Genomic DNA, 55973 nt, shown 5'->3' on the forward strand with positions numbered 1-55973 from the left:
TCCGGCCAGCCTGCCACCATCTTCACCAACCCCACGCAGGAGCGCACGCGCTCCTTTCTGCAGGCGGTGCTGACGCGCGCCTGAGGCTGGGTGTGCGTGATGGACGACAACGGTCAATAGCCTACAAGGAGACAGCTCGTATGCACCCGGTTTCACCTGCCAGTGACCTGAGCCAACAACAGCACTTTCAACAGCGCTTGCAGGAGCGCCTGACCGCCGGCGACATCGTGCGGTTTGACCGCGACGGCGCCATCTGCATCAAGCAGCTGCTCACGCCCGAAGAGGTAGCGCTGCTGAGCGACGGCATCGACGCCAACCTGGCCGCGCCCAGCCCGCGCGCCAAAGTGGCCAGCAGGCCGGATGACCCCGGCCGCTTCTTCGAGGACTTCTGCAACTGGCAGGACATTCCGCAGTTTGGCCGCTTTGTGCGCGACACGCCGCTGGCCCTGGCCGCGCAGCGCCTGATGCAGTCACGCACCGTGCGGCTGTACCACGACCATGTGCTGGTGAAGGAGCCTGGCACGCGCCAGAAGACGCCCTGGCACCAGGACCAGCCTTACTACAACATCGAAGGCAGGCAGAACGTGAGCATGTGGATACCGGTAGACCCGGTCTCGCGTGCGGCTACGCTGGAGTTTGTGGCGGGATCGCACCAGGGGCCCTGGCTCATGCCGCGCACCTTCATGGACAACCAGGCCAAGTGGTTCCCTGAAGGCAGCCTGCAGGACCTGCCCAACGTCGAGGCCGACCGCGACGCTTTTCCCATCGTGGGCTGGGAGATCGAGCCGGGCGACGTGGTGTGTTTTCACATGCTCACGCTGCATGCGTCCGGCGGGGTGGAGGGGCCCAACCGGCGCCGCGTGTTCTCGGTGCGGTTCTTGGGCGACGACACGCGCCACGCGCCAAGGCCGTGGAAGACCTCGCCCGAGTTCCCGGGGCTGGCGGACCAGCTGCCCGCTGGGGCCGCCATGGACCACCCGCTGTTCCCGCTGCTGGTGGACGGGAACGGTGTGCCGCAGGGTGAAGGCGCGTGAAGCAGTTTCTGGACTTGGCCTCCACGCCCCCCGTGCCGTGGAAGAACGGCGGCGGCAGCACACGCGAGCTGGCGTGCTGGCCGCCCGGCGCGGGCATGGACAGCTTTGCATGGCGCGTGAGCGTTGCCACCATTGCAAGCCCCGGGCCGTTCTCGGCCTTTGTGGGGGTGGATCGGCAAATCATGTTGCTGGATGGCGATGGCGTACATCTGCAAGGCGCAGAAGGACATTGGCAGCACGCGCTGACGCACCGCTGGGAGCCGTTTGCGTTCTCCGGCGAAGAGCTGGTGGACTGCCGCATGCCGGGCGGTGTTTCCACCGACTTCAACCTGATGCTGCGCCGGGGTGAGTGGACCGGGAACCTGAAGGTGCTGCGCGATGTGCCGCCGCCCGCTGAGGGGGCTGCAGCGGGTCTGTGCATGGTGCTGCAGGGCGCCTGGCGATGCGAGGACTGCGATACCCACCAAGTGCGGATGCTGGCAGTGGGGCAGGGTCTGTGGTGGGTGAACGAAGGGGGCGAAGCAGCGCCGTCGATCACCCCTGTGCGCCGCACCGAAAGCGGTGGGTCTGCCGACGATGCACCCGTGCTGGCCTGGGTGGCCTTGCGTAGGGGCTCTGCACCATAATTTGGGTCAAATGGGCTGCAAGCGCTAGTGGAATATTCTCCATTAGCTATATAAACAATAGCAAATCAATCCATGAACACAGCAGCAGGTAGCAACAAGCAGGGCGTTGTCCCGCCAGCATCTTCCGCACCCAGTGCCGATGGCGTGTGGACCAACCTGCGGCCCGTGGCCGCGTTGTGGGCGACGGATGTGCCGGTGCCTGAGGGCACGCTGGCGTGTGTGGTGGTGCAGGGCGGCGCCGTCCAGTGGGCGGGCCCGCAGGCCCAGGTGCCAGCAGCCTTTGCGGCCTTGCCTCGCATTGACGGCAGGGGCGCCGTCACCACCCCCGGCCTGGTCGATTGCCACACCCACCTGGTGTACGGTGGGCAGCGCGCCAACGAGTTCGCGATGCGGCTGGTGGGTGCGACGTATGAAGAGGTGGCCAGGGCGGGCGGGGGCATCGTGTCGTCGGTGCGCGCCACGCGCGAGGCCAGCGAAGACGAGCTCTTTGCCCTGGCCGCGCCGCGCCTGCAGGCGCTGCTGGATGAGGGCGTGTGTGCCATCGAGATCAAGTCCGGCTACGGTCTGGCGCTGGAGCACGAACGCAAGCAGCTGCGCGTGGCCCGCCGCCTGGGCGAGGCCTTTGGCGTCACGGTGTGCACCACCTTCCTCGGCGCGCATGCACTGCCGCCCGAATACGCTGGGCGCAGCCAAGACTACACCGACCTCGTCTGCAACGACATGCTGCCCGCACTGGCCGCCGAAGGCCTGGTGGATGCTGTGGATGTGTTCTGCGAACGCATCGCCTTCACGCTGGCCGAGACCGAGCAGGTCTTCCAGGCCGCGCGCAAGCTCGGCATCCCCGTCAAGCTGCATGCGGAGCAACTGTCAGACATGGGCGGCTCGGCACTCGCTGCGCGCTACGGTGCGCTGTCGTGTGACCACATCGAGCACCTGTCGGCCGACGGCATCGCTGCGATGAAAGCTGCAGGCACCGTGGCCGTGCTGCTGCCTGGCGCCTACTACACACTGCGCGACACGCACCTGCCGCCCATCGCGGCATTGCGCGCAGCGGGTGTGCCCATGGCCGTCTCCACCGACCACAACCCGGGTACCTCGCCCGCGCTGAGCCTGCTGCTGATGGCCAACATGGCCTGCACGCTGTTCCGTCTGACAGTGCCTGAGGCGCTGGCGGGCATCACCACCCACGCCGCACGCGCGCTCGGCCTGCAAGACACCCACGGCCTCATCGCATCCAGCAGGCCCGCTCACTTTGTGCTGTGGCCGGTGGGCGAGGCGACCGAACTGGCCTACTGGCTGGGCCAAAAGCCTGCCTGCACCATCGTGCGGCAAGGGCGCATTCACGGAGTCATGCCATGACGCAACAACTGTTCGCCGCCGATGCACTGCTGCCCACGGGCTGGGCGCGCAACGTGCTGATCAAATGGGATGGGGCAGGGCGCATCACTGCCGTCGCGCCCAACGCACAGCCAAATGGTGCCGCCATGGCCCCGGGCCCCGTGTTGCCCGGCATGCCCAACTTGCACTCGCACGCTTTCCAGCGCGCGTTTGCGGGCCTGACCGAGTACCGGGGGGAAAGCCAGGACAGCTTCTGGAGCTGGCGCAACCTGATGTACCGCTTTGCGGCACGCATTACCCCAGAGTCGCTGGAGGCCATTGCGACCTGGCTGTACGTGGAGATGCTGGAGGCGGGCTACACCAGCGTGTGCGAGTTCCACTACGTGCACCACGACCAGGACGGCACGCCCTATGCCGATGACGCCACGCTCTCGCTGGCCCTGCTGCGTGCGGCGCAGAATGCGGGCATCGGCATCACGCTGCTGCCGGTGCTGTACCAGACGAGTGGTTTTGGTGCCAAGCCACCGCGTGCGGACCAGGCCCGCTTCATTCGCAGCACGGACAACATGCTCTCATTGCTGGAGCGCCTTGCACCCGCTGCAAGAGCGCAAGCGGCCGTTTTGGGGCTGGCGCCGCACTCGCTGCGCGCGGTGCCGCCCGGCAGTCTGGAGGTTGCGGTGCAGGGCCTCACGGCGCTCAACGCGCAGGCGCCCATTCACATCCACATTGCCGAGCAGACGCAAGAGATTCAGGATTGTGTGGCCTGGAGCGGCCAGCGCCCGGTGCAGTGGCTGCTGGAGAACGCACCCGTGGACGAGCGCTGGTGCCTGGTGCACGCCACGCACATGACCCCGCAGGAGTACCAGGACGCAGCGCGCACGGGCGCCGTGGCAGGCATCTGCCCCACCACCGAGGCCAACCTGGGCGATGGCATCTTCGACATGCCGCTGTGGCTGCAGCACGGCGGGCGCTGGGGCGTGGGCTCGGACAGCCATGCCTGCGTGAATGCGGCCGAGGAATTGCTGATGCTCGAATACGGCCAGCGCCTGTCGCTGCGCCAGCGCAATGTGCTGGCCACCGCTGCGCAACCCGAGGTGGCCACGGCCATGACCTTGCAGGCAGTGCAGGGCGGGGCGCAGGCCGCGGGCCGCGCCATTGGTGGCCTCGCTGTGGGCCAGCAGGCCGACCTGGTGGCGCTGGATTCGCAGCACCTGGCGCTGCGCGATTTGCCTGCGCACAGCATGCTGTCGGCCCACGTGTTTGGCAGCCACCGCACCTCGGCCATCGACAGCGTGTGGGTGGCGGGGCAGCGGCGTATCGCCAGCGGCCGGCACACGCTGCATGACGCAGCGGCCCATGCGTTCGTGGCCGCGCGCTCGGCCACCATTGCACCCGATTGACGCGTCCGATTGAATTCATACCCCTGAGCTTGTGATGACAGATACCTCTCCACCTCCTTTTGTCCTTTACCCCGGCACCGCGCCGCTGTTGGTGTCGATGCCCCATGCGGGCACCTACGTGCCGCCAGCGCTGGCTGCGCGCTTCACCGATGAGGCCCGCCAGGTGCCCGACACCGACTGGCACATGGAGCGCCTCTATGCGTTCGCCAAGGACCTGGGCGCGTCCATCCTCGTGGCCACGCACTCGCGCTATGTGGTCGATCTGAACCGCCCGCCCGATGGGACCAGCCTCTACCCTGGCCAAAGCGTCACCGGCCTGTGCCCGGTCGATACGTTTGACGACACGCCCATCTATGCCCGGGGCGATGTGCCCGATGATGCCGAGGTGGCCGCGCGGCGCGATGCCGTCTGGGCGCCGTACCACGCGCAACTGCGTGCCGAGCTGGACCGCATCCGCGCGCAGCATGGTGTGGCGGTGCTGTGGGACGCACACTCCATCCGCTCGGTGCTGCCGCGCTTCTTTGAAGGCAAGCTGCCCGACCTGAACCTGGGGACGGCCAACGGCGAAAGCTGCGATCCGGCGCTGGCGCAGGAGCTGTTGTCCATCGCCAAAGAGGCCCAGGGCTACACCGCAGTGCTCAACGGTCGCTTCAAGGGCGGCCACATCACGCGCCACTATGGGCAGCCCGCGCAGAACATCCACGCGGTGCAGCTGGAGATGACGCAGTGCAGCTACATGCAAGAAGCCTTGCCGTTTGACTATCTGCCCGATGTGGCGGCAGGCGTGCAGCCGCACCTGCGCCGCATGCTGCAGGCCACGCTGGCCTTTGCGGCAACGCAATCAGTTTGAAATGGGCACCCCGCGGCGGGAGGGATCGGTGCTAGTATGAACTGGTCGGTCCACCATGGACCGCCGTCTGGGCCCGCATTCACGCAAGGGCCCGTTGTAGCGGGAGGAGCCGCACCCCATGGACCCCACCGCTTACTACTACATGCCCCTGTTCAAGCCCGGCGCGTTTGTGCAATGGAACGACCAGCGCGAAACCGTGAGCCATGTGGTGGTGCGCCGCAACTCTCTCATGGTGTATCTGGTGGGGCATGAATCCCCCGTGCACCCTGAAGCGCTGCACCTGGCACCCACCGCCTTCCGGCTCACACGCGCGCCAGACCGTTTGTGAGCGCGGCGCCCCGGCCGAAGGGCTACTGGGCTGATGGGCTGAAGGTCAGCCGCCAGTGCATTGCGCCATCGACTCGCCCAGCTGGATGGGGCGCGTGGGCGACCACTGCGGGTTGAACTGCAGCGGCCCCTGTGGGAACAGCATCACCACAGTGGAGCCGAGCAAGAAGCGGCCCATTTCCTCACCTTGCTGCAGGCTCACATGGCCCTTGGCGTAGTCCCACTGCCGCAGCGTGCCGGTGCGCGGCGGGTTCACCTGCCCATGCCACACGGTGGCCATGCTGCCCACGATGGTGGCGCCCACGAGTACCAGCACGAACGGGCCCTGGGCCGATTCAAAAAAGCACACCACGCGCTCATTGCGGGCGAACAGGCCGGGCACGCCGCGTGCCGTGGTGGGATTGACCGAAAACAGGTCGCCCGGCACATGCACCATGCGCGTGAGCTCGCCCGCGCAAGGCATGTGGATGCGGTGGTAGTCGCGCGGGCTCAGGTACAGCGTGGCGAAGTGGCCGTTGTCAAAACGGGCAGCGGCGGCCGCATCGCCACCCACCAGGGCGGTGGTGGAGTAGGTGTGCCCCTTGGCCTGGAAAACCTGGTCCTTGGCGATGGGGCCAAACTGGCTGATCGCACCGTCCACAGGACAGATCAGGTCGGCTGAGGCCAGCGGGCGGGCGCCGGGCTTGAGCGCCCGCGTGAAGAAGTCATTGAACGACGTGTAGCTAGCAATGTCGGGGTTGGCCGCCTCGGCCATGTTGACGTTGTAGCGGCCCACAAACCAGCGGATCACCGAGGTGGTGAGGCCGCCCAGCCGGGCCGATGCGAACTTGCCCGCCAGGGTGGTCAGTGCGCGTTTGGGAAGAGCGTATTGGGGCAGTACGGCGAGGCGATCGGACAAAACGTTCTTCCTGAGTCGATAGAGCGAATGATTCTAACGACGGGGGGGCTGCTGGCGACCCGGGTTATCAAGGGTGCGTGTGCATGCGGTGGATGGAGTCTGGCCCTCCTGGTAGTCAGGTGATAAATTTGAAATTATTATCAAATTTATTGATTTTTCCGTTTCAAACAATTACATTTGCTCCATCAAGGCACACCCGCACGAAAGTCGGGGTCGCAAAGCCACCGGTCTAACCCCTTTTGAATGGGCATGGCAGCGGGGTTGCCACGGTTCTCCAGGGTGTTTGCTTGGGGGGTGCTCCAGGGCGCGTCGGCAATCCTCACAGGTGTTTGCATCCCAGCTTTCTTCGGTGTGTGCGGTGTGATTCCCGCATGTCATGGAGAACAGAATGCCAACGCAGACTCGCCGTCACCTTTTCACTCGCAAGCCCCAGCATGCTCGCTGGGCGTTGCTCTCTGTCGTTCCGTTGGTTGTCTTGGGGTGCGGCGGATCTGCCGACACGGAAGGACTTAGCGACGTGGCCTCCACCACCACGACGCTACAAGCGTCTGCCGAGATGTTGCCGCCAGAGGTGGAGAGCTTGGGGGCGCAGCCCACGTTCCACATCGCGCCAGTGGTGCTGGAGGCTCCTGACGACATGGACGTGCAGGATGCCAACCAGTCCGCGCGGAGTGCGCCCAAGTCGCAGCCGGTGCCGGAGATGTTCAAGGCATTGTCCACCCGCCGTCTCACACCCTCCAACCTGGAGGAGGTGAAGCAGAAGTCGGCGAATATGACCTGGACGGCGCCCAAGGATGCGCTGGCAGCGCCTCTCGCAGGTACCGGTGTGGTCACCACCTATTCGGTCGCTCAGGTACGCGCGGCCTACGGCTTCGGCGCGTTGCCCGCTGTAGGCTCCAAGCCGTCCGGAGCCCAAGCCACTCAACTGGGGGCAGGGCAGACGGTGTATGTCATTGGAGCGAAGCACAACCCCAACGTGGCAGCCGAACTGGCAGCTTTTAATCAGAAATTCGGGTTGCCCACCTGTGCTGCCAAGGTGTTGCCAGTAACCACTGGGCTGCCCCTGGCCGTCGCCTCCCCTGCAGCGGGTTGCGAATTGTGGGTGGCTTACAGCACAGCATCCGGCGGCATTTCTGGCGTGGCGCCCGCATACGACGCCGGGTGGGCGACGGAAATCGCGTTGGACGTTCAGTGGGTGCATGCGATTGCACCGCTGGCACGTATCGTTCTTGTGGAGGCGCCCGACGCATCGGTGAACAGCTTGCTGGGCGCCGTTCGGCTGGCCAACACCATGGGGCCGGGAGTGGTGTCCATGAGCTTCGGGGCGCAGGAAGGTGCATGGACAGCCTCTGTGGACTCTGCTTTTACTGCCGCGGGAATGACCTATCTGGCGGCGACCGGCGATTCTGGCGCAGGGGTGAACTGGCCTTCAGTTTCTTCCAATGTCATCGCGGTGGGCGGCACAACGTTGACCTATTCCGGCAGCGGGGCGCGCAGTGAGGTGAGCTGGTCGGGCACGGGTGGTGGTACCAGCGGCTTCATCGCCGTGCCGGCGTACCAGAAGTCGTCTGTGCCGGGTACTGGCTCGCTGGTGCGTCGCACGGTGGCTGATGTGGCCATGAATGCCGACCCTGCCACGGGGCAGTACGTGGCGGTGATGCAGCCAGGAAGCAGTGCTGTGCAATGGATCAGTGCAGGCGGTACCAGCCTGGCAGCACCCATGTGGGCCGGACTTGTAGCAGTGGCCAACGCAGGCAGGCAGCAAGCTGCGCGACCAGTGATGGGCGGTGGGCACGCGTTGCTCTATGGGCAGATTGGCGCAGTGGCATCCAACTATGCGAGCAGTTTTTCCGACATTCGCCTGGGCAGCCACGGCGTCTGCGGTACTTGCTCGGCCGGGCCTGGCTATGACCAGTTGACAGGCCTGGGTACCCCCAATGCCAGCGCGCTGGTGGGCTTGCTGGCTGGCGCTGCAGCACCTGCGCCAGCGCCGGTGGTCACATCGACCAGTATCAGCGGCATCGTAGGTGCGGCACTGACCTTCACTGTGTCCGTCAACGCCCCCAACCCCGTGACTCTGAGCCTTGCCGGTGCGCCCACTGGCATGTCGATCAGTGCTGCCGGTGTGGTGTCGTGGCCGGCTCCTGTGGCAGGGGCCTACGCCGTCACCGTTGTGGCAAAGGACACCAAGACGGGGCTCACTGGGCAGGGGGTTTACAACATCAACGTGATCGCTCCGGTGGCCCCGACGATCGAAAGCGCGAGCATTGCAGGCCGCCCTGGTGTCGCCCTGTCTTTCAAGGCGAATGTCAGCGCTCTCAATCCGGTGGCGTATTCCCTTGCAGGGGCTCCATTGGGAATGGTTGTGGCTGCAGATGGCGTGGTGAGCTGGCCCAAACCGGTGGCTGGTACGTACAGCGTGACCTTGACGGCGAAGGACACCAAGACGGGCTTGTCGGGCAAGGGCGTCTTCACGGTCAAGATCGCCACGGCAGGGCCGGTGATCACGGCCTCAGCCATGGTGGGCGTAGCCGGTCAACCGCTGTCCGGCAGCATCAACATTACCTCGCCGGGCGCCACCTCGCTCTCCGTCTCCATCACCGGTGTGCCATTGGGCATGGGCTTTGCTGTGTCCGGAAGCACCATCGTGGCTAACTGGCCCAAGCCGGTGGCTGGCAGCTATCAACTGGTGGTCACAGCCAAAGACTCGGCAGGTTTGTCCGCACAGCTGAATGTGCCGGTGACGATCAACCCGCGCTAGGAGGTCGAGCCGCTACGCGGCCACCGAGCTCCCGTTTTATCCCGGGCTGGCTGTAGCCGGTGCGCTCAAACCCCGAGGTACTGCTCCAGCAGCAGGGGCTGCGCATGCAGTGCGTCCGAGCTGCCGTCAAACACCACCTGGCCCTTGACCAGGATGACGTTGCGGTCGGTGATCTGCGTGACGTGCTTCCAGTTCTTGTCCACGATCACGCTGCTGATGCCGCTGTCCTTGATGAGGCTGCAGATGCGCCAGATCTCGCGTGCGATCAGCGGCGCCAGGCCCTCGGTGGCTTCGTCGAGGATGAGCACGTCGGGGTTGGTCATCAGCGCGCGGCCGATGGTGAGCATCTGCTGTTCGCCACCGCTGAGCTGCTGGCCGCCGTGGCCCAGGCGCTCCTTCAGGCGCGGAAAGGTCTCCAGCACGCGTTCGTAGGTCCAGTCGCGCTGCCCGCGTGTGCCGGCGCGGGCGGCCATCTGCAGGTTCTCGACCACGCTCAGGTTGCCGAAGATGCCCCGGCCCTCGGGCACGTAGGCAATGCCCAGCCGGGCCACTTCGTAGGGAGGCTTGCCAGTCATGTCGCGGCCCGCCACGGCCACGCTGCCCGAGCGGGGCTTGACCAGGCCCATCAGCGACTTGAGCAGGGTGCTCTTGCCCATGCCGTTGCGGCCCATGAGGCCGATGGTCTCGCCCTGGCCCACGGTGAAATCAATGCCATGCAGGATGTGGCTGCTGCCGTAGAAGGTGTGGATGCCCTTGGCATCGATCCATGGAGTGGTCATCTCAGTGGTCCTCCCCCAGGTAGGCGGCCTGCACGGTGGCATCGGCGCGCACCTCCGGCGGTGTGCCATGCGCAATCACCTCGCCGTTGACCATCACCGTCAGGCTGTCGGCCAGCGCAAACACGGCATCCATGTCGTGCTCGACCAGCATCATGGCGTGGGCAGGCTTGAGTCGCAGTAGCAGCTCCACCATGCGTTCGGCCTCGGCCACCCCCATGCCGGCCAGAGGCTCGTCGAGCAGCAGCACCTGCGGCTCGGTGGCCAGGGTCATGGCAATTTCCAGCTGGCGCTGCTCGCCGTGGCTCATGGCACCCGCAATGGCCATGCGCCGGTCTTTGAGACCGGACAGCTCGATAGCGCTTTCAAGACGTGCGCTGGTTGCTCTGTTTTTGATAGTGTCCGAGCGGGTGTCCTGCCACCAGCGCAACGGGTTCCAGGGCTGCTGTGCATCGCGCGACTGGGCCGCCAGGCGCACGTTTTCGTGCACGGTGAGCGGCAGGAAGATGTTGGTCTTCTGGTAGCTGCGGCCCAGGCCCTGGCGCGAGATGCGTTCGGGTGCCCAGCCGGTCACATTGGTGCCGCCCAGCAGCACCTGGCCCGAGGTGGGAGGCAGGTCGCCCGAGAGCAGGTTGGTCAGGGTGGACTTGCCAGCGCCATTGGGACCGATCACCGCATGGATCTTGCCCCGCCAAAGGTCTACCGAGACACCATTGACGGCAGCCAAGCCGCCGAAGCGTTTGGTGACCTTCTGTGCAGACAACAAGACTTCAGCCATGGTGCGATCCCTCCGACGCCTTGGCTGCGCTCCGCTGCGCAAACATGCCCAGCAGCCCGCGCGGTGCGGCCACCACCACCAGCACGATGAAGCCTCCCATCAGAAGCTGCCAGTGTTTGCTGATGTCCTTGAACACGTGCAGCAGGTACTCGAAGGCAAACGCACCCACGATGGCGCCTGCAAAGTTGCCCATGCCGCCCAGGATGACCATCATGATGGCGTGCGCGCTCATGTGAAATCCCATGAGCTCAGGATTCACATAGCCGGTCTGCGCGCCCCACAGGTAACCCGCCAGGCCTGCCAGCGCCCCGGCGATGGTGAAGGCGGTGAGCTTGTAGCCCCGTGTGCCGAAGCCCATGGCGCGCATGCGGTGCTCGTTGATGCGGATGCCCGCCAGCGCGCGGCCCAGCGGGCTCCACAGCAGGCGGCGCAGCAGCACATAAACCAGCACCACCAGCGCCAGCGTGAAGTAGTAGAAGGTCTTGCGGCCCTCCAGATCGAACGGCAGCCAGCCGAACAGCGACGCATCAGGCCGGAAGTTGATGTACAGGCCGTCTGATCCCCCCAGCACCTTGTTGTCGAAGAACAGGTAGAAGACCATCTGCGCAAAGGCCATGGTGACCATGATGAAGTAGATGCCGTGGGTGCGCACCACAAAGAACCCGATCACCAGCGCCACCAGGCCCGACACAGCCACGGCCAGCGGCAGCGACCACCACAGGCTGACCGGCATATCCGCCGGGGTGAGAAACGCGAGAGCGTAGCCTGCTACGCCAAAGTACGCCGCATGGCCCAGTGATACCAGCCCGGTCACGCCCTGCAGCAGATCCAGGCTCATGGCAAAGATGGCCATGATCATCATGCGGGTGACCATTTGTACGTAGAAGTCGCTGCCCACCACGGGGAATAGCAGCAGCGCAGCCAGCCCCAGTGCCAGGGCGAACTGCACGCTGCGCGGCAGCACTTCGATATTGGCGCGGGGGGTGCTCATGAGTTGCCGCCGGGCCGCCCCAAGGCAGCGAAGGCCCCCTCGGGGGGCAGCGAGATACATGAAGTGACGAGCGTGGGGGGAGTCATTGTTTAAACAGGCCTTCAGGTTTCCACAGCAGCACCGCCGCCATCAGCATGTAGACCAGCATGCCCGCTGCCTGCGGCAGCAGCACCTTGCCAAACGTATCGACAAAGCCCACAAGCAGCGCCGCAATCAGCGCTCCCCGCACAGAGCCTATGCCACCAATCACCACCACCACAAAACACATGATGAGGACCGACGAGCCCATGTTCGGGTACACGCTGGATACCGGTGCAGCCACCATGCCCGCGACGGCCGCCAGGCCCACCCCCAACGCGAAGACGATCGCATGGATGAGCTTGATGTTCACGCCCAGCGACTCGGCCATGTCGCGGTTGAAGGCGCCCGCGCGGATCTTCATGCCCAAACGCGTCTTGGAGATCAGCAGGTACAGCGCCACAGCCAGCGCGATGCACACGCCCGATATGAACAGCCGGTAGACCGGGTAGGAGAGGGTGTCGGTGAGCGGGATCGACCAGTCCAGTACCTTGGGGATGGGCACGCCGTGCACATCGTCGCCCCACAGGATGGAGCGCAGTTCTTCAAAGATGTAGATCAGCCCGAAGGTCAGCAACACCTGGTCCAGGTGGTCGCGGTGGTAGAAGTGGCGAAAGAGCAGCCATTCAAGCGCCAGCCCGAAGACCACCGACAGCAGCGCGCCACCCACGATGGCCAACGCCAGGCTGCCGAAATGCCCTGAGAGCGAATACGCGAGGTAAGCACCGAGCATGTAAAAGCTGCCGTGCGCCAGGTTCACCACGCCCATGATCCCGAAGATCAGCGTGAGCCCGGCCGCCAACATGAACAGCAGCAGGCCGTATTGAACGCTGTTGAGCAGCTGGATCAGGAAGGTGGCGAAGTCCATGAATGTGGTGATGTTGGCGGCCTGCCGATGTGGCTGGTAGCCACTGGTGAGAGGGGCTTTGTGCGGGCGATGTACCCGTGGAGTTGGTAACTGGCGCGGCCCTATCGAGGGCAGCCGGGCAAGGGCCGCCCCGCAGCGAGGGCTGCATCCCCCTGCCCGCTGCGCGCAGCGCTGCGAGAACGGGGGGAAGGCGCGCAGCGCCTCAGGGTGGTGTTATCCCATCCTGCAACCGGCGCCGCTGTCGGCCAGCGCCTTGGCGGCTACGCCGATCACCTTGTTTTCCTTGTTCTCGACGCGGCGCAGGTAGATGTCCTGCACGGGGTTGTGCGACTTGCTCATCGTCCACTTGCCGCGTGGGCTGTCGATGACTGCGCTTTCCATCGCCTTGATGACGGCCGGTTTGGCAGAAAGGTCGCCCTTGACCGCGTTGGCGCCCTGCATCAGCAGCAGGCCGGTGTCATAGCCTTGCACGGCATACACGTCGGGCTGGCTGCGAAAGGCCTTGGCGTATTCCAAGCGGAACTGCTTGTTGCGCGGCGTGTCCAGCGAATCGCTGTAGTGCATGGTGGTGATGATGCCGTCGGCCGCGGGGCCGGCAGCGTCCAGCACGCCCTCGGTGAGGAAGCCCGAGCCGTACAGCGGAATCTTGTCCTTGAGGCCGGCCGCCGCATAGTCCTTGATGAACTTGGCCGCGCCGCCACCGGCGAAGAAGCAGGCCACGGCATCAGGCTTGAGGGCCGCAATCTCGGTCAGCAGCGCCTGGAATTCGACGTTGGGGAAGGGCAGGCCCAGCTCCTTGACGATGGTGCCGCCGGCCTTGGTGTAGCTTTCCTTGAAGCCCTCAAACGCCTCGTCACCAGCAGCGTACTTCCAGGTGATCCACACGGCCTTTTTGTGGCCCTTTTCGACCATGGCCTTGCCCAGTGCCAGCGTGGGCTGGGAGTTGCTGAACGAAGTGCGGAATACATTGGGCGCGCACAGCGCGCGGGTGGCGGCGTGCACGCCCGCGTTGGGGATGAGGTTGAGCACACCGGTGTCGCGCGCCACCTTCTGGATGCCCATCTGCACGCCCGAGTGCACGGTGCCAATCAGCACATCGACCTTGTCGCGCTGGACCAGCTTGCTGGCGTTTTCCACGCCCTTGCTGGGCTCGGATTCGTCATCGACCTTGAACCATTCGATCTCGCGGCCGCCGAGCTTGCCTCCCTGCTGGTCGATGGCCAGGCGCACGCCGTTTTCGATGGCCACACCCAACTGGGCAAAGGTGCCGGTGTAGGGCAACATGAACCCCACGCGCACCTTGCCGCTTTGAGCACGCACGATGGAGGGCAGCAGCAGGCCCGTGGATGCTGCGCCAACGAGGGCGGCACTGCGGCTGATGACGAGGCGGCGGGTGGTCATGGGGCTTGTCTCCTTTGTTTAGGCTTAAAGTAATTTACTGCAAGCGTTCGGTGGTGAATACCTATGGGTTACCCGTACCGGTGCTGGCGTGGGGTTCCGCGTGCATGCGGCGTGGCTTCCATGGTTTCTCTGTCTTCGCTGCTTGAGGCCCGACGGATCCAGGCGACATGGCTGCGAACGTTGATGGCTGCCGCAGCCAGGGGGTAAATTTGAAACATGAATTAAAATGCATGTATTGGATTTTTGTGCAGTATAGATCGTGTTTTTTGGATTCGGGTGGCCGATTTGAGCCTGCGTTGTAGGTAGTTTCCAGCAGGGAGGCGGCAGCGGCACCGACCGGTGCCCGGAGGTGTTCCAACGGATCGATGACCTCTCTCTCTCCTGCAGCATGGCCCTGCCTGCACAATCGTGGACTGATCATCAGACCCGTCGCATATGGCGAGATAGCCCGGCGGAGTAGTAGTGTTGTTGACTGCACGGAGCCGGCCACCATTCAGTCTGCGCCGAGTTGATGCAGCTTGCGGTTGCATCCGCTTTTTTATTCTGTATGCCTCCTTCTTCCCCCTCCGACCTTTCTCCTTCTGCGCCGTCCCGGCCGCCATTGGCGGCGCGCCTGGCCGAATGGCTGCGGCATTTCTGGCCCGCCCCGCTGGGTATTGATGGCAAAGAGCGCCTGCGCTTTGTGGTGGGCGCGGTGATCGGGGTGCTGCTCACGGCATGGCTCAGCCGCTGGTGGGCCCAGGGGAATGGCACTGGACCGTGGATGGTGGCTTCTCTGGGCGCCAGTGCCGTACTGGTGTTTGGCATGCCCTCCAGCCCGCTGGCGCAGCCCTGGCCTGTGTTGGGTGGCAGCACCTTGTCAGCGCTGGTGGGGGCGGTCTGCTCTGCGTTGATTCCGGACAAGGCCCTGGCGGGGGCGGTGGCAGTGGGGCTGGCCATCGCGCTCATGGTGCCATTGCGTTGTCTGCATCCTCCGGGTGGGGCCATGGCGTTGTACGTGGTGTTGACCTCTGGCGATGGGTGGCACCTTGCGGCATTCCCGGTGTTGTTCAACGTCGTACTCCTGTTGATCGCCGCCGTGGTCTACAACGGTTTGACAGGCCGTCGCTACCCGCATCCTCAGCGTGTCACGCCGCGGGTGGCAACGAGTCAGGGCGCTTTCACTGCGTCGGATGTCGATGCGGCGCTGGCCCACTACAACCAGGTGCTCGATGTGAGCCGGGCGGATTTAGAGGGGTTGTTGCACCTGGCGGGCCGTGCAGCTTTTCAGAGAACCCTGGGAGAGTTGCGCTGCGCGGACATCATGTCCAGTCCGCCTCACGCTGTGGAGGCCGGCGTGTCGCTGAAGGAGGCGTGGGCTCTGATGCGTTTGCAGCAAATCAAGGCGCTGCCGGTGGTGGATGCGCAGCGCCAGGTGATCGGTATCGTGACGGTAGCCGACTTCATGCGGCTAGCCAACCTTGACACCCATGAAGGGCTTGGGCAGCGGTTGCGCACACTGGTCATGGGGCGTGGTGGGCAACCCCAGGCAGTGGGCGAGATCATGTCCCACCCTGTCCAGGTGGCGCGCTCGGCCCAGCATGCGATGGACCTTGTGCCGCTCTTTTCGCAGGGCGGACACCATCACATTCCCATCGTGGATGATGTAGATCACCTCGTTGGCATCATCACCCAGACCGACCTCGTGCGTACCCTGGCCTCGGCGGTGCAAGGCCGATAGCGGATGGTTTTCGAGGTTCTGGCTGCGAGCGCTGCGCCCGCGCCACAGGGCAGACCGGGTGTCCCATAGGCAAAACATGGCTTGTCGCGGTACAATTGACAGGCTTTGCACAGCGCTGACGCCTGTTCATTGAAGCCGTCTCCCGGCCCTCTGCCTGATCTGCGCCCTGGGTGCAGCGACTCCCACCGCCCGCCATGCACCGTGTGTCGAGTTTCGACAACGCTGCAGCTGCCGTGGTGAATGCAATAAAACCGCTCAGGCGCCGACCACAGAACATTTGCTTTGAAGAGATAGAGAAACACATGGCCAAAGAAGAACTCATTGAAATGCAGGGCTCCGTCACGGAAGTCTTGCCCGACTCGCGATTTCGCGTCACGCTGGACAACGGCCACCAACTGATTGCCTACACCGGCGGCAAGATGCGCAAGCACCACATCCGTATCCTGGCTGGTGACAAAGTGTCCCTGGAGATGTCGCCTTACGACCTGACCAAGGGTCGCATCACGTTCCGCCACCTCGCCGGTCGCGGTCCTGGCCCTTCCTCCAGCCGCTGATCTTTCCGTTTTCGGTCCGTGGCAGACCGAGGCGGTTCTATAGTTTTTTCTGGTTCGTCTCTTGCCACGTCGCGTTCGCGCGACCGCTCCCTCCTGCGATCTCTTCGCCCTGCTACTTTCTAAAAAAAGTCAAAAAAGCAGGCGATGAGCCAAAAACAGGGGAATTGGCGGGTTAGAATACGAGCTGTCGGAGCGTAGCGCAGCCTGGTAGCGCATCTGCTTTGGGAGCAGAGGGTCGCGAGTTCGAATCCCGCCGCTCCGACCAATGTTTGAAGGCCTTGCAGCAAATGCTGCAAGGCCTTTTTTCTTGCCCCGCCTGGTGCCTTTCAACGCAGAGGCGATCGGGGTCTCGGGGGCGAGCGGAAATGGGCTATTCACCGCCTTCGTTTCCAGCAGGCTCGCGGAATCTACGTACCATTGTGGCCATCGCCGGTTGGCTCCCATTCGCACCGCCCCTGCCGTTTACCGCGCACGGTGCTTGCTGGTATCTCCATGACCTTCTCTGTGCTCTCTAAAGCCGCTGCCGTACAGTTGCCCCAGTCCGAAGCGCTTGCCCTGCCTGCAGTGCAGCGATACGACGCGGTCGATGCTCTGAGGGGAGTCGCCATGGTGTGGATGACGGTGTTCCACTTCTGTTTTGATCTGAGCCACTTCGGCTTGTGGTCACAGAACTTTCGTGTGGATCCGTTCTGGACCACGCAGCGCACCTTCATCGTGAGTCTTTTCCTGTTTTGCGCGGGACTGGGCCAGGCCATTGCGTTGCATCAGGGGCAGGGCTGGCACCGGTTTGGGCGCCGCTGGGTGCAGATCGCCGGGTGTGCGCTGCTGGTGTCCGCGGGGTCGTTTGTGATGTTTCCGGCCAGCTTCATCTATTTCGGTGTGCTGCATGGCATGGCGGTGATGTTGCTCATTGCGCGCTGTACGGCAGGGTGGGGGCGCTGGCTGTGGCTGGCCGGACTGGTGGCGGTGGCCTTGCCGTGGGCTGCGCAGCAGCTTCTGGCGGGGGTATGGGCCGATGCCGCACCCTGGTTCAATGGGCGAGCCCTGAATTGGCTGGGGTTGGTGTCCCGCAAACCGTTCACGGAAGACTATGTGCCCGTGTTGCCATGGTTGGGTGTGCTCTGGTGGGGGCTCGCTGCAGGTCAATGGGCCATGCGCACGCGCAGGGGCTGGTTGCAATGGCCGCTACCCGTGGTGGTGCGGCCTCTGGCGACACTGGGGCGATGGAGCCTGAGCTATTACATGCTCCACCAACCGGTGATGATCGGCCTGCTGATGGCTGTGGTGTGGCTGATGGGGCGGACCTGAGCCTCGTCGAACTGTCTGGCCTTGCTAAACAGGCCGAGCCATAAAAAAACGCGACCGAGGTCGCGTTTTTTGTGGCCATGACGGCTGGGGGGCCGAGTGGCTTATTCCACCTTGGCCTTGGCGCGCAGGTCTTCCTGGAACTTGGCCAGCTTTTGCTGCTGCAGTTGCTGCGCCACTTGGGGCTTGACTTCTTCGAGCTTGGGCAGCTCTGCCTGGCGCACATCGTCCAGGCGGATGATGTGCCAGCCAAACTGGCTCTTCACGGGCGTCTCTGTCATCTTGCCCTTTTCGAGCTTGACCAGCGCTTCGGTGAACTCGCTCACGTAGCTCGATGGGTTGGCCCAGTCGAGGTCGCCGCCCTTGGCGCCGGAGCCTGGGTCCTTGGATTGCTTCTTGGCGATGTCTTCAAACTTGGCGCCCTTCTTGATGGACGCGATGATGGCCTTGGCGTCGGCTTCCTTTTCCACCAGGATGTGGCGGGCCTTGTATTCCTTGCCGCTGTTGGCTGCCACGAACTTGTCGTATTCGGCCTGGATTTCAGCGTCGGTGACGGGGTTCGTCTTCTGGAAGTCGGCGAACAGTTCGCGAATCAGGATGGCCTGGCGTGCCAGGTCCAGCTGGGCCTTGTAGTCTGCCGAGGTTTCCAGGCCGCGCTTTTGAGCTTCCTGCATGAAGATTTCACGGGCAATGACTTCTTCCTTGATCTGGCCTTCGATGTCGGGCGTCACGGGGCGGCCCGAGCGTTCGACCTGCTGCTTGAGCGCTTCGACGCGCTCCTTGGGAACTGCCTTGCCGTTAACAATGGCGACATTCTGGGCGGAAACGGGCAGGGCCAACGTGCCCAGCACGGCAGCGGCAACGAGGCCGGACAGGAGCTGTTTCTTCATGCGGAATCCAAAAAATGAGGGGTTGTTTGCCGACTGAAATCCGGCAGATGTTGACTTGAGGCCGGCTCAGAGAACTTCAATGGCGAGGGCGTGAACGCCTTGGTCAATAAATTCTTGCAGCGCATCATACACAAGGCGGTGTTGGGCCACGCGGGAGCGTCCTGTAAAGAAAGGTGACGAAATTCGCACCCGAAAATGGGTGCCGAATCCCGTGCCGTTGGCGCCCGCATGGCCTGCGTGGGCGGCGCTTTCGTCCAGCACCTCCAGGTGGCTGGGTGTGAGGCGCTCGGCCAGTGTCTGGTGCATCTGGTCTGCGATGGAGTTCATGGGCTTCACACTCGTTCAGGTGGTGGGCTCGTCGCCCTTGAGGTGGGGCGCAATGTAGATACCCTGCGCCACCAGGAAGACCAGCGGAAACGCATAGCCCCACAGCTTGAAGTCCACCCAGGCTTCGGTGCTGAAGTTCATCACCACGTACGCGTTGATGGCGGACATGAAGGCGCAGTAGATGATCCAGGCCACGTTCAGCCGCTGCCAGACGGCGTCGGGCAAGTCCAGCTGGCTGCCCAGCAGCATCTTGAGGAAATTCTTTTTGAGCGCCCAGAGCGCCACCGCCAGGGCCACCGACATAGCGCCATAGAGCACTGTGGGTTTCCATTTGATGAACCGGTCGTCCTGCAGGACCAGCGTGAGCGTGCCAAACAGCAGGATCAGCACCAGGGTGACCTTGTGCATGGTCTGCAGGCGCCGGTCGATGGCGTAGATGATGGCCATCTGCAAGGCCGTGGCCGCCATGAGCACGGCGGTGCCTACGTAGATGCCGTAGAACTTGTAGGCCCCGAAGAACAGCAGGATGGGGAAAAAGTCGATCAGAATTTTCATGGAGTCAGCAAGGAGTCCCGGGCTTCAGCGGTCGCCGGACTCGAAGTCCAGCGAGGCCGAGTTCATGCAATACCGCAGCCCGGTGGGCGCTGGGCCATCTTCAAACACATGGCCCAGGTGCGCCCCGCATTGTGCACACACCGTTTCGGTGCGGACCATGCCATGGCTGCGGTCCACGATTTCGGTGATGGCGCCGGGGATGGCTTCGGAAAAGCTGGGCCAGCCGCAGCCCGCGTCAAACTTGGTGACCGAGTCGAACAGCTTGGCGCCGCAGCAGACGCAGTGGTAGCTGCCGTCGGCCCAGTGGGCTTCGTACTTGCCGGTGAAGGGGCGCTCGGTGGCGGCATGGCGCGTGACCTGGAAGGCCACGGGTTCTGCGCCTTTTTCGCGCAGTACGGCTTGCCATTCGGCGTCAGTCTTCTGGATGGGATGGGTCATGATGAACAGCTGATCTCGATGGAAGACGCCCAGTCGGGCGGGAAGGCGGCGTAGGCGTCATGCCCCGGGTGCTCGTCAAACGGGCGCTCCAGGAGCCGCTGCAGGGTTTGGAGTTCACCGAAGTCGCCAAGTTTCGCCGCACGAATGGCCTGTTCGCCCAGGTGGTTGCGCAGCACGAACTTGGGATTGGTTTTGAGCATCAAATCGGCTTGATGCGCCACATCCATATGTCTTGAGTGCTCTGAATATAGTAGCAACCATTGGTCCAGGCCAGCACGGTCCGCAAACAGGTCGCGCACGGGCTCCATGTCTTGGGTGCCCACGGCCTGCGACAGTCGGCGCCAGAAGATGGGGTAGTCCACCCGGTTCTGGGCCAGCAGCAGCAAGATGCCGTCGATGAGAGCGCCATCGCCGTCGCTGGCCTCCCGCAGCCCCAGCTTGGCGCGCATGCGGGCCATGAAGGCCTCGGGGAAAACCGTCTTGTAAGACTCCAGGGCCTGCTTGGCCAGTTCCTGGTCGCCGATCAGGGGCAGCAGCGCCTGTGCCAGGCAAAACAGGTTCCAGTACGCCACGTTGGGCTGGCGGTTGTAGGCGTAACGGCCTTGCGAGTCGCTGTGGTTGCACACGTGGCCGGGCACAAACGCGTCGAGAAACTGAAACGGCCCGTAGTCAATCGTCAGGCCCAGGATGCTCATGTTGTCGGTGTTCATCACCCCATGGCAAAAGCCGACCGCCTGCCACTGCGCCATGAGGCGTGCGGTGCGCTCGCTCACGGCCCGCAGCAGGGCGGCGTACGGGTTGCCTGCCAGGTCGGTGCTGTCCCGGCATTCGGGGTAGTAGCGGTCGATGACGTAGTCGGCCAGCGTTTGCAGCGCGGCCTTCTGGCCGTTGGCAGCAAAGTGCTCGAAATGACCAAAACGCACAAAGCTGCGTGCCACGCGGGTGACGACGGCAGCGGTCTCGATTTCTTCGCGGCGGACGTGCGCGGGCGAGCCGGTGATGCACAGCGCGCGCGATGTCGGCACACCCAGTCCGTGCATGGCTTCGCTGCACAAAAACTCGCGGATGCTGGAGCGCAATACCGCACGGCCGTCGCCCATACGAGAGTAGGGCGTGCGGCCTGCACCCTTGAGCTGGACCTCCCACCCCGTAGCCGTCTCCCCGAGCATGATGGCGCGCCCATCGCCCAGCTGACCGGCCCAGACGCCAAACTGGTGTCCGCTGTACACGCTGGCCAGGGGGCGCGAGCCTGCCAGCAGGCGGTTGCCGGTGAAGGCCTGCAGGGCCTCATCGCTGCGCAACGCGGCTTCATCCAGCCCGAGCAGTTGCGCCACGGCGGGGCTGGTGCCTACCCAATGGGGCGTGGGCAGAGGGGGGGGGCGCAGTTCGGTGAAAAAGTCGGTGCCCAGCGCGGCAAAGCGGTGGTCCCAGGCGAGGCCGAGGTCGGTGTGGGCGTCGCTGTCGGCAGTCAGGGTCATGGGCTGGATTGTCTCGCAGGCCGGATGCCCCGGCGCCCACAGGGCCATGGCAGGGCGGGGATAGCCTGCACCGCGACCGCTACAACAACGCTGCCGCCGTCAGGCAGGCCGGGCCTGACGCAGGCTGCAGCAGCTGCTGGCGGTACTGGCCTGGGGGCATGCCAAACCAGCGCTTGCAGGCCCGGAACAGGTTGCTCTGGTCGCTGAAACCCAGCTGGTCCGCCACCTCGGCCAGGCTGCGGCGCGGGTCGGCCAGGTATTGGCGTGCCAGCTCGCTGCGGGTGTCGTCCAGAAGTTGCTGAAAACTCACCGACTCTGCCTGCAGCCGGCGCTGCAAGGTGCGATCGGTGAGGTGCAGGCGCGCAGCCACGTCATCGCGGCGGGGTTCGCCGAGGTGCAGCATGCGCGATATCTCCGTGCGCACCTTGGCGCTGACCAGCGACTGGCTCAACGGGCCCAGTTGTCCCAGCTCGGCCTCCACCAGTTGTTCGTGCAGCGCCCACAGGTTCGGGTTGTGGGTGGGAATGGGTTGCAGCAGGTCGGCTTCGGCCATCAGAAAGCGGTTTACCGGCTGGCCAAAGCGGGGGGGTACGCCAAATGCCGCGCGGTGTCGCGTGTCGTCGGCCGGCGCTGGGGTGACCAACTCCACGGCCAGGGGCGTGAGGTCGCGCCGGGTGAGCCAGTCGCACAGCGTCAGCAGGGTCAGCACCGCAAACTCCACCCGCTGTCGCGGTATGGGGCGCGAGGCGCCGATGTGGTTGAGCACCATCCAGTAACCGCGTGGGTCTCGCTCCATCGAGAACGTGGTGGCGTCCGAGATCAGCGCCATGTGCCGGTCCAGGTGCCTGAAGCCTTCGAGAAGATTGGGCCCCGAGGCCAGTGCGTGGCCGACCAGATCCAGCTTGCCGTAGCGCGCGGCCAGCTGGCGGTCCAGGCCCAGCCCCGGGCGATCGTAGTGCTGGGCTGCGGCCTCCCACAAGCGGCTGACGCGGTCCACATCCACGCGGGTGTGGGGGTGCTGCAGGCTCTCCAGATCGATGTCGGCCTGCGCGCACAGGGCTTGCACCGGCAGTCCCTCGGCTGCAAACAGCTCCGCAATGCCGCGCACCCAGGCGGCAGAGCTGGTGCGCTGCGGCAATGGGTTCATGGGCAAGCCCCAGTCTCAGGGTTTACGCGCGGGTGGTGTTCTGAAGTCACTGTTTTGGTGTGGTTGCGATAGTGGGTTGTGGGCCGGGCGTTTCCACAATCGGCGCCGAGGTCGGTCCCAGGCGCGAGTGTGATGCGTTCTGCAGGCCCGCCCCATTCCTGAAAACCCCGAAGGAGACAAACAACATGGCCTATTTTGCAAAGAGCCTGCGCTGGGGCGCAGCATGCCTCGCCGCCGTGATGACCACGGCGTGTGGTGGTTCTGGCGGTACGCCGCCCGAACTGCGCGAAACCCGCTATGGCATGGTGCGCGGCACGGATGACAGCACCACCAGCGGCACTTATGCCTGGAAGGGCATTCCCTACGCCCAACCCCCTGTCGGGGCCCTGCGCTGGCAGCCGCCCGCGGAGCCCGCCGCCTGGACGGGCGAGCGCAGCGCCACCCGGTTTGGCAGTGCGTGCCTGCAGATGGGCCGCATTTACGGCCCGGGCGCCAACAACCGCTTTGACGACACGATTGGCCAGACGCTCAACACCCCATTGGGCAGCGAAGACTGCCTGACCCTCAACATCTGGCGTCCAGCCACCGCGCAGGACAACCTGCCTGTGCTGGTCTTTATCCATGGTGGCAGTGCCATCTCGGGCTACACCGCCGACCCGGTGTACGACGGCGCCGCGCTGGCCAAGTCGGCCAATGCCATCGTGGTCACAGCCAACTACCGGCTGGATGTGCTGGGGTATCTGCAGTTGCCCGCCCTGCATGCCGGCAACAACGGCAGTGGAAGCAGCGCAGGCGGCAGCACCTATACCGGCAACTACGCGCTGCTGGACGTCGTGCAGGCGCTGCGGTTCGTCCAGGGCAACATCGCCCGGTTTGGCGGCGATGCGGGCAACGTCACGTTGATGGGGCAGTCGGCGGGGGCCATCAATGCCTTGGCGCTGCTGACCGCACCGCAGGCCACCGGGCTCTTCCACAAATTGGTACCGATCAGTGGCGGGATCTCCTTGGCGTCGAACCTGCCCGCCGGGTCCATCCCCACGCTCAACCCGGTCTCCCGCTACGCCACACAGGCCAGCCAGTTGCTGGCGCATCTGGCCGTGGCCGATGGCCTGGCACCTGGCCTGCCCGAAGCCCAGGCCCTGGTGGCCAGCTGGCCCCCCGCGCAGGTGGCCAGTTACCTGCGTGGCAAGGATGCGCGGGTCGTCTTGCAGACGGTGCTGGCAAAGGGGCTGACAGGTTCGGGCCCGATCCCGGACGGTGTGGTGCTTCCGGCCGATCCGATCACGGAGATTTCTGCGGGCCGCTATCAGAAAGTGCCTGTTTTGTCCGGCTACACGGCCGAGGAGGGCAAGCTGTTTGCCCCGTTCCTGGTGCTGCTGGGCGGCAAGCCCGGCATGAAGATCGGCGATGCCGAGCGCTTTGCGATGATGCAGCGCTTCGACCCTGATGCCACCACCACCCTCACTGCGGCGGACATTCTGGATGCGTCCTACCTGCCGGTGACAGCCCCGGGCACGGGCTATAACGCACGCACCCAGATGCTGGGCAATGTGTTCATTGGCGCCAGCCGCGACAACCTGCTGAACGCCCTGAGCAGCCAGCAGAGCAATGTGTGGAACTACCGGTTCAACTGGGCCCGGCAGCCCGCACCATGGAACGATGTGTACGGCGCGGCCCATGCGTTCGACCTGCCCTTTGTGTTTGGCAACTTCGGTCCCTCGGTGTTTGCGAAGGCGACCAACAGCACCGCCAACCAGCCGGGGCGCCTGGCCCTGTCGCGGGCCATGATGGACAGCCTGCGCGCCTTTGTGCACACCGGCGATCCCAACAACGCAACGCTGGGCCAGACCTGGCAGCCCTGGCCCCGCAAGTTCATCTTTGATGCAGACCAGAAGGCGGTGCGCCTGAGCGTGCAATGACCCTCGTGCTGCAGATGTCGAACAGACCCCGGCCGAATGCGGGTGTTCAGTGCGCGGCCGTGGCGGCGAGGTATGCGTTCAGCGCCTCGTCGTCCACGATGGCCACGCGCCCGAAGTCCAGCGACACAATGCCCATGCCCTCCAGCGACTGCAGCACCTTGTTCACGGTCTGCCGCGACAGGCCCACCAGCTGGCCCAGCTCTTCCTGCGTGAGGTTGAGCCGCCGGGTGCTGCGCCAGAACAGGCGGCTGAGGTACAGCGCCACGCGGTGCTCGGTGGACTGGGTGCGCCCGGCCTCGATGATGGTCATGGCCTGGCCCAGCCGCATGTTCAGATGCTGCACCAGGAACTGGTTGAACGCCAGGCTGGTCTCGCGCAGCGTGGCAAACAGCGGCAGGGGCAGGCACAGCAGGGTGGTGGGGCGCAGTGCCACCACGTGGTACCGGCGGGGCTCGGGCTTCATGGCCGAGCCCTCGCCAAACCATTCACCGTCAGGCACGCCGATGAAGGCGGACGACCGGCCCTTGCTGGTGGGGCTCTGCAGCATCACCAGACCCGACAGCACGGCATGCCAGCCCCGCACGGCGCTGCCGGCGGGCATCATCACCGCGCCCTTGTCGGCCTGCTCGGCAAACACCTCTTCGCGCAGCCGCTCCTGCATGGCGGCAGGCAGGCCCGCGAACCAGGGCTGGGCGGCAATGAATCGTTGGGCAGAAGGGGCAGCGCAAAGCATGGGCCCGATTGTCGCTGCAGCGGTGCCGGCGGTTCAGGGTATTCCCTTGCCCTTTGTCAGTGGGACGACAAGTGTTGGCAGCCATGCCCGCCGGGCGCACACTCCGCAGCGGTTCACGGGGTTCGGCGACTTTGCAGCCGTGCCGCCGCCGGTGCCGCGCCAGTGCGGTGGTGCGGCGTGCGCGGGTTCATCCCAGTGGCGTGCGGGGGCACGACGCGGGCGACACCCGGACGCCGGTACGCGCGCTACGATGACCGTTCCATTCACTACAACATCCAAGGAGTATTCATGCTGGGCTTGATGCAGAGTCAACCGTTGCTGATTTCGTCGCTGATCGAATTCGCAGAGCGCCACCACGGCGACGCCGAAATCGTGTCCCGACGGGTGGAGGGGGACATCCATCGCTACACGTACCGCGACCTCGCCGCACGTGCCCGCCGCCTGGCCAACGCGCTGGATGACCTGAAGCTCCAGTTCAGCGACCGGGTGGCCACGCTGGCATGGAACGGCTATCGCCACATGGAGATGTATTTCGGTGTGAGCGGATCGGGCCGCGTGCTGCACACCGTCAATCCACGCCTGCACCCCGACCAGATCGCCTGGATCATCAACCACGCCGAAGACCAGGTGCTGTGCTTTGACACCACCTTCCTGCCCCTGGTGCAAGCGGTGCACGCCAAGTGCCCCACTGTCAAGAAATGGGTTGCCCTGTGCGACGCCGACAAGCTGCCTGCCGACACCGGCATTCCCGGCCTGACCAGCTACGAAGCCTGGATTGGCGCGCAGTCTTCGGACTACGCATGGCCTGAGTTCGATGAGAACTCTGCATCGAGCATGTGCTACACCAGCGGCACCACAGGCAACCCCAAGGCCGCGCTGTACAGCCACCGCTCCACCACGCTGCACGCCTACGCTGCGGCGCTGCCTGATGTCATGTGCCTCTCGGCCCGCGACTCGGTGCTGCCCGTGGTGCCCATGTTCCACGTCAATGCCTGGGGCATTCCGTACTCGGCCGCGCTCACTGGCTGCAAGCTGGTGTTTCCAGGCCCAGCGATGGATGGCAAGTCGATCTACGAATTGATCGAAGCGGAGAAGGTCAGCTACGCGGCGGGCGTGCCCACCGTGTGGCAGATGATGCTGGGCCACATGAAGCCTGCGGGCCTCAAGTTCTCCACACTGCGCCGCACGGTGATCGGCGGATCGGCTTGCCCGCCCGCCATGATCCACGCCTTCAAGGAAGACTACGGTGTGGAGGTGCTGCACGCCTGGGGCATGACCGAGATGAGCCCGCTGGGCACGCTGTGCACGCTGAAGAACAAGCACCTCGTCATGTCCAAGGACGAGCAGATGAAGATCCTGCAAAAGCAGGGCCGTGCGATCTATGGCGTGGACATGAAGATCGTGGGTGGCGACGGCAACGAGCTGCCCTGGGACGGCAAGACCTATGGCGACCTGCTGGTCAAGGGCCCCTGGATCGTGGGCAGCTACTTCAAGGGCGAGGGCGGTGACCCGCTGGTGCGCGACGCGCAGGGCAGGGGCTGGTTCCCCACGGGCGACGTGGCCACCATCGACGCCGACGGCTTCATGCAGATCACCGACCGCAGCAAGGACGTGATCAAGTCCGGTGGCGAATGGATCAGCTCCATCGACATCGAGAACATTGCGATGGCCCATCCCGCCATTGCCATGGCAGCGTGTGTGGGTATGCCGCATCCCAAGTGGGACGAGCGCCCCATTGTGGCCGTGGTCAAGCGGCCTGGCGCAGAGGTGACGCGCGAAGCGCTGCTGGCCTTCTACGAAGGCAAGACGGCCAAGTGGCAGATCCCTGACGACGTGGTGTTTGTCGATGCCATTCCGCTCGGTGCCACCGGCAAGATGCTCAAGACCAAGCTGCGTGAGCAGCTCAAGGATTACAAGCTTCCCGGCCTGTGATCAGGGTGGGGCAATGCATGTGCGCGCATCGCTTGCGAGCGCCATTTTTTGCGCTGCCCCAGGCTGGTGCGCGCTCGGGGGAGCGCAGCGCCAGTCACGTGTGCGACGCTGGTAGGGGCAATCCCTGAGCATCGCTTTGTTGCAACGCGGTACGCTGCGTTGTGTCGATTTACAAGGAGACAAAAGCATGAAGTTCGCTATTAAGGCTGTAGCAGCCTCGGTAATCTTGGCAAGCGCTGGCGGGGCCTTCGCTCAAAAGGGCGAGACGGTCAAAATCGCCTGGCTCGACCCCCTGTCTGGCCTGATGGCGGCCGTGGGAACGAACCAGCTCAAGAGCTTCCAGTTCATCGCTGAAGAGTTCAACAAGAAGAACCCTGCCGGCGTCAAATTTGAAATCATCGGCATCGACAACAAACTCAGCCCGCAGGAAACCACCAGCGCCCTGCGCTCGGCCATGGACCAGGGTGCGCGCTACGTAGTTCAGGGCAACGGCTCTGGTCCCGCACTGGCCATCATGGACGCGCTCGAAAAGCACAACGCACGCAATCCCGGCAAGGAAGTCCTGTTCCTGAATTACGCTGCCGTGGACCCAGACCTCACCAACAGCAAGTGCAGCTACTGGCACTTCCGTCTGGATGCAGACACCTCCATGAAGATGGAAGCGCTGACGACTTACATGAAGGACCTGCCAGAGGTCAAGAAGGTTTACCTGATCAACCAGAACTACTCGCACGGCCACCAGGTCTCCAAGTTCGCCAAGGAGATGATGCAGCGCAAGCGCCCCGACGTGCAGTTTGTGGGTGACGACCTGCACCCCCTGGCCCAGGTGCGCGACTTCTCGCCCTACATCGCCAAGATCAAGGCGTCGGGCGCTGACAGCGTGATCACCGGCAACTGGGGTTCTGACCTGGCACTGCTGATCAAGGCCGCTAACGACGCGGGCCTGAACAACGTCAACTTCTACACCTATTACGGCTCTGTCACTGGCAGCCCCACCGCCATGGGCTCTGCCGCTGCAGGCCGCGTGTACATGGTGGCTTACGCCCACATGAACCTGCCTGGCCCGCTGAACCAGATCGTTGTGGACTACAAGAAGAAGTTCAACGACGACATGTACACCGGCGCCGTGTACCACGCCTTCACCATGCTGTCCGAAGGTTTCGTGAAAGCCAAGTCCACCGACCCCGTCAAGGTGGCCGCAGCGTTTGAAGGCATGAAGTTCAAGAGCTTCAACGGTGAAGTCGAAATGCGCAAGACCGACCACCAGTTGCAGCAGGGCCTGTTCATTTCCAAGTGGGAAAAGGCCGGCGGCAAGTACCCCATCGACTCAGAAAACACCGGCTACACCTTCGTGCCGCTGAAGTACTACGAGCCCTACGTGGCCAGCACGCCCACTTCGTGCCAGATGAAGCGCCCCTAAATCCGGCGCTGGCGTTTCGGCGCCAGAACTTCGAGGCCCGACGTACTCGGGCCTTTTTTTTCCCTCCGTGATGAAAAATTCCAATGAATCCTGAGTTTTTCGTGATCTCTTTGCTGAACGGCGTGAGCTACGGGCTCCTGCTGTTCATGCTGAGTTCCGGCCTCACGCTGATCTTCAGCATGATGGGCGTGCTCAACTTCGCACACACCAGCTTCTATATGCTGGGTGCCTATTTCGCGTTCACCATCTCCGGGGTGGTGGGCTTTTGGCCTGCGCTGGTGCTGGCACCGCTTGTGGTGTTTGTGCTGGGGGCTGCGTTCGAGCGCTACGCCCTGCGCCGGGTGCACAAGTTTGGCCATGTGCCCGAGCTGCTGGTCACGTTTGGGCTGTCGTACCTGATTCTGGAGGTCGTGCAGCTGGTCTGGGGTCGCTCCACGGTGCCTTACGGCCTGCCAGAGCAATTGCAGGGACCGCTGTTCTCGCTGTACGGCACGCAGTTTCCCAAGTCGCGTTCGTTTGTGATGCTGGTGGCGCTGCTGATGCTGCTGTCGGTGTGGCTGCTGCTCACACGCACCCGCATCGGGCTGGTGATCCAGGCGGCTCTCAAGTACCCAGAAATGGTGGAGGCGCTGGGCCACAACGTGCCGCGTGTCTTCATGCTGGTGTTTGGTGGTGGCGCCGCGCTGGCGGGCCTGGCGGGCGTGATCGGTGGCAACACCTATGTGACCGAGCCTGCGATGGCTGCGTCTGTCGGCTCCATCATCTTCGTGGTGGTGGTGGTGGGTGGCATGGGCTCGCTGGCTGGTGCTTTCATCGCTTCGCTGCTGATTGGCGTGGTGCAGACCTTTGCCGTGGCGCTGGACTACTCGCTGATCCACGTCTTCAAGGCCGTGGGTGTGGCGGTGACCGACCAGACCTTTGGCTATCCCTTGCTCAAGCTCACGATTTCCCAGGTGGCGCCCATCCTGCCGTACCTGTTCCTCGTGCTGATCCTGATCTTCCGCCCCAAGGGCCTTTTGGGCACGCGGGAGGACTGATGCCATGAATTCAACCACTCATCCTGTCTCCAGTGCCACGTCGCACTACCGGTTCAAGCCCTGGAACGTCGGGCGCTTTGTGATCTGGACGCTGTTTGCCGCAGCACTGATCGTGGCGCCCATGCTGTTTCGCAGCAGTCTGGCGCTGACCATGCTCTCGCAGATCGGCTACCTCATCATCATCTGCCTGTCCTACAACATGTTGTTGGGGCAGGGCGGCATGCTGAGCTTCGGCCATGCCGTGTACACCGGTCTGGGTTCGTTCATAGCCATCCACGCCATGAACATGGCAAGCAAAGGTAGCTTCAGCATTCCGCTGGTGCTGATCCCCATCGTGGGCGGGCTGGCGGGGGCGTTCTTTGCCATCTTGCTGGGCTTTGTCACGACCAAGAAGTCGGGCACCACATTCGCCATGATCACGCTGGGCATTGGCGAGCTGGTGGCTTCGATGGCGCTGATGTTCCCCGAGTTCTTCGGGGGCGAAGGCGGCATCACCACCGACCGCGTGTATGGCCAGTCGTTCTTCGGCATCACCTTCGGTCCTGCCATTCAGGTGTACTACCTGATCGCCGTGTACTGCTTCGTGTGCACTGCGGCGATGTTTGCCTTCACCGGCACACCGCTGGGCCGCATCCTGAACGCAGTGCGCGACAACCCCGAGCGTGTGGAGTTCATTGGCTACAACACGCAGCGGGTGCGCTACTTCGCCTTCATCATTGCGGGCTTTTTTGCCGGCATTGGTGGTGGTCTGGCCACCATCAACTTCGAGATCGTGACGGGTGCTGACAGCCTTAACGTGGTGCGCTCGGGTGGCTACCTGCTGTTCACCTTCCTGGGCGGCGCCACCTTCTTCTTCGGCCCCATCATTGGTGCCGTGCTGCTGGTGCTGGCTTCTGTGCTGCTGTCCGAGCTGTCCAAGGCCTGGCTGCTATATCTGGGCCTGGTATTCCTGTTCATGGTGATGTATGCGCCCGGTGGCGTGGCCAGCCTGATCATGATGAACCTGCGCTTGGCCAAGTTCGGCAAGCTGCGCCAGCTGTGGACCTCTTACCTCGCGCTGGGCGGTACTGCCCTGGTGGGTGTGATGGGCGCAGCCTGCATGATCGAGATGACGTACCACTTGCAGCTCAATGCCGCGCTGGGGCCAGAGTTGACCTTCCTCGGCGCCACGCTCAACGCCAAGGGCTTTACCAGCTGGTTTGGCGCGGTGTTCGTGATGGTGACGGGCTTTGCCCTGTTTGAACTCTGCCGCCGCCAATTTGTGCGCCAGTGGAGCAGGATCCAGGAAGAAATAGAACATGAAATCAAGCGCGGGGAGGCTTTGTAACCATGGCGGCTGACAACGCAACCTATGCGCTCGAACTGCGCGACCTGCGCAAGAGTTTTGGCAAGACCGAGATCATCCGTGGCGCCAACTTGGCGGTGGCGCCTGGCGAGCGCGTGGCCATCATCGGCCCCAACGGCGCGGGCAAGTCCACGCTGTTCAATCTGATCAGCGGGCGCTTTGCGCCCACCAGCGGCGATGTGATCCTGAATGGCCAGCGCATCAACGGCATGGCACCGTACGAGATCAACCGGCGCGGGCTCTCGCGCAGCTTCCAGATCACCAACATCTTCCCCAAGCTGTCGGTGTTCGAAAACCTGCGGTGCGGCGTGCTGTGGAGCATGGGCTACAAGTACACGTTCCTGCGCTTCCTGTCGAACCTGCACGATGCCAACGAGCGCGCCAAGCAGCTCATGGAGATGATCAAGCTCGACAAGAAGCGCGACACGCTGGCGATGAACCTGACCTACGCTGAGCAGCGCGCGCTGGAGATTGGCATCACCATCGCGGGCGGTGCCAATGTGATCCTGCTGGACGAACCGACGGCCGGCATGAGCAAGACCGAGACCTCACGCTTCATCCACCTCATCAAGGAAGTGACCGAAGGCCGCACGCTGTTGACGGTGGAGCACGACATGGGCGTGGTGTTCGGCCTGGCCGACAAGATCGCTGTGGTGGTGTATGGCGAGGTGATTGCCTTTGACACGCCCGACAAGGTGCGCGCCAACCAGCGCGTGCAAGAGGCCTATCTGGGCTCGGTCGTTGCGGACGAGCAAGGGGCGGGACACTGACATGCTGAAAATCGAAAATCTCCACGCCTATTACGGCAAGAGCCATGTGCTGCATGGCGTGACCTTTGATGTGCAACCCGGTGAAATCGTGGCCCTGCTGGGGCGCAACGGTTCGGGCCGCTCCACCACCGCCAAGGCCATCATGGGTCTGGTGGACTGGGAGGGCACACTCAACTGGAAGGGGCAGGACCTCAATGGCAGGAAGGCCTACGAGATCGCCCACCTGGGGGTGGGTTATGTGCCCGAAAGCCGCGATGTGTTCCCCAACCTCACCGTGCACCAGAACCTGATGCTCGGCCAAAAGGGCAGTGGCAAGAACAGCCGCTGGTCGTTCGAAGACATGTACGAGATGTTCCCCCGACTCAAGGAGCGCCAGCACACCGAGGCGGGCGTGATGTCGGGCGGCGAGCAGCAGATGTTGACCCTGTGCCGCACGCTCATGGGTGACCCGGACCTCATCATCATCGACGAGCCCACCGAGGGTCTGGCACCCAAGATCGTCGAGCTGGTGGGGCAGTACCTGCAGACCATCAAGTCGCGCGGCATCTCGGTGCTGCTGATCGAGCAGAAGCTGACCATTGCGATGAAGATCTCAGACCGCGCACTGGTGATGGGCCACGGCTCTATCGTGTTCCAGGGCACACCGGACAGCCTGCGGGCCGACAACTACATCCGCAAGGAATGGCTTGAGGTGTGAAGCCCCCCTGAGTCGCCTGGCGGCGCCTTCCCCCCATTGGGGGGACGCCCCCAGCGCGGCGGGGCGGCCCTTGCGCGGGGGCGCTGGCCTGCGGCGCGCCAGTTTCACCGACTGAGGTCATGGTGAAGCCTGAGAAGCTGCTCCCATGTCGATCTGCAGAGGTGCCCTGTCTTCGGTGGTGCCTCTTTTTTTTTTGCCTGTCGGAGTGTGCTCTTCAGGGAATGTCTGAAACCCCCTTGTCCCGCCCGGGACAAATTGACACGCCAAATGGGTTTGAAGTCTCTACAATAAAAACGCACGATCGTTCTTTTTCACTTTCCAAGGAACAACAGCACCATGACCGCTGAATACAAAGTCCACGGCTCCGTTGCCGTGATCACCATGGCCAACCCTCCCGTCAACGGACTCGGTCTGGCGACCCGCCAGGGCATCGTGGACGGCCTTGGCCGTGCCAATGCCGATGCAGCGGTCACGTCCATCGTGATTACCGGTGCCGGTGGTGCGTTCTCTGGCGGCGCCGACATCAAGGAGTTCGGCACCGACAAGTCGCTGCAAGAACCCAACCTGCTGTCGGTGATTGCCGCCATTGAAAACTCGGCCAAGCCCGTCGTGGCTGCCATGCACAGCGTGGCCATGGGCGGCGGGCTGGAACTGGCCCTGGGTTGCCACTACCGCATTGCGGCGCCTGGCTGCTCGATTGCACTGCCCGAAGTCAAGCTGGGCCTGATCCCTGGCGCAGGCGGTACGCAGCGCCTGCCCCGCGTGATTGGTGTGGAAGCCGCGCTCAACCTCATCGTGAGCGGCGAGCCCGTCAAGAGCGAAATGATCGGCGCCGTGCCCGGCCAGAAGCTGTTTGACAAGATGGCCGCGTCGGCCGAATCGCTGGCCGCAGAAGCCCTGGCGTTTGCCCAGAGCGTGGCCGATGCCCGTCCGCTGCCCCTGGTGCGCAACTTCCCCTGCAAGCACCCCGAAGGCGATGCGTACTTCCAGTTCGCACGCAACATGGTCAAGGGCATGGCCAAGAACTTCCCCGCACCCGCCAAGTGCGTGGACGCGGTCGAAGCGGCCACCAAGAAGAAGTTCGCCGAAGGCATGCTGGTCGAGCGCGAGATCTTCATCAACCTGATGTGGACGCCCGAGTCGCGTGCACTGCGCCATCTGTTCATGGCTGAGCGTGCAGCCTCCAAGATTCCTGATGTGGCCTCCGACACCCCCAAGCGCGACATCAAGCTGGTGGGCGTGATTGGCGCGGGCACCATGGGCGGCGGCATTTCCATGAACTTCCTGAACGCGGGCATCCCCGTCAAGATCCTGGAAATGAAGCAGGAAGCCCTGGACCGTGGCGTGGCCACGATCAAGAAGAACTACGAAGCCCAGGTCAAGAAGGGCAAGCTCAAGCAGGACAAGTACGAGCAGCGCATGGCCCTGCTGAGCACCACGCTGAGCTACGACGACTTCAAGGACTGCGACCTCATCATCGAAGCCGTGTTCGAGGAGATGGGCGTCAAGGAAGCCGTGTTCAAGCAACTCGACGCTGTGGCCAAGCCCGGCGCCATCCTGGCCTCCAACACCTCCACGCTCGACGTGGACAAGATCGCAGCGTTTACCAAGCGTCCGCAGGACGTGGTGGGCATGCACTTCTTCAGCCCTGCCAACGTGATGAAGCTGCTGGAAGTGGTGCGTGGCAAGGAGACCGCCAAGGACGTGCTGGCCACCGTGATGGCCATCGGCAAGAAGATCAAGAAGACCTCGGTGGTCTCGGGCGTGTGCGATGGTTTCATCGGCAACCGCATGATCGAGCAGTACAGCCGCCAGGCTGGCTTCCTGCTGGACGAAGGCTGCACGCCCCAGCAGGTGGACAAGGCCATCGAAAAGTTTGGCTTTGCCATGGGCCCGTTCCGCATGGGCGACCTGGCGGGCAACGACATTGGCTGGGCCATCCGCAAGCGCCGCTCCGTCGAACGTGCCGACATGAAGTACAGCCGCACGGCCGACAAGCTGTGTGAACTGGGCCGCTTCGGCCAGAAGACCGGCGCAGGCTGGTACGACTACCAGGCCGGCAAGCGCGACGCGATCCCGAGCGACCTGGTCAACAAGATGATCGAAGACCACCGCAAGGAGCTGGGCATCACGCCGCGCAAGATTTCGGACGAAGAAATCGTGCAGCGCCTGGTGTTCGCACTGGTCAACGAAGGCGCGCACATCCTGGAAGACGGCATTGCCAGCAAGTCCGGCGACATCGACATGGTGTACCTGACCGGCTACGGCTTCCCCATCCACCGTGGCGGCCCCATGCACTACGCCAGCGAAGTGGGTCTGTTCAACGTGGTGCAGGCCATGGACCGTTTTGCCAAGAACCCGCTGGATGACGCAGCGTTCTGGAAGCCCGCTCCGCTGCTGGCCAAGCTGGCCGCCGAAGGCAAGGCCTTCCAGTAAATAGCCGCGTGCACCCATCTACAGAATCAAAGGAATTCACATGACCTCCGCAGTGATTGTTTCCACCGCCCGCACGCCGCTCGCCAAGAGCTGGAAGGGTTCGTTCAACATGACGCATGGCGCCACCCTGGGCGGCCATGCCGTGCAGCACGCTGTGTTGCGCGCCGGCATCGACGGTGCAGACGTGGACGACGTCATCATGGGTTGCGCCACGCCCGAAGGCGCCACCGGCAGCAACATCGCGCGCCAGATCGCCTTGAAGGCCGGTCTGCCCATCACCGCCTCCGGCGTCACGGTCAACCGCTTCTGCTCTTCGGGTCTGCAGACCATTGCCATGGCCGCCCAGCGCATCATCGCTGGCGAAGCCGATGTGTTCGTGGCCGGTGGTGTTGAAAGCATCTCCTGCGTGCAGCAGGAGATGAACCTGCACATGATCCAGGACCTGGCTCTGGCCAAGCAAAAGCCCGAGATTTACTGGAGCATGCTGCAGACCGCCGAGCAGGTGGCCAAGCGCTACAACATCGGCCGCGAAGCCATGGACGAGTACGGTGCAGGCAGCCAGCAAAAGGCCTGTGCCGCTCAGGCCAACGGCTTGTTCGATGCAGAAATCGCCCCCATCACCGTGACGGCCGGTGTGGCTGACAAGACGCTGGGCCTGATCACCAAGCAAGTGACGGTGAGCAAGGACGAAGGCACACGCGAAGGCACGACGGTGGAGGCCATCAGTGGCCTGCGGTCGGCACTGCCCGGTGGCCTGATTTCGGCCGGCAATGCCAGCCAGTTCTCTGACGGAGCCGGTGCCTGCGTGATCACCAGCGAAGAGTACGCCAGCAAGAAGGGCCTCAAGCCCCTGGGCCGTTTCCTCGGCTTTGCAGTGGCCGGTTGCGAGCCTGACGAAATGGGCATCGGCCCCGTGTTTGCCGTGCCCAAGGTGCTGAAGAAGCTGGGCCTCACGGTGCAGGACATCGACCTGTGGGAGCTGAACGAAGCCTTCGCCGTGCAGGTGCTGTACTGCCGCGACAAGCTGGGCATCCCGGCGGACCGTCTGAACGTGAACGGCGGCGCCATCGCCCTGGGCCACCCCTACGGTGTGTCGGGCCAGCGCCTCACGGGCCACGCCCTCATCGAAGGCAAACGCCGTGGCGCCAAGAAAGTGTGCGTGACGATGTGCATCGGCGGCGGCATGGGCGCTGCGGGCATTTTCGAGGTGCTGTAAGCCATGTCCGGGCAGGCCTCGTCGCCACCGCGCACCGACATCCCCGATGTCGTGGTGTCGCCCGAGGTCTTCCTGGCCATGGGGCGTGAGGTACTGGCATCGCAGCCGTTCAGCATCCTGGTGGGGGCACGGCTACATGCCTTGTCCCCAGGGCACTGCGAGCTGCACCTGCCCATCACGCCCCAGTTGCTGCAACAGCACGGGTTTGTGCACGGGGGCGTGCTGAGCTATGTGGCCGACAACGCCCTGACCTACGCAGGAGGCACCGCGATGCGGGTGCCCGTGGTGACCTCCGAGTTCAAGATCAACTACCTGCGCCCTGCGGTGGGCGAACTGCTCATCGCCCGTGCGCAGGCGGTGCACCATGGCCGCGCGCAGGCGGTGTGCCGCTGCGATGTGTTGGTGGTGCAGGCAGGCACCGAAAAGCTGTGCGCCGTGGCGCAAGGCACCATTGCCGCACTGCCACCGCGCGAAGACGCGGCACCGTCGCCCGCTGGCGCCTGATGGTGGCAAGGGATGGGAGCATGTTCCTCCTCACTCCTGCGCCGTTTACTCCTTATTTGATAGCTGCTGGCGCATGATTTATCTGCGCCTGGGGCTGTTTTAACCCTGAAATGCCATGAGCCTACGTCCCACCGTCGATTTCCTGCTCTATCAGTGGCTGAACGCCGAGAAGCTGCAAACCCGCGAGCGCTTTGCAGACCACTCCCGCGAAACCTTCGATGCCGTGCTCGACACCTCCGAGCGCATCGCGCGCGAGAAGTACGCTCCCTTCAACCGCGTGGTGGACACCGAAGAACCCCGCACCGAGACCGAGCCCGACGGCACGCTGCGCGTGGTGCTGCCGCAAGCCACCTACGAAGCACGGCGCGCCTACGCCGAGTCGGGCCTGCTGAGCGCCGCGCAGGACTACGACATTGGCGGCATGCAGCTGCCCTACACGGTGGAGGCTGCGGCCAACAGCTTTTTCGCGGCCGCCTCGATCAGCATTGGGTCCAACCTGCTGACCTCGGGCAACGCCAACCTGCTCATGGTGCATGGCACCGACCTGCAAAAGCAGGTGTTTGCGCTCAATGAATTCAACGGCCGCTGGTCGGGCACCATGTGCCTGTCGGAGCCACAGGCGGGCTCGTCCCTGTCCGACGTGGCCACACGCGCCGTGCCGGATGGCGAGGGCTTTGAGAGCGACCCGCTCGGCCCCCGCTACCGCCTCAAGGGCAACAAGATGTGGATCAGCTCGGGCGACCATGAGCTGACCGAAAACATCGTGCACCTGGTGCTGGCCAAGATTCCGGGGCCGGACGGCAAGCTGGTGCCCGGCACCAAGGGCATCTCGTTGTTCATCGTGCCCAAGAAGCTGGTGGACACCGACGGCCAGCTGACCGGCGTGCGCAACGACGTGGCGCTGGCGGGCCTGAACCACAAGCTGGGCTGGCGCGGCACCACCAACACGCTGCTGAACTTTGGCGAGGGCAAGTACCCCGTGGATGGCCAGGCAGGCGCCGTTGGCTATCTGGTCGGCCAGCCCGGCAAGGGCCTGCACTGCATGTTCCACATGATGAACGAGGCGCGCATTGGCATCGGCATGGCCGCCACCATGCTGGGCCTGGCCGGCTACTACGCCAGCCTGGACTACGCCAAGAACCGCCCCCAGGGCCGCCCCGTGCAGGGCCCCAAGGACGGCGCGGCGGCCGTGGTCAAGGACGCCGCCCAGCCCCAGGTGCGCATCGTGGAGCACGCGGACGTCAAACGCATGCTGCTGGCGCAAAAGTCGTATGGCGAGGGCGCCTTGGCGCTCAACCTGTTCTGCGCGCGGCTGGTGGACGAGCAACACACGGGCGATGCCGCTGCGGCCGACGAAGCCCGCCTGCTGCTGGAGGTGCTGACCCCCATCGCCAAGAGCTGGCCCAGCGAATGGTGCCTGGAGGCCAACAGCCTGGCCATCCAGATCCACGGCGGCTACGGCTACACGCGCGACTTCCCCGTGGAGCAGTACTGGCGCGACAACCGCCTGAACATGATCCACGAAGGCACCCACGGCATCCAGGCCATGGACCTGCTGGGCCGCAAGGTGCTGATGGAAGGCGGTCGTGGCCTGCAACTGCTGGCCGGGCGCATCAACGCCACCATCGAGCGCGCCATCCAGGTGCCCGCGCTGGCCGCCCATGCCAACGCGCTGGGCAAGGCGCTGCAGGACGTGGGCGCGGCCACCAAGGCCGCCTGGGCCACGGGTCAACCCGCTGATGCGCTGTCCAATGCCGTGCCCTACATGCAGGCCTTTGGCCACACGGTGCTGGCCTGGGTGTGGCTGGACGTGGCGCTGGCCACCCTGGCGGCCGATGCAGCCCTGGCGCAGCCCGCCAGCGTGGGCCGCATGGGCGCCATGCGCTTTTTCTTCCATTACGAGCTGCCCAAGATCGGCGCCTGGCTTCAAGTGGTCAGCACGCGCGACGCGACCTGCGCCAGCTTTCCTGAAGAGGCGTTCTGATGGCGGCTCTGAGCACGTTGCAGCGCTTGCAAAAGCTCATCTGGGTGCTGATCTACGGCGGCCTGCTCACGCTGGTGCTGGGCATTGCCACCGCCCGCACCGACGCGGCCACGGGCTGGGTGCTGATGGTGGGTGGGGGCGTAGTGGCGGCAGTGGGCGTGGTGCTGATCGCCGTGCGTGCGCGGCTCAAGGCCGACCCCCAGGGCTGACGCTGCGGCACCGCGGCAGCCACCTGGCGGGCCCCGTGCGGAGCGGACGCGGCGGCGACACAATGCAGCCTTCTGGCGCCGCACAATGGCTGCCTGTATTCCACCCCCTGGCTGGCGCATCCCAGCGCCGGGCTGTGGTCCGAGAACATCCATCGACTGGCAAAAATCCAAGGAGACATTCACATGACACGCACCATCCAACAACTGTTTGACCTGACGGGCAAGACTGCCCTGGTGACCGGCGGCTCGCGCGGCCTGGGCCTGCAACTGGCCCACGCGCTGGGCGAGGCGGGCGCCAAGATCGTGCTCAGCTCGCGCAAGGCGTCTGACCTGGAAGAAGCCACGGCCGACCTGCAGGCCACAGGCATCGACGCGCGCTGGATCGCCGCCGACTGCGCCAAGGAAGAGGACATCCGCCGCCTGGCCGACGAGACCTTGCAGCGCCTGGGCCATGTGGACATCCTGGTCAACAACGCGGGCGCGGCCTGGGGCTCTCCGGCTGAAGACCACCCCGTGGAGGCCTGGGACAAGGTGATGAACCTCAACGTGCGTGGGTACTTCATCCTGAGCCAGCACATCGCCAAGCACAGCATGATCGGCCGCCGCAGCGGCAGCATCATCAATGTGGCGTCCATCGCCGGCCTGGGCGGCAACCCCAAGGGCATGAACACCATTGCTTACAACACCTCCAAGGGCGCGGTGATCAACTTCACACGGGCGCTGGCGGCCGAATGGGGGGCCTACAACATCCGCGTCAACGCGATCTGCCCGGGCTTCTTCCCGAGCAAGATGACGGTGGGCACGCTCAAGGCAATGGGCGAAGAAGCGCTGGCGGCCCACGCCCCCCTGGGCCGCCTGGGCGATGATGAAGACCTGAAGGGCCTGTGCGCGCTGTATGCGTCGGATGCGGGCAAGCACATCACCGGCCAATGGCTGGCGGTGGACGGCGGCGTGAGCATTGTGACTGGCGGGTGAACATCCCCCTGAGCGGCTGCGCCGCTTCCCCCTTCTCTCGAATCGCTGAGCGATTCGGGAAGGGGGACGACGCAATCGCTGCGGGGCGGCCCTTGCTCTGCGTCCATCGCCCGTGCCGCGCCAGTTGCGACCTACATTTCCAAAGGAAAAAGCCTTGATTAGTTTTGGTGTCGAAATCCCCTTTGTCAGCCACCTGGGCTTCACGCTGCACCGCATGGAGGACGGCGAGTCCGAGCTGCGTTACGAAGCCAAGCCTGAGCACCTGAACTCGTTTGCCGTGACCCACGGCGGCGCGTCGATGACGCTGCTGGACGTGACCATGGCGACGGCCGCGCGCAGCGTGACGCCGGACATGGGCGTGGTCACCATCGAGATGAAGACCAGCTTCATGCAGCCCGCGCGCGGGCCGCTGGTGGCCAAGGGGCGATTGATTCACCGCACGGCCACCATGGCGTTCACCGAGGGCACGGTGTACGACGCCCAAGGCAAGGTGTGCTGCCACGCCACCGGCACGTTCAAGTACGTCAAGCGCCTGCCTGTGGACGGGCGCAATGTGAATGACCTCAAGGTCATCTCCACCGACTGAGCCAGTGGTTGAGGTCGCCAGCAGGTTTTAAAGCCTTTTTGCCTGCAAGCGCAATGGATATATGCGCTGGCAGCTATCAAAAACATAGTGTTTAATTTTCTGAAGGAGCTTTCCATGCCACGCAACCAACAAATCGTTCTCGACAACCGTCCCCAGGGCGAAGCGGTGGCCAGCAACTTCAAGCTGGTCGCGACCGACACGCCCGCGCTGCAGGACGGCCAGGTGCTGGTGCGCCACCACTACCTGAGCCTGGACCCCTACATGCGCGGCCGCATGAACGAGAGCAAGAGCTACGCCGCGTCGCAGGCGCTGGGCGAAGTCATGATCGGTGGCACCGTGGGTGAAGTGGCCGAGAGCAAGCATCCCAAGTACGCCGTGGGCGACAAGGTGGTGGGCATGGGCGGCTGGCAGGAATACAGCGTGGTCAATGCCGACCAGCCGGGTGCGCTGCGCAAGGTGGACACCACCCATGTGCCGCTGTCGCACTACCTGGGTGCCGTGGGCATGCCGGGTGTCACGGCCTGGTACGGCCTGGTCAAGATCATTGCGCCCAAGGAAGGCGACACCGTGGTGGTGAGCGCCGCCACGGGCGCCGTGGGCAGCGCTTTTGCGGCCCTCGCCAAGGCCCGTGGCTGCCGCGCGGTGGGCATTGCGGGCGGTGCCGACAAGTGCAAGTACGCAGTGGAAGAACTGGGCTTTGACGCCTGCATCGATTACAAGGAATACAGCGACGTGAAGGCGATGTCCAAGGCGCTGAAAGAAGCCTGCCCCAATGGCATTGACGGCTACTTCGAGAACGTGGGCGGCTGGATCATGGACGCCGTGATGCTGCGCATGAACGCCTTCAGCCGCATCGCCCTGTGCGGCATGATCGCCGGCTACGACGGCGCACCGCTGCCCATGGCCAACCCCGCACTCATGCTCATCAACCGCATGAAGGTCGAGGGCTTCATCGTGAGCGAACACATGGAAGTCTGGCCCGACGCGCTCAAGGAGCTGGGCACGCTGGTGGGCACCGGCAAGCTGCGCCCGCGCGAAACCATTGCCCAAGGCATTGCCGCCGCGCCCGAGGCCTTCCTGGGCCTGCTCAAGGGCAAGAACTTTGGCAAGCAACTGGTCAAGCTGATCTGATGATGCTGAAGTGGACCTGGGCCCGCTTCGACGACCTGGGCGTGCATGCGCTGCATGACGCCCTGGCCTTGCGCTGCAAGGTCTTCATCCTGGAGCAGGGCCCCTACCAGGACCCGGACGAAGCGGACAAGCAGTCCTACCACCTGCTGGGCTACGACGAGGCGGGTACGCTGCAAGCCTGTCTGCGCGTGGTGGACCCGGGTGTGAACTACCCCGAGCCCTCCATCGGCCGCGTGGTCACCGCCAAGGAAGCGCGTGGCAACGGCACAGGCCGGGCGCTGATGCAGGAGGGCATTGCCCGCTGCAGCCAGGCGTGGCCGGGGCGTGACATCCGCATCAGCGCGCAGGCCCATCTGCGGGGCTTTTACGGCAGCCTGGGCTTCGAGGCCGTGTCCGACGAATACCTGGAAGACGATATCCCGCACGTTGAAATGCTGCGAAAGGCGGGCTGACGCCGCCGCAGCCCCCTCGACCATTCACCCCGCCCACCCGTGAAGGAGCCGACATGACCCTGCCCACCGCCACCCTGGCGCGTACCCATGACGTCTTCAACCAGAGCACGCCATGGGCGGATGTGAACCTGTTCACCACCAACCTGCCGCTGCAGGATGCGTTGCGCCTGCATGCGCCCGGACTGGGTGTGGCGGGCCTCACGGCGCTGGGTGCCGAGATGGGCTCGGCCGAGATGCTGACCCACGCGCGCCTGGCCAACACCCACAAGCCCCAGCTGCGCACACATGACCGCTTTGGCCACCGCACGGATGTGGTGGAGTTCCACCCCAGCTACCACGCTTTGATGGGCGCCGCGCTGCGCCACGGCCTGCATGCCACGCCCTGGTCGCGCCAGGACACGGGCCACGCGCATGTGGAGCGCGCGGCGGGCTTCATGCTGTTCACCGAGGCCGAGCCCTCGGTGCTGTGCCCCGTGTCGATGAGCTACGCCGTGACCCCGGCACTGCGAGGCAATTCAGCGGTATGGGCGGACTGGAGCAAGGGTTTGGCGAGCACGCAGTACGACCCGCGCCTGGCGCTGTTCTCGCAGAAATCCGCGCTCACCATGGGCATGGGTATGACCGAGAAGCAGGGCGGATCGGACGTGCGTGCCAACACCACACAGGCTGTCCACGACGGCGACGATGCCTGGGGTGCGCGCTATCGCATCACGGGCCACAAATGGTTTTTCTCGGCGCCCATGTGCGATGCGTTCCTGATCCTGGCGCAGGCGCCCGGCGGGCTCACCTGCTTCTTCCTGCCGCGTGTGTTGCCTGATGGTGGCGAAGGGGCGGTCAACACCATTCGCATCCAGCGCCTGAAAGACAAGCTGGGCAACCACGCCAATGCCAGCTCCGAGGTCGAGTTTATCGGCGCGATGGCCTGGCGCGTGGGCGAAGAGGGCCGGGGTGTGGCGCAGATCCTGGAGATGGGCACCATGACGCGGCTGGACTGCGCGCTGGGCACCAGCGGGCTTATGCGGCAGGCGCTCAGCATTGCGCTGCACCACACGCGCCAGCGCTCGGCCTTTGGCAAGAAGCTGATTGAACAGCCACTGATGCGCAATGTGCTGGCCGATTTGGCGCTGGAGAGCGAAGCCGCCACCGCGCTGTCAATCCGCCTGGCCAGCGCCTTCGACAAGAAGGCCACTAGCGAGCACGAAGCCGTGATGGCCCGCCTGCTCACACCCGTGGCCAAGTTCTGGGTGTGCAAGCGCGGCAGCGTGTTTGCGCAGGAGGCCATGGAATGCCTGGGCGGCAACGGCTATGTGGAAGAGGGCGGCGAAGGCGTGATGGCTCGCATCTACCGCGAAATGCCGCTCAACTCCATCTGGGAAGGCGCGGGCAACATCATGGCGCTGGATTTGATGCGCGCCGTGCGCCGCGCCGACACCGCTGCCGCGCTGGACGCCGAACTGGCACCCGCACGCGGCGCTCACCCGGCGCTGGACCGTCTGGCCGGCGCACTGCCCCTGCGTGTAGACGCCATGACCACCGAGGCCGAGGCCCGGCGACTCGCCCAGGATGTGGCGTTGGCAGTGCAGGCGGCCCTGTTGTTGCGCAGTGCGCCCGGCGCAGTGTTCCGAGCGTTTTGCGACTCGCGCCTCTCTGGTGACTGGGGCTACAGCTTTGGCACGCTGGGCGCGGGTGTAAACCTTGACGCCATCTTGGACCGCGCACTTCCGGCCTGAGCCATTCCACAGAATTTTGCGGAGAAACCCATGTCCCACCTCATCCTGCACCACTACCCCTCGTCCCCGTTTTCCGAAAAGATCCGTGCGGTGCTCGGCTTCAAGCAGCTGGCCTGGAAGTCCGTCATCATCCCCAGCGTCATGCCCAAGCCCGACGTGGTGGCGCTGACCGGCGGGTATCGCAAGACGCCGTTCTTGCAGATCGGCGCCGATATCTATTGCGACTCGGCCCTGATCTGCGATGTGCTGGAGCATGAGCATCCCGAGCCCGTGCTGTATCCGCCGCATCTGAAAGGCGTGTCGCGCGTGTTTGCGCAGTGGGCCGACACCACGCTGTTCTGGGCTGCCATGGCCTACAACCTGCAGCCCAAGGGCGCCGCCGTGTTGTTTGCCAACCTGCCGCCGGCGGCCGCGCAAGTGTTTGGCGAAGACCGCCGCGAGATGAGCGCGGGCATGCAGCGCCTGCGACCGGCCGATGCCACGGCCGCCTACCGCTCTTACCTGCGGCGTATTGCGCACATGGCCGAGGAACACGACTTTCTGTTCGGCGCCGAGCCTTGCCTGGCCGACTTTGCGGCCTACCACCCGCTGTGGTTCACGCGCCAGTGTGTGCCCGTGATGGCCGACATCTTTGCCGCCACACCCGCCGTGCTGGAGTGGATGGACCGCATCGCCGCACTGGGCCATGGTCGCATGGAGAAGTTCAGCGCCGCCGACGCCATCACCGTGGCCGCGGGCATGGAGCCGCTGCCGCTGACCGACGACGTGTTCCAGGACGAGCACGGCATCCCGCTGGGTACCCAGGTCACGATTGCCGCCGAGAGCTTTGGCACAGAGCCCACGGAAGGTGAGCTGATTGCCGCCACCCGCACCCGCTACACGCTGCGCCGTACCGACCCGCGGGCGGGCACGGTGCACGTTCACTTCCCCCGCATCGGCTACGTGCTGCGGCCGGTGACGTCGGCGTCCTGAAAAACACCCGCCTTTTTGATCGCATTGCGCCCGATGCGCTCTGCGTGTTCGGGCGGCGTTGGCCGAAGCCGTGTGTCGGCATCAGCGCCCTCCCGTGTTTCACGACTGCACCCCATCATCCATCGACAACCCCTAGGAGACACAAAACATGATCGACAACTTTGCCGGCAAAACCGCCGTCCTCACCGGCGCAGGCTCGGGCTTTGGCCTGGAATGCGCGCGCATTGGCGCCCGCCTGGGCATGAACCTGGTGCTGGTCGATGTGCAGCAGGACGCGCTCGACGCTGCAGCGGCCGAGATGCAGGCCGCAGGCGCCCAGGTGCTGGCGCGCAAGGTGGACGTGTCGAACGCCGCCCAGATGGAGCAACTCGCCGCCGACGTGCAGCAGCGCTTTGGCGCACCGCACCTGGTGTTCAACAACGCAGGCGTGGGCGCGGGCGGCCTGGTGTGGGAAAACTCGGTCAAGGACTGGGAGTGGGTGCTGGGCGTGAACCTGTGGGGTGTGGTGCACGGCGTGCGCCTGTTCACCCCCATGATGCTGGCGGCGGCCAAGGCCGACCCCACTTGGCGCGGCCACATCATCAACACCGCCAGCATGGCGGGCCTGCTGGCGGCGCCCAACATGGGCATCTACAACGTGAGCAAGCACGCAGTGGTCAGCCTGTCGGAAACGCTGTATCAGGATTTGTCGCTGGTCACTGACCAGATCGGCGCCAGCGTGTTGTGCCCGTTCTTTGTGCCCACCGGCATCAACCAGAGCCACCGCAACCGCCCCGGCGACCTGCCTGCCGAAAAGCCCACCAAGAGCCAGCTCATCGGCCAGGCGATGAGCGACAAGGCCGTGGGCAGTGGCAAGGTGACGGCGGCCGAGGTCGCGCAAAAGGTCTTCGACGCTGCTGCCCAGGGCCAGTTCTACATCTACAGCCACCCCAAGGCCCTGGCCTCGGTGCAGACGCGCATGGAAGACGTGATGATGGGCCGCAACCCCACCGACCCGTTTGCCGCCAAGCCCGAGCTGGGTGCACAGTTGCGGGCAGCGCTGAGGGCTGATTGAGCCAGAGGCGCTTGATTTACATGCCCTGAATGCTATTCAAAAGGTAGCAAATGGCCGCAGAGCTGCACGCCAACGACACGGCGCACCGCCCCACAGGCGGCTATGCGCTGTTCCCCACGGCCATCGGCCACTGCGGCATTGCATGGCGGGGGGCGCTGCTGGTGGGGGTGCAGTTGCCGGAAGACGCGGGCGAGGTGGCAACGCGTGCCCGCATGCAGCGCCGGTTTCTGCAGCTCGCCGACGCTGCGATGCCACCCAATGTGGCAGCTTGGGCAGCACGCGTGGTGGCCCTGCTTGAAGGTGCGCAGGACGACCTGCGTGATGTGCCCTTGGCGCTCGACGCCGTGCCTCCCTTCCACGCCCGCGTGTACGAACTGGCCCGCCGCATTCCACCCGGCAAAACCATGACCTATGGCGAGATGGCTGCCGCATTGGGCGAGCCGGGTGCTGCGCGTGCCGTGGGTCAGGCGTTGGGCCACAACCCGTTTGCGCCTGTGGTGCCGTGCCACCGTATCCTGGCGGCGAACGGCAAGACCGGCGGTTTTTCGGCCGGTGGCGGCGCCACCACCAAGATGCGCATGCTGGACATCGAGGGCGCGTTTGCGCACGAGACCCTGGCGCTGTTTGCACCCAGGGGCTGAAGGGGTTCAGCCGCGCTTTTTGAGCAGGGGCGACCCCGCGCTGGCCATGGCCAGCTCGTGCGTGGTGTTCAGCAGGGCAGGGCCCAGGGCCTGCATGCGCTCGGGCGTCAGGCGCACCAGCGGGCCCGCAATGGTCACCACCCCGATCACCGGGCCGTTGCCTTGCCGGATGGGTGCGGCCATGGCCGTCATGGCCGGAGCAAACACCTCGACGATGGTGCTGAAGCCCTGCTGCCGTGCGGTGCGCAGGTAGGCCAGCAGGGCCTTCACGGTGGTGGGGGCGTTGGGGCCGTAGTCCTCGGGCTTGCCAAAGCCCTGGCGCGCCACCAGGGCCAGGGCCTCTTCATCGCTCATCGTGGACAGCCAGGCATGGCCAGCCGAGCTGCACGACAGGTTGACCGACAGGCCCATGTCCGGGTCGTAGCGCAGGCCGCGCACGGCCCCTTGCGCCTTGGCCACAAAGGTCAGCGCGTCGCCATCCACCACCGCCAGACGCACCAGCTCGCCTGATTCGGCGGCCAGCCGGTCCAGCAGGGGCTGGGCAATGTCCACCACGCCCGTGGCGCTCAGATAGCCCAGGCCCAGCGACACCAGCTTGATGGTGAGCATGTAGTTGCCCTGGCTCTGGTCCTGCCGCACGTAGCCGCAACGGATCAACTCGGCCAACAGGCGGTGCGTGGCGCTCAGTGGCATGTCCAGTTCGGAGGCCAAGCTCGACAGGGCCTTTCCTTCCGGGTGCGGTGCAAGATGCTCCAGGACTTTGAAACTGCGTTCAAGGATGCTGCTCATGGCGGGGGCTCTTCGTGATCGTGAACCGGTTTTTCCAGGATACCCAGGCGCTGGTTCTCCGGGCGCAATGTATCAAATATTGTTAAAGGGTTTCTACTGTGGAAACAGTTTCCACTTTATTCATACGATGCAGTTCCCGATGCACTCCGGGCCTGGTGTGCACATTGCTGGTCTCTTTTTGTTGGAGAAGTCCCTGTGAAAAAAACTGCTTGCCTTCTGGCGGCCGCTGGCCTGTCCTTCTTGATGGCGCTGCCCGCCGCCGCGCAGCAGGAGCGCGTGATCCGCTTCGGACACCTGAACAATGCCGACCATCCCGTGAGCTTTGGCGTCAAGCGTTTTGGCGAGCTGCTGGCGGCCAAGAGCGGCGGCAAGATGAAGGTGATGGAGTTCCCCGCCTCGCAGCTGGGCAACGAGATGCAGCAGCAGTCGGCGTTGCAGGGCGGTGTGCAGCAGATGTCGGCCCCGGCGACCACCTCGCTGGTCGGCATCGTCAAGGAATTCGGGTTGGTGGACTTTCCCTTTTCTGTGGCCAATTTTGCGCAGGCCGATGCGCTGCTCGACGGCCCGCTGGGCCAGGCGCTGATCGCCCGATTGCCCGAGAAGGGCCTGGTGGCCCTGGGCTACTGGGACCTCGGTTTTCGCAACGTGACCAACAGCAGGCGCCCTATCACCAAGGCTGATGATTTCGACGGCCTGAAGCTGCGCGTGATTCCCAACCCAGTGTTCCTGGAGACCTTCAAGGCCTTCAAGGCCAACCCCGTGCCCATGCCGTTTGCCGAGCTGTACGGCGCGCTGGAAGCCAAGGCCGTGGACGGCCAGGAGAACCCCTATGCCGTGATCCTGTCGAACAAGATGTTCGAGGTGCAGAAGTACGTGAGCGCCACCAACCACGTGTACGCCGCCAACATCGTGCTGGTGAGCAAGAAGTTCTGGGACCAGCTCACCCCCGCTGAGCAGAAGATGATGCACGACGCTGCCAACGAGTCGCGTGCCTACCAGCGCCAGGTGAGCCGCGCTGCAGCGCAGCGTTCGGTGGGTGACCTGCAGGCCAAAGGCATGGCCTACAACGAGATCACGCCCGCCGAGCTGGCCCGCATGCAGCAGATCGCCAAGCCCGTGATCGAGAAGTTCGCGGCCACCTATGACCCGGCGATCGTCAAGCTCTACAACGACGAACTCGCCCGCATCCGCAAGTAAGAGCGCCTGGCAAAACTCTTCTGGCGTCGTTGCTGCGTCTTGTCGTGCTATTCGCACTGCCTGCGACGCAGCGCCTAGCCAGAACCGCTTCGCTGAGCTTTGTCAGCCGCTCCCAACCCTGAACACCCCATGAAAATTCTCATCCTCCACGGCCCCAACCTCAACCTGTTCGGGCGCCGCGAACCCCATATCTACGGCACCACCACGCTGGCCCAGATCAACGAGCGTTTGCTCAAGCTCGCTGCAGAGCTGGGCGTGGAGGTCGACATCGTGCAGTCCAACCATGAGGGCGCGCTCATCGACTTCCTGCACGCGAACATCGATGCAGCGCAGGGCGCACTCGTGAATCCTGCGGGGCTGACACAGCACGGCGTGCCGCTGCACGATGCCATCAAGGCCATGCCTTTCCCGGTGATCGAAGTGCACATGTCCAACATCGCCGCGCGCGAGGCCTGGCGAGCGCATTCCATCATCTCGCCCGCCGTCAAGGCAACGGTGCAGGGCTTCGGTCCCCACTCCTACCTGGCCGGGCTACGGGCGCTGGTGGACAGCCTGCGCGAGGCTGCCCAGGCTGCCTGAGCGGTGCGGGCGCACGGTGGTGGGCGTTCAACGTGTCCTCTGAAAATTCGTAGTTCAGTGATGGACCAGCGCTGACTTTTGCCGTGCTGGTACCGAGCGGCGGTTGCCCGACGGTTTTTAGTCAAATCGGCCGCTGGCGATTGCATGGATTGCTTCATTCAACTGCGCCCCGTGGGCCCCCGATGCTGTCCAGACCTTGCCCCGTACGTACGGTCGTTGCTTGCGGCCCATATGCGCCGCCAGATGGCGACACCGCGCGGCGTGGGGCGAGCACCTCTCAGCACTGGCGCCGCGCCGGTGTGTCTGCCATAGACCGCAAAAGCATGGCGCCAGCTTCTGCAGGGTGGACAGGACAGTGACCCAGTCTGGACGCAGCACCTCTTCATCACCGTCTGGCAGCGCATAGAGACCTGTCAGACGCAGCGCCAGCAGGCCTCAAGATGGCGGTTGCGAGTGTTACATTTGTCCGTAGCATCCGCTGCAGTGAGCGCCATTTGCTGGACTGTTTTCCGAATGTCACTGTCTTCGCTGAGGAACCGTCGCATGTCTCCAGATCGCCAACGGCTCATCCGCATGCTCTTCGACGAGTACATCGAGATGTATGCCGGGCGCGATGCCCGGCTGGTGGATCGCTTCAGCGAGAACTTCAGCGGCTTTGCGGGCAGCAGCGACAAGCTCATCAAAACCCGCAGCGAATGGGTGGACATCACGCAGACCGACTTTGCGCAGGTGCCCGGGCGCATCGGCATCGAGGTGCTGGACCTGTTCCCGCAGGAACTGGGCGCCGATGTGCTGGCCATGACCGCGTTTTTTCACATTCATTTGCCCCATCCCGACCCGCTGTTTGCCAGCGAAACCGCTCGTCTTGTGGTCGTTTTTCGGCAAGAGGGTGACGACTGGAAGATTGCGCACAGCAGCATCTCCATCCCGTATGGACTGGCCCGAGACGGCGAGGTGTACCCCGTCAGCCGCCTGCAGCAGCGCAACCAGGAGCTGCAGACGTTGGTGGATGAGCGCACCCAGGCACTGGCCCAGGCCAACAACCAGCTGCAGCTGCTCAGCAACACCGACGGCCTGACCGGTATCGCCAACCGCCGCCATTTTGACCAGACCTTGGCCCATGAATGGGCTCGCGCACAACGGGCCCACGGACCGCTGTCGCTGATCATGCTGGACGTGGATGTGTTCAAGCACTTCAATGACCACTACGGCCATCTGGCGGGCGATGCCTGCCTGAAATCCCTGGCCCTGACGCTGGCACAGACCGGGGGACGGCGCGATGGCGACCTGGTGGCGCGCTTTGGCGGCGAGGAGTTTGTGGTGCTGCTGCCCGGCGCCGATGCCCGGGTCGCCCTGGAGATGGCCCAGCACATCCAGCAAGCCATCGAGGCGCTGGCCTTGCCGCACGAGGGTGCGCCGTGGGGCATCGTGACGGTGAGCTTCGGCGTGGCCACCATGGCGCCACAGCGCGAGCAGTTGGCCGAAGAGCTGGTACGCCGCGCGGACCGCGCGATGTACCGTGCCAAGCAAGGCGGCCGCAACCGCATCGAGCAGGCGCCGGAGCAATAAAACGGGGTGGGTCGGGTTTTACCTGGCCGCCAGCCGAGCGAATTCTTGCGCCACGCCCCGCACCGTGAGCGGCGCACAGCCTTCGGCATGGTTGCTGATGGTCACGAAGGCGTTCTGTCCACGGCCTGTGATGCCTGAGATCACTGCGGCCAGTGCCGCCCGGGTGTCCAGGTCCGGGTGGTGCAGGCGGTCGTAGGGTTCGTACATCCGCTCGGCGTCTTCATAGCCGTAGGGGCCGTGCACAGGGTTCAGGTTCCAGCGGCACACCAGCGGGCCAGGCCACAGCGCACGCAGCATGGGCAGTTGGTCGTGGAGCGGCGGCATCTTGGCATGCAGCCCCAGGCAATAGGTGGCGCCCGCTTCACGCAGCACGGCCGCAAAGTCGGGCGTCAGCCACTCGGGGTCGCGCACCTCCAGGGCAATCACCCCATCGGGCGCCAGTGGTGCCAGCGGGGGCAAGGCCAGCAGCATGGCACGCAGGCGATCCAGCAAGGCGGGCATGCGATCGAGCTGCGCCAGCGGCAGGGGGCTGAGCTGGAATACCAGCGCGCCCAGCTTGTGGCCCAGGCCCTGGAGCGCCGGCTCCACACATTCGCTGCGGGCCAGCTCGGGGCTGAGGAACGCCGGGTTGGGCTGGCGGCCGCGTCCGTCTTCGCTGCGTACCAGTGCATCCGTCACCACGCTGGGCGCCTTGACCACAAACCGGAAGTCGTCGGGCACCTGCGACGCATAGCGCTCGTACTGGCTCACCGTGAGCGGCCGGTAGAAGCTGCGGTCGATGCTCACCGTGCGCATCAGCGGGTGCTGGGCGTACACGGCCAGCCCCTGTTTGGACAGCTGCGTTTCGGAATGCTCGCCCTCCCACATCAGGCCTGTCCAGCCGGGGTAGGTCCATGACGAAGTGCCCAGGCGCAACTGGCGGGGCAGGGCGGCGGCGAGGGCCGTCAGCGCATCGTCGGGAACGATCGGAGCGACTGTGCTGGACCGGGTACGCCGTGCCGTCGACTCAGCGCCTTGCTTGGGTGATGGTGCCGATGGCCCGTTGGCCGGCATGTCTGCCGACGGGGGCTTGGGCAGCGTGTCGCCAAAAAGATCGTCTTGCATGCGCTGCGGTGGGGCGGTTTGGTGCGGTACGGCGGGGCAGGTTGCGTTACACGCCGCCAAACAGCCCGCTCTCGTCCAGCAGGTCAAACGTGATCTGGGGGTGGGTGTCCATGCTTTTCTTGATGGCAGCCGGGATGGCCTGCCGTGTCTTGCGGCACAGGCCCGGCTGTTCGTGCACCAGGATCGCAATGCCCCGCAGGCTGCGCACCTCGTTCGGGCTTTGGGTGATGGACAGGCGGATGCCCAGTTGCTGCTCCATGCGCTCCTGCATCCTGCGCAGGTCGGCAAGACTGCCCAGGTTCTCCAGGCGCTCCAGCATCTTCTTTTCTTCGCTGCGCGTGAGCCTCAGGATGCGCAGATCCCCCCCCGGTGCTTGCATCAACGCCTCCCGGTCGCACACGCAGGTGCCAGGGGGGCATTCGGTACGGATGGGGAAAGGCGGGAGGGACATGAAGCGGCGTGCGAACAGTCCTTCATTCTATGAAGGGCTGACCGTGCCGAGCGTGTGGCCACCCGCAAGTCCATGCGGCCCAACAACAAAAAGGGCTCCCTAAAGGAGCCCTTTTTGCCTGCCCGCCCCTGCGGTTCAGTTAACACTTCCCATGGCAGCAGCACCCGCACCGCGCGAAGTGCCACAACCCTGGGAAGTCCCGCAACTGCTTCAAACCAATCTCAGCAGTTGGTCTGCCAAATTACATGGCGCTGAATTCGCCCGAAGGGATCTGGCCGGTGCGCACGGCTTCGGCAGCCTGTGCGCGCACGGCAGCGCGGTCAGCGGTGGACTTGTAGGTCACCACACGCGAGCCTGCGGGTTCCATGTTGTGGGTCTTGGCTTCCACTACAGCTTCGGCTTGCACTTCAGCGCGGGTGCGGTTGGTGTCGAACTTCAGGGCAAATTGCGAGCCATCGGCTTCATCGGCATGGGCAACAAAAGCGGCGAAAGCGGCAACAGCGGCGACGGAGAGGAAACGGGCGGTCTTGTTCATGATGAAAATCCTTAAAAAAACTTAAAAAGCGTCTCAAAAAAGCCGGGTCAAAAACCATTCCTGAACCGGGTTCGGTGAGTCGCCTTTCGGGTTCGGCTCATCGATGGGTTGAACTGTACGCCGATGGTGTTCAGGGAAAAACCACTCAGTCGCAAACTAACTGTTCCAGTATTGGGAACAATCCGCCGAGCGGTCTGAGAGCTGCCAAACCGCCTGTGGCAAACTCGCGCGCTTCGCATTTTTGTTTGACCGAGTCTCAGAGAGTCCGCCCCACCCATGCAGCAGATCGTTCGGCAGTTGGCCGCAGAAATCAAAGTCAGTGAACAACAGGTGCGCGCAGCGGTGGAGCTGCTGGATGGCGGTGCCACGGTGCCCTTCATTGCGCGCTATCGCAAGGAAGTGACGGGCGGGCTGGACGACATTCAGCTGCGCGAGCTGGAGGCGCGCCTGTCCTATCTGCGCGAGCTGGAAGACCGCCGCGTGGCCGTGCTCAAGGCGATTGACGAGCAGGGCAAGCTCACTGATGCACTGCGTGCCGCCATTGCGGCCGCCCCGACCAAGCAGGAGCTGGAAGACATCTACCTGCCGTTCAAGCAAAAGCGCCGCACCAAGGGCCAGATCGCCCGCGAGTTCGGCATCGAACCGCTGGCCGACAAGCTGTTTGCCGACCCCACACTGGACCCGGCCGTCGAAGCTGCGGCGTTCACCAAGCCACCCGAAGTGCTGGATGACGGCAAGCCCGGTGCCGATTTCTCTACCGTGCCCGCTGTGCTGGATGGTGTGCGCGACATCCTCAGCGAGCGCTGGGCCGAAGACCCGGCGCTGGTGCAGAACCTGCGCGAGTGGCTGTGGGCCGAAGGCCTGCTGCGCAGCAAGAAGGTGGACAGCAAGAACGAGAACGACCCCGAGGTCTCCAAGTTCCGCGACTACTTCGACTACGACGAACCCATCGGCCGCGTGCCCTCGCACCGCGCGCTGGCTGTGTTTCGCGGGCGCGGACTCGAAATTCTGGAAGCCAAGCTGGTATTGCCGGTGGAGCCCGAACCCGGCAAGCCCAGCATCGCCGAAGGCAAGATCGCCCTGCACCTGGGCTGGAGCCACCAGGGCCGCAAGGCCGATGACCTGATCCGCAAGTGCGTGGCCTGGACCTGGCGCGTGAAGCTCAGCCTCTCGACCGAGCGCGACCTGTTCGCCCGCCTGCGCGACGAGGCCGAGAAGGTGGCGATCAAGGTGTTTGCCGACAACTTGCGCGACCTGCTGCTGGCCGCACCGGCCGGCCCGCGCGTGGTGATGGGGCTGGACCCGGGCATCCGTACCGGCGTGAAGGTGGCCGTGGTGGATGCCACGGGCAAGCTGGTGGAGACGGCCACCGTGTACCCGCACGAGCCCAAGCGCGACTGGGATGGCTCGCTGTTCACCCTGGCCAAGCTGGTGGAAAAACACGGCGTGAACCTGATCGCCATTGGCAACGGCACAGCCAGCCGCGAGACCGACAAGCTGGCCGCTGACCTCATCAAGATGGCCGCCAAGGCCGACCGCGCCATCGAGAAGGTGGTGGTGAGCGAGGCGGGGGCTTCGGTGTATTCCGCCAGCGAATATGCGTCGCAAGAGATGCCCGATGTGGACGTGAGCCTGCGCGGCGCGGCCTCCATCGCCCGCCGCCTGCAGGACCCGCTGGCCGAGCTGGTCAAGATCGACCCCAAGAGCATTGGCGTCGGCCAGTACCAGCACGACGTGAACCAGAGCGAGCTGGCGCGCACACTGGGCACCGTGGTGGAAGACTGTGTGAACTCGGTGGGCGTGGACCTGAACACGGCCAGCGTGCCGCTGCTGTCGCGCGTCTCGGGCCTGTCGGGCAGCGTGGCCAAGGCCGTGGTGCGCTGGCGCGAGGCGAACGGCGCCTTCAAGAGCCGCAAGCAGCTCATGGATGTGGCCGGGCTCGGTGCCAAGACCTTTGAGCAGAGCGCGGGCTTCTTGCGCATTCGCGGTGGTGACAACCCGCTGGACATGACGGGCGTGCACCCCGAGACCTACCCGGTGGTCGAGCAGATCATGGAAAAGACTGGCAAGCCGGTGGCCGAGATCATGGGCCGTACCGACATGCTCAAGACCCTGAAGCCCGAGCTGTTTGCCAACGAGAAGTTTGGCGTGATCACTGTCAAGGACATCCTGGCCGAGCTGGAGAAGCCCGGCCGCGACCCGCGCCCCGACTTCAAGGTGGCGCGCTTCAACGACGGCGTGGAAGACATCAAGGACCTCAAGGAAGGCATGATCCTGGAGGGCACGGTGAGCAACGTGGCCCAGTTTGGCGCTTTCATCGACCTGGGCGTGCACCAGGACGGCTTGGTGCATGTGAGCCAGCTGGCGCACAAGTTCGTGAACGATGCGCGCGAGGTGGTCAAGACCGGCGACATCGTCAAGGTCAAGGTCATGGAGGTGGACGTGGAGCGCAAGCGCATCGGCCTGTCGATGAAGCTGGATGCCGCGCCACCGCGCCAGGGCGGCGACCGGGGCGCACCCCGTGACAACCGCTTTGAGGGCGCAGGCCGTGGCTACGCGCAACCCCAGCGCCGTGGGCCCGAGCCTGTGCAGCAGTCGGCCATGGCCTCCGCATTTGCGAAGTTGCAACAGGCCAAAGGCCGCTGACGCAGCCGGCTGTGCCGCCGGTGGTTTTTTGGCCGTGCAGGGGCCCATAATCGCCAGCACCTGAACCAACCACCGGCGCCGTACCCCATGGAGTTGAACGCACTGCTGGCCCAACCTGTGGCACTGCCCAGCCTTCCGCGCGCCGTGGCGCTGCTGATGAGCGAGCTGGCCCAGAACGAACCCAGCTTGCGGCGCCTGAACCAGCTGTTTGGCACCGATCCTGCCCTCGCGGCTCGTTTGCTGGAACTGGCCAATTCCCCCACCTTCCAGCTGCCCGGGCAGATCGCGGGCATCCCCGAGGCGCTGGCGCTGCTGGGCACCGCGCAGCTGCGCACGTTGGTCACTTCGGCGCCGCTGGGCACCACGTCGCGCTCTGTGCCCGGGGTGAACATGCAGCAGTTCTGGCGCTACAGCCTCAACACGGCCAAGCTCGCGCGGTCGCTCGCTGGCATCGTCCACCACAACCAGATCGCGGCCTATACCGCCGGTTTGCTGCATGCCTTGGGCGAGCTGGTGATCCATCTGGCGGACCCCGAGAAGGCCCAGTCGGTCAACACCCTGGTAGCCCCGTTTGACCTGCGCCGCGACAAGATCGAGCAACGCATCTTTGGCTACAGCTACGGCCAGGTCACTGCGGGCTGCGCGCGCCGCTGGCAACTGCCCGAGGTGGTGATTGACGCCCTGCAGCACCAGCACGCACCGTTTGACAACAAGGTCTACGAACCCCTGGCGGGCGTCATCCACCTGGCCGCCTGGCGCGCCCGCGCCCGCGAGGCCGAGCTGAACGAAAAAGAGCTGGCCGTGTCCTTCCCCGGCGAAG

Annotated in this window: 53 protein-coding genes, 1 tRNA gene and 1 riboswitch (2 of these 55 running past the window's edge); of the genes, 37 read left to right on the forward strand and 17 right to left on the reverse strand. The window is 64.5% G+C overall.

Annotation, left to right across the window (positions count from 1 at the left end; all coding sequences use genetic code 11):
- The 7 genes from N4G42_RS12075 to N4G42_RS12105 form a co-directional block, all read left to right on the forward strand.
- Positions 1–84, forward strand: the final stretch of a protein-coding gene (locus N4G42_RS12075) for an amino acid ABC transporter ATP-binding protein (RefSeq protein WP_005794442.1). It extends 711 nt beyond the left edge of the window; the window shows 84 of its 795 coding nt (coding positions 712–795); the start codon falls outside the window, past its left edge; the stop codon is at positions 82–84.
- Positions 85–140: 56 nt separating this feature from the next.
- On the forward strand, positions 141–1034 hold the full coding sequence (locus tag N4G42_RS12080; protein ID WP_260667335.1) for a phytanoyl-CoA dioxygenase family protein: 894 nt from the start codon (positions 141–143) through the stop codon (positions 1032–1034).
- Complete coding sequence (locus N4G42_RS12085; RefSeq protein ID WP_260667336.1) at positions 1031–1660, forward strand: HutD family protein; 630 nt, start codon at positions 1031–1033, stop codon at positions 1658–1660. Before N4G42_RS12080 ends, N4G42_RS12085 begins: the two co-directional genes overlap by 4 nt.
- Before the next feature lie 72 nt (positions 1661–1732).
- The gene (hutI, locus tag N4G42_RS12090; protein ID WP_260667337.1) at positions 1733–3019 is read left to right on the forward strand and encodes an imidazolonepropionase; all 1287 of its coding nucleotides are present in this window, start codon (positions 1733–1735) and stop codon (positions 3017–3019) included.
- Positions 3016–4398 (forward strand): formimidoylglutamate deiminase, encoded by a 1383-nt coding sequence (locus N4G42_RS12095; protein WP_260667338.1) that lies wholly within the window; start codon positions 3016–3018, stop codon positions 4396–4398. The genes hutI and N4G42_RS12095 overlap by 4 nt, the downstream gene beginning before the upstream one ends.
- 34 nt (positions 4399–4432) lie before the next feature.
- Complete coding sequence (gene hutG, locus N4G42_RS12100) at positions 4433–5248, forward strand: N-formylglutamate deformylase (RefSeq protein WP_056063581.1); 816 nt, start codon at positions 4433–4435, stop codon at positions 5246–5248.
- 118 nt (positions 5249–5366) lie between these two features.
- On the forward strand, positions 5367–5576 hold the full coding sequence (locus N4G42_RS12105) for a hypothetical protein (RefSeq protein ID WP_260667339.1): 210 nt from the start codon (positions 5367–5369) through the stop codon (positions 5574–5576).
- Between the two features lie 45 nt (positions 5577–5621).
- Here the strand turns inward: N4G42_RS12105 and asd are convergent, their stop codons facing one another.
- Positions 5622–6473, reverse strand: coding sequence for an archaetidylserine decarboxylase (asd, locus tag N4G42_RS12110; RefSeq protein ID WP_260667340.1), 852 nt, complete (start codon positions 6471–6473; stop codon positions 5622–5624).
- A 179-nt stretch (positions 6474–6652) separates the two neighbouring features.
- A riboswitch (cyclic di-GMP riboswitch) is annotated at positions 6653–6742 on the forward strand.
- Between the two features lie 248 nt (positions 6743–6990).
- On the opposite strand from asd, the gene N4G42_RS12115 reads away from it, so the two are divergent.
- The gene (locus N4G42_RS12115) at positions 6991–9234 is read left to right on the forward strand and encodes a S53 family peptidase (protein ID WP_313771909.1); all 2244 of its coding nucleotides are present in this window, start codon (positions 6991–6993) and stop codon (positions 9232–9234) included.
- A 65-nt stretch (positions 9235–9299) separates the two neighbouring features.
- Here the strand turns inward: N4G42_RS12115 and N4G42_RS12120 are convergent, their stop codons facing one another.
- The 5 genes from N4G42_RS12120 to N4G42_RS12140 all read right to left on the reverse strand — a co-directional run bounded on the left by N4G42_RS12120 (position 9300) and on the right by N4G42_RS12140 (position 14126).
- A complete protein-coding gene (locus N4G42_RS12120) occupies positions 9300–10013 on the reverse strand; it encodes an ABC transporter ATP-binding protein (protein WP_015014408.1) in 714 nt (237 codons plus the stop codon).
- A 1-nt stretch (position 10014) separates the two neighbouring features.
- The gene (locus N4G42_RS12125) at positions 10015–10788 is read right to left on the reverse strand and encodes an ABC transporter ATP-binding protein (RefSeq protein ID WP_260667342.1); all 774 of its coding nucleotides are present in this window, start codon (positions 10786–10788) and stop codon (positions 10015–10017) included.
- Entirely contained in the window at positions 10781–11779 is a 999-nt protein-coding gene (locus N4G42_RS12130) for a branched-chain amino acid ABC transporter permease (RefSeq protein WP_056063564.1), read from the reverse strand. The genes N4G42_RS12125 and N4G42_RS12130 overlap by 8 nt, the downstream gene beginning before the upstream one ends.
- Positions 11780–11861: 82 nt before the next feature.
- On the reverse strand, positions 11862–12725 hold the full coding sequence (locus N4G42_RS12135; RefSeq protein ID WP_015014405.1) for a branched-chain amino acid ABC transporter permease: 864 nt from the start codon (positions 12723–12725) through the stop codon (positions 11862–11864).
- Between the two features lie 213 nt (positions 12726–12938).
- Positions 12939–14126 (reverse strand): ABC transporter substrate-binding protein, encoded by a 1188-nt coding sequence (locus N4G42_RS12140; RefSeq protein WP_260667343.1) that lies wholly within the window; start codon positions 14124–14126, stop codon positions 12939–12941.
- 547 nt (positions 14127–14673) lie between these two features.
- Between N4G42_RS12140 and N4G42_RS12145 the strand changes: the two genes are divergently transcribed.
- The 4 genes from N4G42_RS12145 to N4G42_RS12160 all read left to right on the forward strand — a co-directional run bounded on the left by N4G42_RS12145 (position 14674) and on the right by N4G42_RS12160 (position 17708).
- Complete coding sequence (locus tag N4G42_RS12145; protein ID WP_260667344.1) at positions 14674–15846, forward strand: HPP family protein; 1173 nt, start codon at positions 14674–14676, stop codon at positions 15844–15846.
- Between the two features lie 302 nt (positions 15847–16148).
- On the forward strand, positions 16149–16400 hold the full coding sequence (gene infA / locus N4G42_RS12150; RefSeq protein WP_015014402.1) for a translation initiation factor IF-1: 252 nt from the start codon (positions 16149–16151) through the stop codon (positions 16398–16400).
- 188 nt (positions 16401–16588) lie between these two features.
- Positions 16589–16665, forward strand: a tRNA-Pro gene (locus tag N4G42_RS12155).
- Positions 16666–16892: 227 nt separating this feature from the next.
- Positions 16893–17708 carry a heparan-alpha-glucosaminide N-acetyltransferase gene (locus N4G42_RS12160; protein ID WP_260667345.1) on the forward strand — a complete coding sequence of 272 codons (816 nt, stop codon included), beginning with the start codon at positions 16893–16895 and terminating at the stop codon, positions 17706–17708.
- 101 nt (positions 17709–17809) lie between these two features.
- On the opposite strand, the gene N4G42_RS12165 is transcribed toward N4G42_RS12160, so the two are convergent.
- From N4G42_RS12165 to N4G42_RS12190, 6 genes are all read right to left on the reverse strand, one after another.
- Positions 17810–18595 (reverse strand): peptidylprolyl isomerase, encoded by a 786-nt coding sequence (locus N4G42_RS12165; RefSeq protein ID WP_056063551.1) that lies wholly within the window; start codon positions 18593–18595, stop codon positions 17810–17812.
- 66 nt (positions 18596–18661) lie between these two features.
- A complete protein-coding gene (locus N4G42_RS12170; RefSeq protein ID WP_056063548.1) occupies positions 18662–18922 on the reverse strand; it encodes a BolA family protein in 261 nt (86 codons plus the stop codon).
- 15 nt (positions 18923–18937) lie between these two features.
- A complete protein-coding gene (locus N4G42_RS12175; protein ID WP_056063543.1) occupies positions 18938–19477 on the reverse strand; it encodes a septation protein A in 540 nt (179 codons plus the stop codon).
- A 24-nt stretch (positions 19478–19501) separates the two neighbouring features.
- Positions 19502–19915 (reverse strand): peptide-methionine (R)-S-oxide reductase MsrB, encoded by a 414-nt coding sequence (msrB, locus tag N4G42_RS12180; protein ID WP_056063540.1) that lies wholly within the window; start codon positions 19913–19915, stop codon positions 19502–19504.
- Positions 19912–21393, reverse strand: a complete 1482-nt coding sequence (locus N4G42_RS12185) for a protein adenylyltransferase SelO (RefSeq protein ID WP_260667346.1) — start codon at positions 21391–21393, stop codon at positions 19912–19914. The genes msrB and N4G42_RS12185 overlap by 4 nt, the downstream gene beginning before the upstream one ends.
- Before the next feature lie 79 nt (positions 21394–21472).
- On the reverse strand, positions 21473–22540 hold the full coding sequence (locus N4G42_RS12190) for an AraC family transcriptional regulator (protein WP_260667347.1): 1068 nt from the start codon (positions 22538–22540) through the stop codon (positions 21473–21475).
- A 185-nt stretch (positions 22541–22725) separates the two neighbouring features.
- On the opposite strand from N4G42_RS12190, the gene N4G42_RS12195 reads away from it, so the two are divergent.
- Entirely contained in the window at positions 22726–24459 is a 1734-nt protein-coding gene (locus N4G42_RS12195) for a carboxylesterase/lipase family protein (protein WP_409557820.1), read from the forward strand.
- A 46-nt stretch (positions 24460–24505) separates the two neighbouring features.
- On the opposite strand, the gene N4G42_RS12200 is transcribed toward N4G42_RS12195, so the two are convergent.
- On the reverse strand, positions 24506–25192 hold the full coding sequence (locus N4G42_RS12200) for a Crp/Fnr family transcriptional regulator (RefSeq protein ID WP_260667348.1): 687 nt from the start codon (positions 25190–25192) through the stop codon (positions 24506–24508).
- 288 nt (positions 25193–25480) lie between these two features.
- On the opposite strand from N4G42_RS12200, the gene N4G42_RS12205 reads away from it, so the two are divergent.
- The 19 genes from N4G42_RS12205 to N4G42_RS12295 all read left to right on the forward strand — a co-directional run bounded on the left by N4G42_RS12205 (position 25481) and on the right by N4G42_RS12295 (position 46283).
- Positions 25481–27124, forward strand: coding sequence for a 3-(methylthio)propionyl-CoA ligase (locus N4G42_RS12205; RefSeq protein WP_260667349.1), 1644 nt, complete (start codon positions 25481–25483; stop codon positions 27122–27124).
- Between the two features lie 187 nt (positions 27125–27311).
- Positions 27312–28544 (forward strand): branched-chain amino acid ABC transporter substrate-binding protein, encoded by a 1233-nt coding sequence (locus tag N4G42_RS12210; RefSeq protein WP_108499645.1) that lies wholly within the window; start codon positions 27312–27314, stop codon positions 28542–28544.
- 83 nt (positions 28545–28627) lie between these two features.
- On the forward strand, positions 28628–29581 hold the full coding sequence (locus N4G42_RS12215; RefSeq protein ID WP_056063520.1) for a branched-chain amino acid ABC transporter permease: 954 nt from the start codon (positions 28628–28630) through the stop codon (positions 29579–29581).
- Positions 29582–29585: 4 nt separating this feature from the next.
- Positions 29586–30908: a branched-chain amino acid ABC transporter permease gene (locus tag N4G42_RS12220; protein ID WP_056746259.1), complete on the forward strand. Its 1323-nt coding sequence runs from the start codon at positions 29586–29588 to the stop codon at positions 30906–30908.
- A gap of 2 nt (positions 30909–30910) precedes the next feature.
- Positions 30911–31696, forward strand: a complete 786-nt coding sequence (locus N4G42_RS12225; RefSeq protein ID WP_015014388.1) for an ABC transporter ATP-binding protein — start codon at positions 30911–30913, stop codon at positions 31694–31696.
- Position 31697: 1 nt separating this feature from the next.
- Positions 31698–32393, forward strand: a complete 696-nt coding sequence (locus N4G42_RS12230) for an ABC transporter ATP-binding protein (RefSeq protein ID WP_260667350.1) — start codon at positions 31698–31700, stop codon at positions 32391–32393.
- 336 nt (positions 32394–32729) lie between these two features.
- Positions 32730–34829 (forward strand): 3-hydroxyacyl-CoA dehydrogenase NAD-binding domain-containing protein, encoded by a 2100-nt coding sequence (locus N4G42_RS12235; RefSeq protein ID WP_121942754.1) that lies wholly within the window; start codon positions 32730–32732, stop codon positions 34827–34829.
- 40 nt (positions 34830–34869) lie between these two features.
- Positions 34870–36045 (forward strand): acetyl-CoA C-acyltransferase, encoded by a 1176-nt coding sequence (locus N4G42_RS12240; RefSeq protein WP_056063507.1) that lies wholly within the window; start codon positions 34870–34872, stop codon positions 36043–36045.
- Positions 36046–36048: 3 nt separating this feature from the next.
- Positions 36049–36549, forward strand: coding sequence for a PaaI family thioesterase (locus N4G42_RS12245; protein WP_225581328.1), 501 nt, complete (start codon positions 36049–36051; stop codon positions 36547–36549).
- Between the two features lie 115 nt (positions 36550–36664).
- Positions 36665–38533 carry an acyl-CoA dehydrogenase gene (locus tag N4G42_RS12250; RefSeq protein ID WP_260667351.1) on the forward strand — a complete coding sequence of 623 codons (1869 nt, stop codon included), beginning with the start codon at positions 36665–36667 and terminating at the stop codon, positions 38531–38533.
- Positions 38533–38742, forward strand: coding sequence for a hypothetical protein (locus N4G42_RS12255; protein ID WP_121942757.1), 210 nt, complete (start codon positions 38533–38535; stop codon positions 38740–38742). The genes N4G42_RS12250 and N4G42_RS12255 overlap by 1 nt, the downstream gene beginning before the upstream one ends.
- Positions 38743–38925: 183 nt before the next feature.
- Positions 38926–39717: an SDR family oxidoreductase gene (locus N4G42_RS12260; RefSeq protein WP_260667352.1), complete on the forward strand. Its 792-nt coding sequence runs from the start codon at positions 38926–38928 to the stop codon at positions 39715–39717.
- A 154-nt stretch (positions 39718–39871) separates the two neighbouring features.
- Complete coding sequence (locus N4G42_RS12265; RefSeq protein ID WP_056063497.1) at positions 39872–40303, forward strand: PaaI family thioesterase; 432 nt, start codon at positions 39872–39874, stop codon at positions 40301–40303.
- A gap of 114 nt (positions 40304–40417) precedes the next feature.
- Positions 40418–41434 carry an NADP-dependent oxidoreductase gene (locus N4G42_RS12270; RefSeq protein ID WP_260667353.1) on the forward strand — a complete coding sequence of 339 codons (1017 nt, stop codon included), beginning with the start codon at positions 40418–40420 and terminating at the stop codon, positions 41432–41434.
- The gene (locus tag N4G42_RS12275) at positions 41434–41886 is read left to right on the forward strand and encodes a GNAT family N-acetyltransferase (protein WP_260667354.1); all 453 of its coding nucleotides are present in this window, start codon (positions 41434–41436) and stop codon (positions 41884–41886) included. Before N4G42_RS12270 ends, N4G42_RS12275 begins: the two co-directional genes overlap by 1 nt.
- A gap of 53 nt (positions 41887–41939) precedes the next feature.
- Positions 41940–43616: an isovaleryl-CoA dehydrogenase gene (locus N4G42_RS12280; protein WP_260667355.1), complete on the forward strand. Its 1677-nt coding sequence runs from the start codon at positions 41940–41942 to the stop codon at positions 43614–43616.
- A gap of 30 nt (positions 43617–43646) precedes the next feature.
- The gene (locus N4G42_RS12285) at positions 43647–44588 is read left to right on the forward strand and encodes a glutathione S-transferase family protein (RefSeq protein WP_116750021.1); all 942 of its coding nucleotides are present in this window, start codon (positions 43647–43649) and stop codon (positions 44586–44588) included.
- A gap of 148 nt (positions 44589–44736) precedes the next feature.
- Positions 44737–45642: an SDR family oxidoreductase gene (locus N4G42_RS12290; RefSeq protein WP_260667356.1), complete on the forward strand. Its 906-nt coding sequence runs from the start codon at positions 44737–44739 to the stop codon at positions 45640–45642.
- Between the two features lie 50 nt (positions 45643–45692).
- Positions 45693–46283, forward strand: coding sequence for a methylated-DNA--[protein]-cysteine S-methyltransferase (locus tag N4G42_RS12295; RefSeq protein WP_260667357.1), 591 nt, complete (start codon positions 45693–45695; stop codon positions 46281–46283).
- A 6-nt stretch (positions 46284–46289) separates the two neighbouring features.
- On the opposite strand, the gene N4G42_RS12300 is transcribed toward N4G42_RS12295, so the two are convergent.
- Positions 46290–47072: an IclR family transcriptional regulator gene (locus N4G42_RS12300; protein ID WP_056746246.1), complete on the reverse strand. Its 783-nt coding sequence runs from the start codon at positions 47070–47072 to the stop codon at positions 46290–46292.
- Between the two features lie 243 nt (positions 47073–47315).
- Between N4G42_RS12300 and N4G42_RS12305 the strand changes: the two genes are divergently transcribed.
- The 3 genes from N4G42_RS12305 (at position 47316) to N4G42_RS12315 (ending at position 50417) form a co-directional block, all read left to right on the forward strand.
- A complete protein-coding gene (locus N4G42_RS12305) occupies positions 47316–48269 on the forward strand; it encodes a TRAP transporter substrate-binding protein (protein WP_260667376.1) in 954 nt (317 codons plus the stop codon).
- Positions 48270–48398: 129 nt separating this feature from the next.
- Positions 48399–48848 (forward strand): type II 3-dehydroquinate dehydratase, encoded by a 450-nt coding sequence (locus tag N4G42_RS12310; protein WP_260667358.1) that lies wholly within the window; start codon positions 48399–48401, stop codon positions 48846–48848.
- Positions 48849–49391: 543 nt separating this feature from the next.
- Positions 49392–50417, forward strand: a complete 1026-nt coding sequence (locus N4G42_RS12315; RefSeq protein ID WP_260667359.1) for a diguanylate cyclase — start codon at positions 49392–49394, stop codon at positions 50415–50417.
- Positions 50418–50435: 18 nt separating this feature from the next.
- Here the strand turns inward: N4G42_RS12315 and N4G42_RS12320 are convergent, their stop codons facing one another.
- The 3 genes from N4G42_RS12320 to N4G42_RS12330 form a co-directional block, all read right to left on the reverse strand.
- The gene (locus N4G42_RS12320) at positions 50436–51521 is read right to left on the reverse strand and encodes a DUF72 domain-containing protein (protein WP_260667360.1); all 1086 of its coding nucleotides are present in this window, start codon (positions 51519–51521) and stop codon (positions 50436–50438) included.
- A 46-nt stretch (positions 51522–51567) separates the two neighbouring features.
- Positions 51568–51972 carry a hypothetical protein gene (locus N4G42_RS12325; protein WP_260667361.1) on the reverse strand — a complete coding sequence of 135 codons (405 nt, stop codon included), beginning with the start codon at positions 51970–51972 and terminating at the stop codon, positions 51568–51570.
- Between the two features lie 241 nt (positions 51973–52213).
- Positions 52214–52507: a DUF4148 domain-containing protein gene (locus tag N4G42_RS12330; protein ID WP_260667362.1), complete on the reverse strand. Its 294-nt coding sequence runs from the start codon at positions 52505–52507 to the stop codon at positions 52214–52216.
- Positions 52508–52783: 276 nt separating this feature from the next.
- Between N4G42_RS12330 and N4G42_RS12335 the strand changes: the two genes are divergently transcribed.
- Complete coding sequence (locus N4G42_RS12335; RefSeq protein WP_260667363.1) at positions 52784–55153, forward strand: Tex family protein; 2370 nt, start codon at positions 52784–52786, stop codon at positions 55151–55153.
- 87 nt (positions 55154–55240) lie between these two features.
- Positions 55241–55973, forward strand: the 5' portion of a protein-coding gene (locus N4G42_RS12340; protein ID WP_056063447.1) for an HDOD domain-containing protein. The gene runs 98 nt beyond the window's last position; 733 of the gene's 831 nt are visible here — the first part of the coding sequence; the start codon lies at positions 55241–55243; its stop codon lies beyond the right edge, outside the window.

The sequence above is a fragment of the Acidovorax sp. K2F genome (assembly GCF_025246485.1).
In the GTDB taxonomy this organism is placed as follows: domain Bacteria; phylum Pseudomonadota; class Gammaproteobacteria; order Burkholderiales; family Burkholderiaceae_C; genus Acidovorax; species Acidovorax delafieldii.

Excerpts from the sequence above, each read along its gene's own strand:
- N4G42_RS12315 (WP_260667359.1), top strand. The coding sequence starts at position 49,392 with ATGTCTCCAGATCGCCAACGGCTCATCCGCATGCTCTTCGACGAGTAC.
- N4G42_RS12255 (WP_121942757.1), top strand. The coding sequence starts at position 38,533 with ATGGCGGCTCTGAGCACGTTGCAGCGCTTGCAAAAGCTCATCTGGGTG.
- N4G42_RS12145 (WP_260667344.1), top strand. The coding sequence starts at position 14,674 with ATGCCTCCTTCTTCCCCCTCCGACCTTTCTCCTTCTGCGCCGTCCCGG.
- N4G42_RS12240 (WP_056063507.1), top strand. The coding sequence starts at position 34,870 with ATGACCTCCGCAGTGATTGTTTCCACCGCCCGCACGCCGCTCGCCAAG.
- N4G42_RS12195 (WP_409557820.1), top strand. The coding sequence starts at position 22,726 with ATGGCCTATTTTGCAAAGAGCCTGCGCTGGGGCGCAGCATGCCTCGCC.
- N4G42_RS12125 (WP_260667342.1), bottom strand. The coding sequence starts at position 10,788 with ATGGCTGAAGTCTTGTTGTCTGCACAGAAGGTCACCAAACGCTTCGGC.
- N4G42_RS12275 (WP_260667354.1), top strand. The coding sequence starts at position 41,434 with ATGATGCTGAAGTGGACCTGGGCCCGCTTCGACGACCTGGGCGTGCAT.
- N4G42_RS12095 (WP_260667338.1), top strand. The coding sequence starts at position 3,016 with ATGACGCAACAACTGTTCGCCGCCGATGCACTGCTGCCCACGGGCTGG.
- hutG (WP_056063581.1), top strand. The coding sequence starts at position 4,433 with ATGACAGATACCTCTCCACCTCCTTTTGTCCTTTACCCCGGCACCGCG.
- N4G42_RS12225 (WP_015014388.1), top strand. The coding sequence starts at position 30,911 with ATGGCGGCTGACAACGCAACCTATGCGCTCGAACTGCGCGACCTGCGC.
- N4G42_RS12320 (WP_260667360.1), bottom strand. The coding sequence starts at position 51,521 with ATGCAAGACGATCTTTTTGGCGACACGCTGCCCAAGCCCCCGTCGGCA.
- N4G42_RS12245 (WP_225581328.1), top strand. The coding sequence starts at position 36,049 with ATGTCCGGGCAGGCCTCGTCGCCACCGCGCACCGACATCCCCGATGTC.
- N4G42_RS12325 (WP_260667361.1), bottom strand. The coding sequence starts at position 51,972 with ATGTCCCTCCCGCCTTTCCCCATCCGTACCGAATGCCCCCCTGGCACC.
- N4G42_RS12105 (WP_260667339.1), top strand. The coding sequence starts at position 5,367 with ATGGACCCCACCGCTTACTACTACATGCCCCTGTTCAAGCCCGGCGCG.
- N4G42_RS12135 (WP_015014405.1), bottom strand. The coding sequence starts at position 12,725 with ATGGACTTCGCCACCTTCCTGATCCAGCTGCTCAACAGCGTTCAATAC.
- N4G42_RS12220 (WP_056746259.1), top strand. The coding sequence starts at position 29,586 with ATGAATTCAACCACTCATCCTGTCTCCAGTGCCACGTCGCACTACCGG.
- N4G42_RS12205 (WP_260667349.1), top strand. The coding sequence starts at position 25,481 with ATGCTGGGCTTGATGCAGAGTCAACCGTTGCTGATTTCGTCGCTGATC.
- N4G42_RS12185 (WP_260667346.1), bottom strand. The coding sequence starts at position 21,393 with ATGACCCTGACTGCCGACAGCGACGCCCACACCGACCTCGGCCTCGCC.
- N4G42_RS12250 (WP_260667351.1), top strand. The coding sequence starts at position 36,665 with ATGAGCCTACGTCCCACCGTCGATTTCCTGCTCTATCAGTGGCTGAAC.
- N4G42_RS12270 (WP_260667353.1), top strand. The coding sequence starts at position 40,418 with ATGCCACGCAACCAACAAATCGTTCTCGACAACCGTCCCCAGGGCGAA.
- N4G42_RS12260 (WP_260667352.1), top strand. The coding sequence starts at position 38,926 with ATGACACGCACCATCCAACAACTGTTTGACCTGACGGGCAAGACTGCC.
- N4G42_RS12290 (WP_260667356.1), top strand. The coding sequence starts at position 44,737 with ATGATCGACAACTTTGCCGGCAAAACCGCCGTCCTCACCGGCGCAGGC.
- N4G42_RS12280 (WP_260667355.1), top strand. The coding sequence starts at position 41,940 with ATGACCCTGCCCACCGCCACCCTGGCGCGTACCCATGACGTCTTCAAC.
- N4G42_RS12210 (WP_108499645.1), top strand. The coding sequence starts at position 27,312 with ATGAAGTTCGCTATTAAGGCTGTAGCAGCCTCGGTAATCTTGGCAAGC.
- N4G42_RS12160 (WP_260667345.1), top strand. The coding sequence starts at position 16,893 with ATGACCTTCTCTGTGCTCTCTAAAGCCGCTGCCGTACAGTTGCCCCAG.
- N4G42_RS12215 (WP_056063520.1), top strand. The coding sequence starts at position 28,628 with ATGAATCCTGAGTTTTTCGTGATCTCTTTGCTGAACGGCGTGAGCTAC.
- N4G42_RS12120 (WP_015014408.1), bottom strand. The coding sequence starts at position 10,013 with ATGACCACTCCATGGATCGATGCCAAGGGCATCCACACCTTCTACGGC.
- N4G42_RS12175 (WP_056063543.1), bottom strand. The coding sequence starts at position 19,477 with ATGAAAATTCTGATCGACTTTTTCCCCATCCTGCTGTTCTTCGGGGCC.
- N4G42_RS12295 (WP_260667357.1), top strand. The coding sequence starts at position 45,693 with ATGGCCGCAGAGCTGCACGCCAACGACACGGCGCACCGCCCCACAGGC.
- N4G42_RS12200 (WP_260667348.1), bottom strand. The coding sequence starts at position 25,192 with ATGCTTTGCGCTGCCCCTTCTGCCCAACGATTCATTGCCGCCCAGCCC.
- N4G42_RS12190 (WP_260667347.1), bottom strand. The coding sequence starts at position 22,540 with ATGAACCCATTGCCGCAGCGCACCAGCTCTGCCGCCTGGGTGCGCGGC.
- N4G42_RS12235 (WP_121942754.1), top strand. The coding sequence starts at position 32,730 with ATGACCGCTGAATACAAAGTCCACGGCTCCGTTGCCGTGATCACCATG.
- N4G42_RS12165 (WP_056063551.1), bottom strand. The coding sequence starts at position 18,595 with ATGAAGAAACAGCTCCTGTCCGGCCTCGTTGCCGCTGCCGTGCTGGGC.
- hutI (WP_260667337.1), top strand. The coding sequence starts at position 1,733 with ATGAACACAGCAGCAGGTAGCAACAAGCAGGGCGTTGTCCCGCCAGCA.
- N4G42_RS12285 (WP_116750021.1), top strand. The coding sequence starts at position 43,647 with ATGTCCCACCTCATCCTGCACCACTACCCCTCGTCCCCGTTTTCCGAA.
- N4G42_RS12170 (WP_056063548.1), bottom strand. The coding sequence starts at position 18,922 with ATGAACTCCATCGCAGACCAGATGCACCAGACACTGGCCGAGCGCCTC.
- N4G42_RS12330 (WP_260667362.1), bottom strand. The coding sequence starts at position 52,507 with ATGAACAAGACCGCCCGTTTCCTCTCCGTCGCCGCTGTTGCCGCTTTC.
- infA (WP_015014402.1), top strand. The coding sequence starts at position 16,149 with ATGGCCAAAGAAGAACTCATTGAAATGCAGGGCTCCGTCACGGAAGTC.
- N4G42_RS12230 (WP_260667350.1), top strand. The coding sequence starts at position 31,698 with ATGCTGAAAATCGAAAATCTCCACGCCTATTACGGCAAGAGCCATGTG.
- N4G42_RS12305 (WP_260667376.1), top strand. The coding sequence starts at position 47,316 with ATGGCGCTGCCCGCCGCCGCGCAGCAGGAGCGCGTGATCCGCTTCGGA.
- N4G42_RS12310 (WP_260667358.1), top strand. The coding sequence starts at position 48,399 with ATGAAAATTCTCATCCTCCACGGCCCCAACCTCAACCTGTTCGGGCGC.
- N4G42_RS12300 (WP_056746246.1), bottom strand. The coding sequence starts at position 47,072 with ATGAGCAGCATCCTTGAACGCAGTTTCAAAGTCCTGGAGCATCTTGCA.
- N4G42_RS12140 (WP_260667343.1), bottom strand. The coding sequence starts at position 14,126 with ATGACCACCCGCCGCCTCGTCATCAGCCGCAGTGCCGCCCTCGTTGGC.
- N4G42_RS12080 (WP_260667335.1), top strand. The coding sequence starts at position 141 with ATGCACCCGGTTTCACCTGCCAGTGACCTGAGCCAACAACAGCACTTT.
- msrB (WP_056063540.1), bottom strand. The coding sequence starts at position 19,915 with ATGACCCATCCCATCCAGAAGACTGACGCCGAATGGCAAGCCGTACTG.
- N4G42_RS12335 (WP_260667363.1), top strand. The coding sequence starts at position 52,784 with ATGCAGCAGATCGTTCGGCAGTTGGCCGCAGAAATCAAAGTCAGTGAA.
- N4G42_RS12130 (WP_056063564.1), bottom strand. The coding sequence starts at position 11,779 with ATGAGCACCCCCCGCGCCAATATCGAAGTGCTGCCGCGCAGCGTGCAG.